At 61.8% G+C, this 57,671-nt stretch carries 53 protein-coding genes (2 of these 53 cut by a window edge); 43 read left to right on the plus strand and 10 right to left on the minus strand.

Annotation, left to right across the window (positions count from 1 at the left end; all coding sequences use genetic code 11):
- The 3 genes from EU811_RS14485 to pdxS form a co-directional block, all read left to right on the plus strand.
- Positions 1-164, plus strand: partial view of an HIT family protein gene (locus EU811_RS14485; protein ID WP_142939051.1) — the end only. It extends 430 nt beyond the left edge of the window; 164 of the gene's 594 nt are visible here — the last part of the coding sequence; its start codon lies beyond the left edge, outside the window; it ends in the stop codon at positions 162-164.
- Positions 154-783 (plus strand): phosphatidylinositol phosphate synthase, encoded by a 630-nt coding sequence (pgsA, locus tag EU811_RS14490; protein ID WP_142939052.1) that lies wholly within the window; start codon positions 154-156, stop codon positions 781-783. The genes EU811_RS14485 and pgsA overlap by 11 nt, the downstream gene beginning before the upstream one ends.
- Before the next feature lie 255 nt (positions 784-1,038).
- On the plus strand, positions 1,039-1,965 hold the full coding sequence (gene pdxS, locus EU811_RS14495; RefSeq protein ID WP_142939053.1) for a pyridoxal 5'-phosphate synthase lyase subunit PdxS: 927 nt from the start codon (positions 1,039-1,041) through the stop codon (positions 1,963-1,965).
- A gap of 57 nt (positions 1,966-2,022) precedes the next feature.
- Here pdxS and EU811_RS14500 read toward each other — a convergent pair whose 3' ends face one another.
- Positions 2,023-4,035: a M3 family metallopeptidase gene (locus EU811_RS14500; protein WP_142939054.1), complete on the minus strand. Its 2,013-nt coding sequence runs from the start codon at positions 4,033-4,035 to the stop codon at positions 2,023-2,025.
- 73 nt (positions 4,036-4,108) lie between these two features.
- On the opposite strand from EU811_RS14500, the gene EU811_RS14505 reads away from it, so the two are divergent.
- On the plus strand, positions 4,109-5,374 hold the full coding sequence (locus tag EU811_RS14505; RefSeq protein WP_142939055.1) for a CapA family protein: 1,266 nt from the start codon (positions 4,109-4,111) through the stop codon (positions 5,372-5,374).
- 3 nt (positions 5,375-5,377) lie between these two features.
- Here the strand turns inward: EU811_RS14505 and EU811_RS14510 are convergent, their stop codons facing one another.
- Together EU811_RS14510 and EU811_RS14515 are read right to left on the minus strand one after the other, a co-directional pair.
- The gene (locus EU811_RS14510; RefSeq protein WP_142939056.1) at positions 5,378-6,148 is read right to left on the minus strand and encodes a type 1 glutamine amidotransferase; all 771 of its coding nucleotides are present in this window, start codon (positions 6,146-6,148) and stop codon (positions 5,378-5,380) included.
- Entirely contained in the window at positions 6,145-7,476 is a 1,332-nt protein-coding gene (locus tag EU811_RS14515; protein ID WP_142939057.1) for a Mur ligase family protein, read from the minus strand. Before EU811_RS14515 ends, EU811_RS14510 begins: the two co-directional genes overlap by 4 nt.
- A 102-nt stretch (positions 7,477-7,578) precedes the next feature.
- Here EU811_RS14515 and pdxT point away from each other — a divergent pair, with 102 nt between their 5' ends.
- The 9 genes from pdxT (at position 7,579) to EU811_RS14560 (ending at position 17,457) form a co-directional block, all read left to right on the plus strand.
- Positions 7,579-8,280, plus strand: a complete 702-nt coding sequence (gene pdxT, locus EU811_RS14520; protein ID WP_142939058.1) for a pyridoxal 5'-phosphate synthase glutaminase subunit PdxT — start codon at positions 7,579-7,581, stop codon at positions 8,278-8,280.
- A gap of 3 nt (positions 8,281-8,283) precedes the next feature.
- Complete coding sequence (locus tag EU811_RS14525) at positions 8,284-9,039, plus strand: YebC/PmpR family DNA-binding transcriptional regulator (protein WP_142939059.1); 756 nt, start codon at positions 8,284-8,286, stop codon at positions 9,037-9,039.
- 65 nt (positions 9,040-9,104) lie between these two features.
- Positions 9,105-9,683, plus strand: coding sequence for a crossover junction endodeoxyribonuclease RuvC (ruvC, locus tag EU811_RS14530; protein WP_142939060.1), 579 nt, complete (start codon positions 9,105-9,107; stop codon positions 9,681-9,683).
- A gap of 113 nt (positions 9,684-9,796) precedes the next feature.
- Positions 9,797-10,441, plus strand: a complete 645-nt coding sequence (gene ruvA / locus EU811_RS14535) for a Holliday junction branch migration protein RuvA (protein ID WP_142939061.1) — start codon at positions 9,797-9,799, stop codon at positions 10,439-10,441.
- Positions 10,434-11,510 (plus strand): Holliday junction branch migration DNA helicase RuvB, encoded by a 1,077-nt coding sequence (gene ruvB, locus EU811_RS14540; protein ID WP_024816851.1) that lies wholly within the window; start codon positions 10,434-10,436, stop codon positions 11,508-11,510. The genes ruvA and ruvB overlap by 8 nt, the downstream gene beginning before the upstream one ends.
- A 143-nt stretch (positions 11,511-11,653) precedes the next feature.
- Positions 11,654-12,037, plus strand: a complete 384-nt coding sequence (gene yajC, locus EU811_RS14545) for a preprotein translocase subunit YajC (RefSeq protein ID WP_024816850.1) — start codon at positions 11,654-11,656, stop codon at positions 12,035-12,037.
- Between the two features lie 114 nt (positions 12,038-12,151).
- Positions 12,152-13,903 carry a protein translocase subunit SecD gene (gene secD, locus EU811_RS14550; RefSeq protein WP_142939062.1) on the plus strand — a complete coding sequence of 584 codons (1,752 nt, stop codon included), beginning with the start codon at positions 12,152-12,154 and terminating at the stop codon, positions 13,901-13,903.
- Positions 13,903-14,898: a protein translocase subunit SecF gene (secF, locus tag EU811_RS14555; protein WP_142939063.1), complete on the plus strand. Its 996-nt coding sequence runs from the start codon at positions 13,903-13,905 to the stop codon at positions 14,896-14,898. Before secD ends, secF begins: the two co-directional genes overlap by 1 nt.
- Before the next feature lie 165 nt (positions 14,899-15,063).
- A complete protein-coding gene (locus tag EU811_RS14560; RefSeq protein ID WP_024816847.1) occupies positions 15,064-17,457 on the plus strand; it encodes a RelA/SpoT family protein in 2,394 nt (797 codons plus the stop codon).
- Between the two features lie 22 nt (positions 17,458-17,479).
- On the opposite strand, the gene EU811_RS14565 is transcribed toward EU811_RS14560, so the two are convergent.
- The 3 genes from EU811_RS14565 to EU811_RS14575 form a co-directional block, all read right to left on the minus strand.
- A complete protein-coding gene (locus EU811_RS14565; RefSeq protein WP_142939064.1) occupies positions 17,480-18,091 on the minus strand; it encodes a hypothetical protein in 612 nt (203 codons plus the stop codon).
- A 103-nt stretch (positions 18,092-18,194) separates the two neighbouring features.
- A complete protein-coding gene (locus tag EU811_RS14570) occupies positions 18,195-19,835 on the minus strand; it encodes a DUF349 domain-containing protein (protein WP_142939065.1) in 1,641 nt (546 codons plus the stop codon).
- A 66-nt stretch (positions 19,836-19,901) separates the two neighbouring features.
- Complete coding sequence (locus EU811_RS14575; protein WP_187697179.1) at positions 19,902-20,696, minus strand: peptidylprolyl isomerase; 795 nt, start codon at positions 20,694-20,696, stop codon at positions 19,902-19,904.
- 206 nt (positions 20,697-20,902) lie between these two features.
- Here EU811_RS14575 and hisS point away from each other — a divergent pair, with 206 nt between their 5' ends.
- The 3 genes from hisS to EU811_RS14590 all read left to right on the plus strand — a co-directional run bounded on the left by hisS (position 20,903) and on the right by EU811_RS14590 (position 25,025).
- Complete coding sequence (gene hisS, locus EU811_RS14580; RefSeq protein ID WP_142939066.1) at positions 20,903-22,252, plus strand: histidine--tRNA ligase; 1,350 nt, start codon at positions 20,903-20,905, stop codon at positions 22,250-22,252.
- Positions 22,253-22,361: 109 nt separating this feature from the next.
- The gene (gene aspS / locus EU811_RS14585) at positions 22,362-24,155 is read left to right on the plus strand and encodes an aspartate--tRNA ligase (protein ID WP_142939067.1); all 1,794 of its coding nucleotides are present in this window, start codon (positions 22,362-22,364) and stop codon (positions 24,153-24,155) included.
- An 87-nt stretch (positions 24,156-24,242) separates the two neighbouring features.
- The gene (locus EU811_RS14590; RefSeq protein ID WP_142939068.1) at positions 24,243-25,025 is read left to right on the plus strand and encodes a GNAT family N-acetyltransferase; all 783 of its coding nucleotides are present in this window, start codon (positions 24,243-24,245) and stop codon (positions 25,023-25,025) included.
- 26 nt (positions 25,026-25,051) lie between these two features.
- On the opposite strand, the gene EU811_RS14595 is transcribed toward EU811_RS14590, so the two are convergent.
- A complete protein-coding gene (locus EU811_RS14595) occupies positions 25,052-25,651 on the minus strand; it encodes a Vms1/Ankzf1 family peptidyl-tRNA hydrolase (protein ID WP_142939069.1) in 600 nt (199 codons plus the stop codon).
- 41 nt (positions 25,652-25,692) lie between these two features.
- On the opposite strand from EU811_RS14595, the gene EU811_RS14600 reads away from it, so the two are divergent.
- The 14 genes from EU811_RS14600 to nusB all read left to right on the plus strand — a co-directional run bounded on the left by EU811_RS14600 (position 25,693) and on the right by nusB (position 39,366).
- Complete coding sequence (locus EU811_RS14600; protein WP_142939070.1) at positions 25,693-27,186, plus strand: replication-associated recombination protein A; 1,494 nt, start codon at positions 25,693-25,695, stop codon at positions 27,184-27,186.
- Positions 27,187-27,390: 204 nt separating this feature from the next.
- Positions 27,391-28,011 carry a 30S ribosomal protein S4 gene (rpsD, locus tag EU811_RS14605; protein ID WP_142939071.1) on the plus strand — a complete coding sequence of 207 codons (621 nt, stop codon included), beginning with the start codon at positions 27,391-27,393 and terminating at the stop codon, positions 28,009-28,011.
- A 158-nt stretch (positions 28,012-28,169) separates the two neighbouring features.
- Positions 28,170-28,544, plus strand: a complete 375-nt coding sequence (locus EU811_RS14610) for a DUF948 domain-containing protein (RefSeq protein WP_142939072.1) — start codon at positions 28,170-28,172, stop codon at positions 28,542-28,544.
- A 48-nt stretch (positions 28,545-28,592) separates the two neighbouring features.
- On the plus strand, positions 28,593-28,823 hold the full coding sequence (locus EU811_RS14615; RefSeq protein ID WP_187697181.1) for a hypothetical protein: 231 nt from the start codon (positions 28,593-28,595) through the stop codon (positions 28,821-28,823).
- A gap of 114 nt (positions 28,824-28,937) precedes the next feature.
- Entirely contained in the window at positions 28,938-31,616 is a 2,679-nt protein-coding gene (alaS, locus tag EU811_RS14620) for an alanine--tRNA ligase (RefSeq protein ID WP_142939073.1), read from the plus strand.
- Between the two features lie 2 nt (positions 31,617-31,618).
- A complete protein-coding gene (gene ruvX / locus EU811_RS14625; protein WP_142939074.1) occupies positions 31,619-32,209 on the plus strand; it encodes a Holliday junction resolvase RuvX in 591 nt (196 codons plus the stop codon).
- Complete coding sequence (gene mltG, locus EU811_RS14630) at positions 32,206-33,999, plus strand: endolytic transglycosylase MltG (protein ID WP_142939075.1); 1,794 nt, start codon at positions 32,206-32,208, stop codon at positions 33,997-33,999. Before ruvX ends, mltG begins: the two co-directional genes overlap by 4 nt.
- Positions 33,996-34,850, plus strand: coding sequence for a shikimate dehydrogenase (locus tag EU811_RS14635; protein ID WP_142939076.1), 855 nt, complete (start codon positions 33,996-33,998; stop codon positions 34,848-34,850). The genes mltG and EU811_RS14635 overlap by 4 nt, the downstream gene beginning before the upstream one ends.
- 26 nt (positions 34,851-34,876) lie before the next feature.
- Positions 34,877-36,076 carry a chorismate synthase gene (gene aroC / locus EU811_RS14640; RefSeq protein WP_142939077.1) on the plus strand — a complete coding sequence of 400 codons (1,200 nt, stop codon included), beginning with the start codon at positions 34,877-34,879 and terminating at the stop codon, positions 36,074-36,076.
- Positions 36,076-36,633: a shikimate kinase gene (locus EU811_RS14645; protein WP_142939078.1), complete on the plus strand. Its 558-nt coding sequence runs from the start codon at positions 36,076-36,078 to the stop codon at positions 36,631-36,633. Before aroC ends, EU811_RS14645 begins: the two co-directional genes overlap by 1 nt.
- Positions 36,630-37,721, plus strand: a complete 1,092-nt coding sequence (aroB, locus tag EU811_RS14650) for a 3-dehydroquinate synthase (protein WP_142939079.1) — start codon at positions 36,630-36,632, stop codon at positions 37,719-37,721. Before EU811_RS14645 ends, aroB begins: the two co-directional genes overlap by 4 nt.
- Positions 37,718-38,239 (plus strand): tetratricopeptide repeat protein, encoded by a 522-nt coding sequence (locus tag EU811_RS14655; RefSeq protein WP_142939080.1) that lies wholly within the window; start codon positions 37,718-37,720, stop codon positions 38,237-38,239. Before aroB ends, EU811_RS14655 begins: the two co-directional genes overlap by 4 nt.
- A 153-nt stretch (positions 38,240-38,392) precedes the next feature.
- A complete protein-coding gene (gene efp / locus EU811_RS14660; protein ID WP_011774957.1) occupies positions 38,393-38,956 on the plus strand; it encodes an elongation factor P in 564 nt (187 codons plus the stop codon).
- Entirely contained in the window at positions 38,956-39,366 is a 411-nt protein-coding gene (gene nusB / locus EU811_RS14665; RefSeq protein WP_011774956.1) for a transcription antitermination factor NusB, read from the plus strand. Before efp ends, nusB begins: the two co-directional genes overlap by 1 nt.
- A 54-nt stretch (positions 39,367-39,420) precedes the next feature.
- Here the strand turns inward: nusB and EU811_RS14670 are convergent, their stop codons facing one another.
- On the minus strand, positions 39,421-40,671 hold the full coding sequence (locus tag EU811_RS14670; RefSeq protein WP_208095851.1) for a PrsW family intramembrane metalloprotease: 1,251 nt from the start codon (positions 40,669-40,671) through the stop codon (positions 39,421-39,423).
- Positions 40,672-40,826: 155 nt separating this feature from the next.
- Here EU811_RS14670 and pyrR point away from each other — a divergent pair, with 155 nt between their 5' ends.
- The 13 genes from pyrR to EU811_RS14735 all read left to right on the plus strand — a co-directional run bounded on the left by pyrR (position 40,827) and on the right by EU811_RS14735 (position 55,840).
- The gene (pyrR, locus tag EU811_RS14675) at positions 40,827-41,411 is read left to right on the plus strand and encodes a bifunctional pyr operon transcriptional regulator/uracil phosphoribosyltransferase PyrR (protein WP_024816826.1); all 585 of its coding nucleotides are present in this window, start codon (positions 40,827-40,829) and stop codon (positions 41,409-41,411) included.
- The gene (locus EU811_RS14680; protein ID WP_142939082.1) at positions 41,408-42,415 is read left to right on the plus strand and encodes an aspartate carbamoyltransferase catalytic subunit; all 1,008 of its coding nucleotides are present in this window, start codon (positions 41,408-41,410) and stop codon (positions 42,413-42,415) included. Before pyrR ends, EU811_RS14680 begins: the two co-directional genes overlap by 4 nt.
- Entirely contained in the window at positions 42,415-43,740 is a 1,326-nt protein-coding gene (locus EU811_RS14685; protein WP_142939083.1) for a dihydroorotase, read from the plus strand. Before EU811_RS14680 ends, EU811_RS14685 begins: the two co-directional genes overlap by 1 nt.
- Positions 43,740-44,261, plus strand: a complete 522-nt coding sequence (locus tag EU811_RS14690) for a PH-like domain-containing protein (protein ID WP_142939084.1) — start codon at positions 43,740-43,742, stop codon at positions 44,259-44,261. The genes EU811_RS14685 and EU811_RS14690 overlap by 1 nt, the downstream gene beginning before the upstream one ends.
- 4 nt (positions 44,262-44,265) lie before the next feature.
- Positions 44,266-45,489, plus strand: coding sequence for a glutamine-hydrolyzing carbamoyl-phosphate synthase small subunit (gene carA, locus EU811_RS14695; RefSeq protein WP_187697189.1), 1,224 nt, complete (start codon positions 44,266-44,268; stop codon positions 45,487-45,489).
- Positions 45,489-48,797, plus strand: coding sequence for a carbamoyl-phosphate synthase large subunit (carB, locus tag EU811_RS14700; RefSeq protein ID WP_142939086.1), 3,309 nt, complete (start codon positions 45,489-45,491; stop codon positions 48,795-48,797). Before carA ends, carB begins: the two co-directional genes overlap by 1 nt.
- Positions 48,790-49,665 (plus strand): orotidine-5'-phosphate decarboxylase, encoded by an 876-nt coding sequence (gene pyrF, locus EU811_RS14705; RefSeq protein WP_142939087.1) that lies wholly within the window; start codon positions 48,790-48,792, stop codon positions 49,663-49,665. Before carB ends, pyrF begins: the two co-directional genes overlap by 8 nt.
- Before the next feature lie 97 nt (positions 49,666-49,762).
- Positions 49,763-50,089: an integration host factor, actinobacterial type gene (mihF, locus tag EU811_RS14710; RefSeq protein WP_142939088.1), complete on the plus strand. Its 327-nt coding sequence runs from the start codon at positions 49,763-49,765 to the stop codon at positions 50,087-50,089.
- Positions 50,090-50,110: 21 nt separating this feature from the next.
- A complete protein-coding gene (gene gmk, locus EU811_RS14715; protein WP_011774946.1) occupies positions 50,111-50,683 on the plus strand; it encodes a guanylate kinase in 573 nt (190 codons plus the stop codon).
- Between the two features lie 39 nt (positions 50,684-50,722).
- Positions 50,723-50,983 (plus strand): DNA-directed RNA polymerase subunit omega, encoded by a 261-nt coding sequence (gene rpoZ, locus EU811_RS14720; protein ID WP_017197559.1) that lies wholly within the window; start codon positions 50,723-50,725, stop codon positions 50,981-50,983.
- 27 nt (positions 50,984-51,010) lie between these two features.
- On the plus strand, positions 51,011-52,261 hold the full coding sequence (gene coaBC, locus EU811_RS14725) for a bifunctional phosphopantothenoylcysteine decarboxylase/phosphopantothenate--cysteine ligase CoaBC (RefSeq protein ID WP_142939089.1): 1,251 nt from the start codon (positions 51,011-51,013) through the stop codon (positions 52,259-52,261).
- Between the two features lie 76 nt (positions 52,262-52,337).
- The gene (gene metK / locus EU811_RS14730; protein WP_142939090.1) at positions 52,338-53,567 is read left to right on the plus strand and encodes a methionine adenosyltransferase; all 1,230 of its coding nucleotides are present in this window, start codon (positions 52,338-52,340) and stop codon (positions 53,565-53,567) included.
- A 161-nt stretch (positions 53,568-53,728) separates the two neighbouring features.
- Entirely contained in the window at positions 53,729-55,840 is a 2,112-nt protein-coding gene (locus tag EU811_RS14735) for a primosomal protein N' (RefSeq protein ID WP_142939091.1), read from the plus strand.
- Here EU811_RS14735 and EU811_RS14740 read toward each other — a convergent pair.
- Together EU811_RS14740 and EU811_RS14745 are read right to left on the minus strand one after the other, a co-directional pair.
- Positions 55,807-56,907, minus strand: a complete 1,101-nt coding sequence (locus tag EU811_RS14740) for a glycosyltransferase family 4 protein (RefSeq protein WP_142939092.1) — start codon at positions 56,905-56,907, stop codon at positions 55,807-55,809. The two genes, EU811_RS14735 and EU811_RS14740, sit on opposite strands and share 34 nt — an antisense overlap.
- Positions 56,904-57,671 carry the 3' portion of an alpha/beta fold hydrolase gene (locus tag EU811_RS14745; RefSeq protein ID WP_142939093.1) on the minus strand. Its footprint extends 177 nt past the window's final position, so only the last 768 of its 945 coding nucleotides appear in the window; its start codon lies off the right edge, out of view — the gene reads right to left on this strand; the stop codon is at positions 56,904-56,906. Before EU811_RS14745 ends, EU811_RS14740 begins: the two co-directional genes overlap by 4 nt.

The raw sequence follows: 57,671 nt of genomic DNA on the forward strand, positions 1-57,671 counted from the left end.
GTGCCGGCATCGCCGCGCATCTGCACCAGCACGTGGTTCCTCGGTGGGGCGGGGACGGAAACTTCTTCCCGATCATCGCCCAGACCAAGGCCATCACGCAGACACTCGATGAGGTCCGCAAGCTTGTGGCTGAAGCCTGGCCGGGGGAGTCGAATGCTCAATAGGCATGCGCGCGGCTTCTTCACTTCACTTTTCACTCCTTTAGCGCGTTGGCTCCTGAGGATCGGTGTGTCTCCGGACGCCGTGACTATTGCCGGGACCCTAGGGGTGATTTTGGGCGGACTCGTCCTCTACCCGCTGGGCTTCCTATGGTGGGGCTCTGTGGTGGTCGCCTTCTTCGCCTTCTCGGACGTCGTCGATGGCATCATGGCGAGGCTGCAGGGCCGCAGCGGTGGCTGGGGTAATTTTCTGGATTCCACCTTGGACAGGCTCGCCGATGGTGCGATCTTTGCAGGCCTCACCATCTGGTATTTCACCGGAGGTGAAGATCCTGCTATTGGTACTGCCGCCGTCATCTGCCTGGTACTCGGCATGGTTGTTTCCTATGCCCGGGCTAAAGCCGAGTCCTTGGGCTACCAGGCGAGCGTGGGAATCGCCGAACGCGCGGAACGTTTGGCATCAGTATTGCTCATCACCGGGCTTACGGGATTGGGCCTCCCACCGGTGGTGTTATTCGGGACCCTGGTGCTCCTGGCCCTGGCGAGTGTCATCACCATTGTTCAGCGCATGTCCACCGTCCGGCGGCAAGCCATGGCCGAAGCCGATGGAACTGCGCCGGCGTAAAGGCCAGTGAACCATAGCTCACGTGTGGAACTGGCAACCGACCAGAGTCGCTCGGCCGCAGTTGTGCACTTGACCTACCACAGCCCGTTGTCTTGCCCTCCAAGGTGGTAATGAATGTACTGCCAGCATGCAAGGTGCGACTACTATTACTAGTACTTGGTCACCTTGACCTGAAACCCGGTGTGCGCTGATTGCGGTCGTGTGGCTGCGCGTGCCTCCGGCAAAAAGGTCGTTTATCTACCCATAGGGGTTTTTGTGTCTACACCAGATGTAAGCAACGAAGCCGGTTCGTCCGCGAACAGCGTCACGGGCAGCAGCCGCGTTAAGCGGGGCATGGCGGAGATGCTCAAGGGCGGCGTCATTATGGACGTCGTTAACGTCGAGCAGGCTCGCATCGCCGAAGATGCCGGTGCCGTGGCTGTCATGGCGCTCGAGCGTGTCCCGGCCGATATCCGCGCCCAGGGCGGCGTGTCCCGCATGTCCGATCCGGACATGATCGATGCGATCATCGCCGCCGTGTCCATCCCGGTCATGGCCAAGGCCCGCATCGGCCACTTCGTCGAAGCCCAGGTCCTGCAGTCACTCGGTGTTGACTACATCGACGAATCCGAGGTCCTGACCCCGGCCGACTACATCAACCACATCGACAAGTGGAACTTCACCGTTCCCTTCGTTTGTGGTGCCACCAACCTTGGTGAGGCCCTGCGCCGCATCAACGAGGGCGCGGCCATGATCCGTTCCAAGGGCGAAGCCGGCACCGGCGATGTTTCCAACGCCACCGGGCACATGCGCAAGATCCGCTCCGAGATCGCCAAACTCGCATCCCTGCCCGAGGACGAGCTGTACGTTGCGGCCAAGGAACTGCAGGCCCCGTACGAGCTGGTCAAGGAAGTTGCCGCCACCGGCAAACTCCCCGTGGTGCTGTTCACCGCCGGCGGCATCGCGACCCCGGCTGATGCTGCGATGATGATGCAGCTCGGCGCGGACGGTGTGTTCGTCGGTTCCGGTATCTTCAAGTCCGGCAACCCGGCAGAGCGCGCCGCCGCCGTCGTGAAGGCCACCACGTTCCACGACGACCCCGACGTCATCGCCAAGGTCTCCCGCGGCCTGGGCGAAGCCATGGTCGGCATCAACGTTGACGACATCCCCCAGCCCCACCGCCTCGCCGAGCGCGGCTGGTAAACAGCTAAAGAAGTACGACGCCGGGCCGGTCACCNNGGTGACCGGCCCGGCGTCGTTCTACTCCAGTCCGCGGCGCTTCAGGAGGGGTTCCAGCTCTGCGTCGCGGCCCCGGAAGGCGCGGAACGACTCCAGGGGATCGCGACTGTTGCCCCGGGAAAGCAGCTCTGATCGGAAGTGATCGCCGTTCGCGCGTGTGAGGCCACCGTGTTCCTTGAACCACTCCACAGTGTCGGCGTCCAGCACCTCGCTCCAAATGTAGGAGTAGTAGCCCGCTGCATACCCCGCACCGGCGAAGATATGTTGGAAATACCCGGTGCGGTACCGAGGCGGGATCAGCGGGTGCACGATCGCCGCATCAGCAAGCGCCTTGGCTTCGAAGGCGAGAACGTCCTGCGGAACTTCGGACTCGGACAGCACGTGCCAGGCCACGTCCAGAAGTGCGGCCCCGAGGTATTCGGTAGTCGCAAACCCTTCTCCCCATAGCAATGACTCGTTGAGATTGTCCACGGTGTCACGGGGGAGTGCCTCCCCCGTGGAATAGTGGCGAGCATAGTTGGCCAGGACCTCGGGCCACATGATCCACATTTCGTTGACCTGGGACGGATACTCCACAAAGTCCCGAGGTACGGACGTCCCGGAGAACCGCGGATAGGTCACGTCGGAAAACAGGCCGTGAAGCGCGTGGCCGAACTCATGGAAAACTGTACGGACTTCGTCCAAGGACAAGAGCGTGGGCTCACCCGGTGCCGGTTTGGTGATGTTGAGGTTGTTGATCACCACGGAACGGGTTCCCAGCAGGCTGGATTGTTCTACAAGGGAATTCATCCAGGCACCTCCGCGCTTTGACTCACGGGTGTAGTAGTCGCCCAGGAAGAGGCCCAGCCCGCTGCCGCCTTCATGTCGGACCTCCCAGACGCGGACGTCAGGGTGATAGCCTTCCAAATCATCGCGCTCATGGAAAGTCACCCCGAAGAGCTGTGTCGCAGCATGGAATACTCCGTCGTTGAGCACAGTATCGAGGCTGAAAAAGGGGCGGAGAGCCTGTTCATCCACCTTAAACTTTTCCTTGCGAACCCGGGCAGAGTAGTACGCCCAATCCCACGGCTCAAGTTCGTGGCCGGCGACTTCCGCTAAAGCCTCCGCCTCCGATTCGGCATTCCTCACGGCTGCGGGGGCCAGCCGACCCAGCATTGCCTTGACCTCACTGAATCCGGGTGCCGTCTGCTGGTCAATCACCAGCTCAGCAAAGTTGGCAAATCCCAAGAGCGCCGCCTTCTCAGCCCGCAATCGGGCAGTGGCCTTCACCAGGTCACGAACGTCCAAGGCGCCGCCATCGGTGCCCCGTGCCAGGGATGCTTCGTAAAGCCGACGGCGGATGGCCCGGTTTTCCAAGGACGCCAAAGCGGGTTGGTTGCTGGGCTGGATCAGGGTCAGTAAGTACTTGCCGTCATGCCCCGCATTCCTGGCTGCTTCCGCGGCGCCGGTGATCGCTTCAGCCGGCAGCCCTGCCAGCTCCTCGGCGTCGTTCAGGAGAAGGGCGGCAGACTTCATGGCCTCTTTGACGCGTTGGCCAAATTCAGTGCCCAATCGTGAGAGCTCGGCGTTGACTTCACGCAGGCGGTGTTGTCCGGCGGCATCGAGCTGGATGCCTGACTGCCGGAACTCTTTGAGGTACTCCTGCACCAGCCGGGACGACTCCGCATCCAATCCTGCTGTGTCGATTGCGGCGAATCGCTCATAGAGTCCGCGATTCAGGTAAACCGCGTCTTGATGTGCTGACAGTTTGGGGGACAGCTCTGTTTCCAGCGCTTTGATGGCGTCCGAAGCGTCGGCGGAAACCAGTGTGAAGAAGGCTGCGGCAGCCCTGCTGAGCAGTTGTCCTGACCGTTCCATGGCCACGGCTGTGTTTTCCAGGGTGGCGGGCTCCGGGTTGTTCGTGATGCTGGCGATTTCATCCAGATGTGCGCTCAAACCCTCCTCTACGGCCTGGGAGTAATGCTCGGCCGAAATGCCGGCGAAGGGCGGAAGCCCATAGGGCAGAGGGCTGGGGCTCAAGAGTGGGTTGGTCATGAAGTGACTCTTTCACGTAAGAATCGTGTCCTCAAGAGCGGCACGCCCGGATACGTCGGGCCAGCGCCGTAGGATGAAATTCATGGGCAAGATCACATTTTCCATGGGACGGTTCCGTACTCACAGGGCGGCACTCGTGGTGAGCGGTATAGCTCTAGCCCTGTCCCTGAGCGCCTGCGGTGTTCTTGCAGAAAACGATGACGCTGAACGCAGCACCGGCGCCTCGGCCCCTGCTGCCCAGACACCCAGTCCGACGCGCACTCCGGCACCAAACCCCACCCCGGGCAAAGGCCCCGCCTGTCCGGAGCTCCGCTGCACCTCCATCACGGTGACAGGTGACATGCTGGTTCATACCCAGCTCTGGCAACAAGCGAGAGCTGACGCAGCTGCGGCGGGTCAGCCCGGCTACACTTTCGTCCCGCTTCTCGAAGGACAACGACGCTACATTCGCAACAGCGACCTCGCCATTTGCCACCAGGAAACACCCGTGGCTGGTCCGGAAGGGCCGTTCTCTGCCTACCCGTCCTTCAACGTACCGCCGCAAATCATTACGGCCTCAAAGGATGTTGGATACAAGGCCTGCACGACGGCCAGCAATCACACCATTGACCGCGGCACCGAAGGTTTGCTCCGGACGCTGGACGCCCTGGACGCAGCGGGCCTAAAGCACACCGGTTCCTACCGGACGGAGGCAGCATCCAAGGAGATACTCATGCTCCAGACGGACGCAGCCAAAGTGGCCGTGATTATTGGAACGTATGGCCACAATGGTCAGATCCCGGAATACCCGTGGCTGGTTGACGAGCTGGATCCGGCGGCCATGATCGCGAAGGCAAAACAAGCCAAGGCCCTTGGGGCCGACATCGTCCTGGGAGTCATGCACGCCGGCGACGAGTACGCCAGCGAAGCCAATGCCCAGCAGCAGGAGGTTGCGCACGCGTTGGTGGACAGCGGCCAGTTCACCATGATCTACGGCCACCACACGCACTCGGTGCTGCCGATCGAGAACTACAAAGGCACGTGGATTGTGTACGGGCTCGGCAATGGTGTCACTGAATTGTCACCGTGGTACGTCGTGAACAACGAAGGACTATTGGTCAGGGCACAATTCAGTCAAAACACCTCAGGTGTATGGACTGCTTCTGACCTCGCATGGGCCCCCTCGGTTATTGTTCGGGACCCCTATCGATGGTGTTCCGTAGCCAGCGACGCACCACAAGGGGTCTGCGCGACCCCTGCGGCCGATGCCGCAACCCACCAGCGAACCAAAGCGGTTGTAGAGTCCATGGGAGCAGCCACCGCGGGAGCGCACGAACTGCTGATCACCAAGGAAAAGTAGCGGCTACCGCGGCCGGCGGGCTGCGTGTTCGCGCGCAAGGCGGGCGTAACCGTCGTCGGGCTTTCCTGGCACGAAGCTGCCGAACTTGCGTTCGGCTGCTGTGCGGATCAGGAAGTCCGCAATGGCCGGGTTCTTTGGGAGCAACGAACCGTGCAGGTAGCTCGCTACAACATTGTTGTAACGGGCGCCCTCGTGCCCGTCCTTGCTGTTGTTGCCTGCGCCTTTTGTCACCGTGCCTAATGGCTCGACGCCGGGCCCCAACGTAGTCTGCCCACTGTGGTTCTCATAGCCAAGGATGTCGCCGAACTCAGTGGACTTCATGGTCACGTTGCCAATGAGGCGCTCGTCAGTACCATGGGTTTCCACGTCAAGGATGCCGATGCCCGGAATCACAGGGCCCGTGCTGGTCTTGAAGAACTTCCCGAAAAGCTGGTAGAGCCCACAGATCACCAGCATGGGAGCGCCCTCGTCCGCCAGCTGCTTCAGCTGGCCGGCACGCGATTGGAGATCGTCTTGGATCACCAGCTGGCCGCTGTCCTGCCCGCCTCCGCCCACAATGATGTCGACGTCGTCAGGAAAGTCGTCGCCCACGTTGTACTCGAGAAGCTCCGGAGTGTAGCCATGCCACTTGATCCGTTGTTTCAGGACCAGGGCGTTGCCCCAGTCACCGTAGATGTTCATTTCGCGCGGGTAGAGCTGGAGAACGCGGATGGTCCCCTTGCTGGGCTGTACTTCCGGCGTTGCGTGCGGCGTGGGTTGTGCTTCCGAGGTCATGAGACCACCTCAACTATGGTGATTTTGGCCAGCTCGCGGCGGATGGCGAGCATGGAAGTGTACGTGCAGAAGACCCGTTTGGGTTTGCCCCGCGAGCCGTCAATGAAAGTCCGCAGGGCCGCGGTGATGTCCGGTTCGACCACTCCGAAGTGAACATCGTCATACTGCAGACGCAGCGCCATGTCGTAGGCGCGAACGCCGGTGAGGACCTCCACGCCATCTTCGCGCAGGGAGTCGAATTCAACGTCCCACAGCCAGGACATGTCCCTGCCGTCGGCGTAGTTGTCGTTGATGGCGATCATGGTGGCGTAGCCGCCGGCGGGGAAGGACTTCAGCCCGAGACGGAAACCACTGGGGTTCTTCACGAGCACCAGCTCCAGAGGCTGTCCGTCCACGGTGAGGCTCTCACCGCGCCCGAACGCGGGAGCAACTTCTCCCAAAGCCTTCACGAGCTTAGGTGTATCAACGGGCCCGGTTCCCAAGACGGACCTCGCCAAGGACAAAGCCGCCGCTGCATTGAAGATGTTGTACACGCCGCGTAGTTTCATCGTTGTGGTGACGGTTTCGCCGTCGAACTCAAAGTCGGCGTCCTGGGCTCCAACGCGTCTGAGTACGACGTCGGCTGCCGGCAGATCTACATCCTCACCTGTTTCAGCGGCAACGGAAGTGCCCGAAGGGGACGGGCCGATTGCCGTGGTGCGCATTTCGTCGTCGTTGGGGAAGGTGCTGCGCAAAGATTCGTCGAGGCCGAAGTATCGGACTTCGGGGTGGTGGACGGCATCGAGGGTATTGATGGCGTTGGCAATCCGGGCGACGCGTGGGTCTTCCCGGTTGAGGACAACTGTGCCGGTGGTCTTGGAGGCGATGTGCTCCAGCAGCCGGGCGGTCTTGTCAATTTCCCCGAAGCGGTCCAATTGGTCGCGGAGGACATTCAACAGGAGGCTGTACCGCGGCTCAACCTTGTTGACGAAGTGCACGGCATGGGCTTCGTCCAATTCCAGGATGGCAATGTCTGCGTCCAGCCGACCGCGCCAGTCCACATCACCCAGGAGCGAAGCGGCCACCCCACGGGTGAAGTTGCTGCCACTGCGGTTGGTGAAGACTTTCAGGCCTTGGCTTTCAAGGAGTTCCACCACCATCTTGGTGGTGGTGGTCTTGCCGTTGGTGCCGCTGACCACGGCTACGCCCAGGGGGAGCGAAGCCAGCGTTCGCTGCATGAAGCCGGGATCGATTTTCTCAACCACCAAGCCGGGAAAAGCTGAGCCTCCGCCCCGGAGCCGGGACAGTGTGCGGACCAGCTTGCCGAGGGGAACGCTGAAGGAAAGCATGCTCTGTAATATATCCCAGTCAGGGCATGGAACCGGCTACCTCGCGTGTGGGCTTGGTCAACGCTGACAGCGCCATATGGCCTGGGCCTCTATGATGGTCGAATGACCAACCCCCTTTCTGACGCTTCGTCGCGCGTGGGTTCAGGACTCCGGATCGGCGTGCTGGCTCTTCAGGGCGACTTCCGCGAGCATATCCACGCTGTAGAGGCCGCTGGCGCCACCGGCGTGGGTATACGCCGCCCGTCAGAGCTTGACGACATTGACGGCTTGATCATCCCCGGCGGCGAATCAACCACCATTGACAAGCTCTCCCGGATTTTCGAAGTCCGTGATCCACTTCAAAAGCGGATCGCGGACGGCCTGCCGGTCTACGGCTCCTGTGCCGGCATGATCCTGTTGGCCGATGAAATCGCGGACCCTGCAACTGACCTGCACGGAAATCCGCAGCAGACCTTTGGTGGGCTGGATATCACCGTGCGCAGGAATGCCTTTGGCCGCCAGCGGGAGTCCTTCGAGACCGACCTGGATTTCAGGGGCCTTGAATTCAGCGCAGGGGAGTCCGGTGTGGATCCCGTTCACGCTGTATTTATCCGGGGCCCCTGGGTGGAACGCGTAGGTCCGGGCGTGGAGGTCCTTGCCCAGGTCGACCCCGACCACGCCAGCCACACGGCTACTTTGCACGGAGTGGCTAGAATTGTTGCAGTGCGTTCCGGTCAACTACTGGCCACCTCCTTCCATCCGGAAGTGACGGGAGAGAAACGCGTGCATGAACTCTTTATTCGAATGATCAGAGGAGAAGCGTAAAGCATGTCAGGCCACTCCAAATGGGCGACCACCAAGCACAAGAAAGCCATCATTGACGGCAGGCGTGCAAAGTCGTTCGCAAAACTGATCAAGAATATCGAAGTTGCTGCCCGCATGGGTGGTCCGGACCTCGCCGGCAACCCGGGACTTGAACTTGCCGTCACGAAGGCCAAGAAGACGTCGGTTCCCAATGACAACATCGACCGCGCCATCAAACGCGGCGCTGGCCTCACCGGCGAAGTGGTGGACTACACCGAGATCATGTACGAGGCTCGTGGTCCCCAGGGTTCGGCCTTGTTGATCGAATGTCTGACGGACAACAAGAACCGCGCTGCATCCGAGGTGCGCCTTGCAATCTCCCGCAACGGCGGCACCATCGCCGATCCCGGTTCCGTGAGCTACCTCTTCGCCCGCAAGGGTGTTGTGGTCCTGCCCAAGAACGGCCTCAGCGAGGACGACATCCTGATAGCGGTCCTCGATGCCGGAGCCGAAGAAGTCAAAGACAGCGGAGAGAACTGGGAGATCCACTCCGAACCCTCTGATCTTCAGGCCATCCGCGACGCCCTGAAAGAAGCGGGCATCGAATACGAGACAGATGAAGCCGAGTTCGTTCCCTCCATGCAGGTGGAACTGGATGTCGACGGCGCCAAGAAGTTTATGAAACTCGTGGATGCCCTGGAAGATCTTGACGATGTCCAGAACGTCTACAGCAATGCGGACCTCAGCGAGGAAGTCCAGGCTGCCCTCGACGCCGAATAGCCGGCCACGGCGCAGCGCGTCATTTTGACATTTAGCAGCTTCACAGCCACCAGGAAGGCCCGGACTTGACTCTTCGCGTATTGGGAGTCGATCCGGGCCTCACCCGTTGCGGTATAGGTGTGGTGGACATTGAAAAGAACCGCAGGGCCACCATGGTGGCCGTTGGGGTAGTGGGGACCTCTGCTGAGCTCACTCTGGATAAGCGCCTGCTGGTCATTGCCCAAGCCATTGATGAATGGCTGGACCTGCATCAGCCGGACGTCGTCGCCGTCGAGCGTGTTTTCTCGCAGATGAACGTCAGCACGGTCATGGGTGTGGCCCAGGCTTCGGGCGTAGTCATCGCTGCGGCCGCACGCCGTGGCATCCCCGTCGCGTTGCACACACCGTCGGAGGTCAAAGCCGCGGTAACAGGCAGCGGCACGGCCAATAAGGATGCAGTGACCAAGCTCGTTACCAAGATCCTGCGCCTGGATGCTCCACCGAAGCCTGCTGATGCTGCGGACGCTCTCGCGCTTGCCCTGACCCATGCATGGCGCGCAGGTAGTGGAATGGGTTCAGCTACCGGCGCGAACGGTAAGGGCGGTCTCACTCCCGCCCAAAAAGCATGGGCTGACGCGGAAGCAAAAGCGCGCCGCGCACGGTGATTGTCGGCTCGCCTTGTTAGGGTATTCGTAGATATGTTCGGATAGTCCGCTTTGGCCGCAGTATTGACACAGTATTGCGGCAACGGAGCAGGCAGTATTTCAGGAGCCGGGTCTTGATCAGTTTTCTCCGTGGAACGGTAGCCCACGTTGGTTTGTCCACCGCTGTCATCGACCTCAACGGTGCGGGAATGAGTGTCTTTGCCACGCCGCAGACCTTGAGCCACCTCAAGACAGGAACAGAAGCCAAGCTCTTCACGTCCATGATCGTCCGTGAAGATTCCTTGACACTGTTCGGCTTCGCCGACGACGACGAACGGGAAGTCTTTGATGTCCTGCTCAGCGTCAGCGGGGTAGGGCCACGTCTGGCCTTGGCCGTCCTTGCCGTGCATGAACCGGAGGCCATCCGGGTGGCGGCGCACACTGGAGACAGCAAGACGTTTACCAAGGTGCCGGGAATCGGTCCCAAGGTGGCCGGCCGGATTGTCCTTGAGCTCGCCGGTAAGTTGGTTCCCCACGGGACCGGCACAGGCACTGCGCCCGCCGCTGCCCCAAACGCCGAATGGAAGCCGCAGGTTGTCGCAGCCATGACCAGCTTGGGCTGGTCCGAGAAGGACGCCAACGGCAGCATCGACAAAGCAATGGCCGACTCCCCGGAACTCGTGGACGCAGGAAACGTGGCCCAAATCCTCCGGGCAACGCTGCGTTGGTTGGGTCAGGATGGGGCGCGCGCAGGCAATCGTGTAGGCAGCCGTGGCTGAGCAGTCACTCGTCAGCGGGGGAGAGGAACCGGAAGAGCGGGTCATTGAAGCCGCACTCCGGCCCAAGAACCTGCACGATTTCGTGGGACAGCATCGGGTCCGCAAACAACTGGCATTGGTACTCGAGGCATCCAAAATGCGTGGCCGCAGCGCCGATCACGTGCTGATGTCAGGGCCGCCAGGACTAGGCAAGACAACCCTTGCCATGATCATCGCAGCGGAAATGAACGCGCCGTTGCGTATCAGCAGCGGCCCGGCCATCCAGCACGCGGGAGATCTTGCCGCCATCCTTTCCTCCCTATCGGAGGGGGAGGTCCTTTTCCTCGACGAAATACACCGCATGTCCAGGCCGGCGGAAGAAATGCTGTACATGGCCATGGAGGACTTCCGCGTGGACATTGTGGTGGGCAAGGGCGCTGGTGCAACCGCCATTCCTTTGGAACTGCCACCTTTCACCTTGGTGGGCGCAACAACCCGAGCTGGGCTTCTTCCGGGGCCTCTGAGGGATCGATTCGGATTCACCGGGCACCTTGAGTTCTACTCCGTCGCCGAACTCGAGCTCGTCCTGCGGCGCTCCGCGGGCCTACTGGACCTGAAGGTCAACTCTGCGGGCTTTACGGAGATAGCGGGCCGGTCCCGGGGAACGCCACGTATCGCCAACAGACTGCTTCGCCGTGTCCGTGACTGGGCGCTGGTTCATGGCATTGAGCAGATTGATGCACGTTCAGCTTCAGCGGCTCTGGATATGTATGAAGTAGACGAGCGTGGATTGGACAGGCTTGACCGGTCCGTTCTTGAAGCCCTGATCACCAAGTTCAACGGCGGTCCAGTGGGATTGTCCACTTTGGCTATCGCCGTGGGGGAAGAACCCGAGACGGTGGAGACCGTGGCTGAGCCGTTCCTGGTCCGTGAGGGTCTTTTGGGACGCACTCCGCGGGGCCGGATCGCGATGGCGTCCGCCTGGACGCACCTTGGCTACGCCGTCCCGGCCGGGGTGTTCGGTCAGGAGACACTGGCACTGTTTGGTGAGGATGAAAACCACGCCGAAAGCGTGGATACCGTGGGTTAACACCCTCTGTTCAGCTTTTCCCACTAGACTGGTATGACGCTCGGCACGTTCGAGTCCTTGATCCATGCCCGCTCTGCGGATCTGCCAGGGACGTTGCCGTGAACCAAAACGTAAGTACAGAACGGAACTTCCCTGTGGATCCAATGACCATATTGCTGTTCGTCATGTTGGGACTCTTTGTCTTCATGATGTTCCGCCGCAACAAGAAGACCCAGCAGCAGCAGGCTGAGATGCAGTCAAAGTTCGCTCCCGGGGTTGACGTCATGACCAGCTTCGGTCTCTTTGGCCGCATCGTGTCCATCGACGAAGCCGAGAACAAAGTCGTGATTGAGCTTTCGCCGGGTAACCAGGCAACGGTTCACCGTCAGGCTGTCACCAAGGTGGTCGAGACCACCCCCGAGGAAGCGCCCGTTGTTCCGGATGATGCGTCATCCCTGACCGCCGCGCAGACGGAAGCTCCTGCCGCCGTCGAGACCCCGGAAGAAACCATCGCGCGCCTCAACAAAGAGGACAAGAAGGACAACTAGCACCGTCAGTCGCGGCGACACCGCGCAAGGCAACTTCTACGGCAGCGGAGAGCCGCCGGCAGACGCTTACCAGCGTCGGCCGGCGGCTGTCCGGCGATAACAGGAAGATCGATAATGGCACGGACCGGCCCCAAAAACTCAGCCCGCAGGGTGCTGACCTGGCTTGGAGCAATTTTCGTTGTATTAACCGCTGTCCTGGCTGGCGGAGTAGTGACTGGCAACGCCAGTTGGGCTCCCAAGCTCGCTCTGGACCTCGAGGGCGGAACCCAGATGATTCTGGCCCCCCGGGTAGAGGGTTCCAGCGAGATCAATGAGGAGCAACTCAACCAGGCAGTAGCCATCATCCGGCAGCGTGTGGATGGCTCCGGTGTTGCCGAAGCTGAAATTAGCACCCAGTCCGGCCGGAACGTTGTGGTCAGTCTTCCGGGTACGCCTTCCAAGGAGACCCGCGACCTCATTCAAGCTTCGGCTGACATGAACTTCCGCCCAGTCATCACTTATGGCGACCCGGCAGCCGTTCCTGCGGAGCAGCGCACACCTGAGGACCAGCTTCCCAAGCCCACGGCGGAGCCGGCGAATGCCAGCGACATCAACTGGGTCACCGCGGACATTGTCCGGGAATTCGAAGCGCTTGACTGTGTGAACCCGTCACCGGAAAAACGTGATCGTTCGGATCCCGCCAAACCGCTGGTCACCTGCGAGGCAGCCACGGACAAGACTCCGGCCATCAAGTACATCCTTGGGCCCGTGGAGGTCAAAGGCCAGGACATCAGCGATTCCACTTTTACCCAGGTTCAGGGCGCTCAGGGCTCCGTGACCAATTCCTGGGGCGTGAACATCGTGTTCAACGCGGATGCAACCGCAAAGTTCAAAGCAGTCACCGAACGCCTCAACCAGTTCTACGCTGCGGCGCAGGCCCAGGGTACTGATGATCCAAAGTCACAGTTCGCCATTGTCCTGGACGACAAAGTTCTTTCCGCCCCGCGCGCCTTGGCTGTGATCACTGATGGAAAGCCCCAGATCACTGGTAACTTCACCCAGGCGTCGGCAAAGGCCCTCTCCGATCAACTCCGCTACGGCGCCCTGCCCATCAGCTTTGAGATCCAGTCACAAGAGCAGATCTCCGCGACGCTGGGTGGCGACCAACTTCGCCTCGGCTTGCTTGCAGGGATGATCGGCCTGTTGCTTGTTGTTGTCTACTCGCTCTTCCAATACCGTGCCCTTGGGCTCGTGACCATCGCATCCCTTGTGGTGGCGGGTGTGCTGACCTATCTGGCGATCGCCATCCTCGGGTGGACGGAAAACTACCGTCTGTCCCTGGCCGGTGTGGCTGGTCTGATTGTGGCCATCGGCCAGACCGCGGACTCGTTCATTGTCTACTTCGAGCGCATCAGGGATGAACTGCGCGAGGGCCGTGGACTGGTTTCCGCTGTCGAGAACGGCTGGAAGCGTGCCAAACGGACAGTTCTGGCCTCCAAGGCCGTCAACCTCCTCGCGGCCCTGGTCCTCTACTTCGTTGCTGTTGGCAACGTCCGCGGCTTTGCCTTCACCCTTGGCCTGACCGCCCTGGCCGACCTTCTGGTGGTGTTCATGTTTACGCACCCCATGCTGCAGGTTTTGGCCCGCACCAAGTTCTTTGGTGAAGGACACCGTTTCTCCGGGCTTTCTCCCGACCGTCTCGGCGCAGTTCCGCTCTACCGTGGCGCCGGCCGGCTACGCACGCCGGACGAAAAGCCCGCTGTGGTCCGCCCGCGCAACACCGGTGCGGCTGCCGAAGCCGAACGTCGCATGACCATTGCCGAGAGGCGCCTTGCCGAGAAGGGCCAGCTCACTGGTACTTCGAACGGCACCAAGGAGGAGAAGTAATGACTACGAGCTTCGCAACCTTCGGCCATGAGCTCTACACGGGCAAGCGCTCGTACAACTTCGTAAAGTCGAAGAAGATTTGGTTCATCATCGCTGCGGTCGCCGTAGCGCTCTCCATCCTGGTTCCTGTCGCCAAGGGCGGCTTCAACCTCGGAATCGAATTCCGTGGTGGTTCCGAATTCACTGTTTCAAACGTGAGCACCACGGATGCAGCACTCGGCGAGAAGGCTGTTCATGACGTCGTGCCCGGAGCCATCCCGCGCGTTGCCAACGTGGCAGGCAACACCATGCGCATCCAAACGGACCAGTTGACCGACGACGAGACGAACCGCATCAAAGACGGTCTCACAAGCGCCTACGGGGTGACCGAGAACGAGGTAACGTCCAACTTCGTGGGACCAACCTGGGGCCAGGACGTGACGCGTCAAGCCCTTATTGGTTTGGTGGTCTTTGTTGGGTTGGCCGCTGTCCTGATGGCGCTGTACTTCCGAACCTGGAAGATGTCGCTGTCCGCACTTGTTGGCATGCTCGTCACGATGTTCACCACGGCGGGTGTCTACGCGCTGAGCGATTTTGAAGTCACGCCGTCGGCAATCATCGGGTTCCTGACCGTCCTCAGCTACTCGCTGTACGACACCGTGGTGGTCTTCGACAAGATCCGTGAAAATACCGCGGACATCTCCACGTCCACGCGCCGCACGTTCAGCGAAGAGGTCAATTTGGCTGTCAACCAAACGTTGGTCCGCTCCATCAACACCATGATGGTGGCCATTCTTCCGGTTGCGGCGATCCTCTTCATTGGGGCCGGACTCCTGGGTGCCGGCACGCTGCGGGACCTGTCCTTGGCACTGTTCGTGGGCATCCTCATCGGTACTGCCGCCACGATTTTCATCGCCGCACCGCTGTACGCTTGGCTGCGGCAGGGCGAGCCTGAACTGGTGAAGCAAGCCAAGAAGGTGGCTCACCGCAGGAATGAAGCCACAGTTCAGGTCTGAACTTAGCCCGAACAGCTAGTTGGGTTGCCTTGAGCCGGTCCCCGCATCAGTGCGGAGGCCGGCTCTTTGACTTGCCCGTGTCATCGTCATGTGCTGCCCGGTTGCAGAAGCATTCACCTGCGGGAATAGACTGGGAGAATTAAATCGCTTGTGAGGGGTACTTCTGTGGAAGAACGTGCGACGTCGGCACCACCGGCGGGCGGGGATGACAGCCGCAAAGCTGTGGCAGTTCCGGCAACGAGTGTGCCCGGACGGACTGCTGCTGCGGTTCCGGTCGATGCTCCCGGCGTGCGTCCCACCTTTCCGGGGCGGAGGGAACGCACCCGCTCCCGGCTTGCCCGCCTGACGGGCCGGGGCATTGCTCCTTACTCGCCCATTTTGGAACCACTGCTGCGTACAGTCCGGGCAAATAATCCCAAAGAGGATTTCGATCTGATCCAACGCGCCTTCGCGGTGGCAGAGCAGAGCCACCAAGGACAAAAGCGCAAGAGTGGTGATCCCTACATCACCCATCCGGTGGCAGTGGCCACCATCCTGGCTGAACTCGGTATGACAGGGACAACCCTGGCGGCTGCGTTGCTCCACGACACCGTGGAGGACACCCCGTACACACTGGCTGACCTGACACGGGACTTCGGCCCCGAAGTTGCCATGTTGGTGGACGGTGTCACCAAGCTGGACAAAGTCAGTTTCGGTGAGGCTGCCCAGTCTGAGACCGTTCGTAAGATGGTCGTGGCGATGGCCAAGGACATTCGCGTCCTGATGATCAAGCTGGCGGACCGCCTCCACAATGCGCGGACCTGGCGTTTCGTTTCCGCGGAGTCCTCATCACGCAAGGCCCGCGAAACTCTGGAGATTTTCGCACCCCTGGCGCATCGCCTGGGTATGAACACCATCAAGTGGGAACTTGAAGACCTCTCCTTCGCAGCGCTGTACCCCAAGGTGTACGAGGAAATCGTGCGAATGGTGGGCGACCGCACTCCAGAACGCGAAAAGAGCCTGAGTGTCATCCGCAACCAGATCGCTGATGACCTTCGGACCGCTCGGATCAAGGCGACCATCACAGGCCGGCCCAAGCACTACTACTCGATTTATCAGAAGATGATCGTCCGCGACAAGGACTTCGACGACATCAACGACCTCATGGGCGTGCGGGTTCTGGTGGATTCCGTGCGAGATTGTTATGCCGCGCTGGGGACTTTGCATTCACGGTGGAACCCGCTTCCGGGCCGGTTCAAGGATTACATCGCCATGCCCAAGTTCAACATGTACCAATCCCTGCACACCACCGTGATTGGCCCCGGCGGCAAGCCCGTGGAGATTCAGATCCGCACCCACGAGATGCACCGGCGTGCAGAATACGGTGTGGCAGCCCACTGGAAGTACAAGGATCAACCCAACCGGACCGCACAGGGCCCCGGCAGCCCGCGTGACGGTGACATGGGTTGGCTGCGGTCGCTGGTTGATTGGCAACAGGAGACCTCCGATCCCGGAGAATTCCTTGATTCACTTCGCTACGAGATCAACGCCCGCGAAGTCTTCGTCTTCACCCCCAAGGGCGAGGTCATGGCCCTTCCGGCCGGGTCAACTCCTGTGGACTTCGCCTACGCTGTGCACACCGAGGTGGGCCACCGAACCATCGGCGCCCGCGTCAACGGGAAGCTGGTTCCACTCAACAGCGAGCTCAACCACGGCGACTGGGTTGAGATCTTCACCTCCAAGGCAGAAGGCGCCGGCCCCAGCCAGGACTGGCAGCACTTCGTCAAATCTGCCCGTGCACGCAACAAGATTCGCCAGTGGTTCACCAAGGAACGCCGCGAAGAAGCGATTGAGCGTGGCAAGGACATGCTGACCCGGGCCATGCGCAAGCAGAACCTGCCCCTGCAGCGCCTGATGACGCACGATGCTTTGTCCGCCGTGGCAGAGGACTTCCACTACGTTGACATTTCCGGGCTGTACGCCGGCGTAGGTGACGGGCACACGTCAGCTCAGTCGGTCATGGAAAAGCTCGTTGAGCACCTGGGCGGTCATGAGACACCCGACGAAGACCTGGACGAAGTCAGTATCCCCACCCAGGTTGCGAAGTCGAAGTTCTCTGACTCCGGCGTCATTGTGCGGGGTGTGGGCGATGTCTGGGTCAAGCTGGCCCGGTGCTGCACCCCGGTACCGCCGGATCCCATTCTTGGCTTTGTGACCCGTGGTTCAGGAGTCTCTGTCCACCGGACGGACTGCACCAATGTGTCGGGTCTCCGGGACCAGCCGGACAGAATTGTTGAAGTTGAGTGGGCACCCACCCAGTCCAGTGTTTTCCTCGTGGAAATTCAGGTAGAAGCCCTGGACCGGAAGTCCCTTTTGTCGGATGTCACCCGCATTTTGTCCGAGAATCACGTCAACATCCTCGCAGCGTCGGTGCATACCTCCAGTGACAGGGTGGCAATCTCGAAATTTGCCTTCGAGATGGGTGATCCAAAGTATCTGCACCACGTCTTGAACGCCGTCCGTCGGATCGACGGAGTTTTCGACGTCTATAGGACCACTGGAAACCGCAGGCGCAGCTAACAGGGTCTCAGCTGTCAGGGTCTCAGCTAGCGGGCTCTGGTGAGGCAAGTTGAGCCAGAGTGGCCAGGGCCCGTCTCTTGTGAGGGACGCGCGGACTCGCTTCGACGGCCAGAACGAGCAGCCGGAGCTTGATGCCGAGCTCTTCCCGTGCCAGGAGACGCTTCAGCGCAGGTAGAGCCCGGTCAGTTTCCACATGGAGGGCGATGTCAGCTGCGGTCCGAAGCGGGCTGCTGACCAGCATTCCTCCCAGGCTGACGACGTCCATCTGACCTAGCCGGACTTCGTGCAGGGTGCATGCGATGCTGCCCCGCATGCTGGAGATGCGGTGTTTCGCGTCAACCAGCAGAGACAGGTGCTCGGGTGCTTTGGCGCAACCGTAAATCCACGCTGCTGTGAGCCGACCGGCGACAACCTTGGTTCGGATGCGTTCCGGGAGTGTAAGGGCCGCTGCGCGGGCTCTGAGGCGGTGGGTGACAGTCACACCAGGTGAGGCATAACTCTTCCCGTAGAGGGGCAGCAGGATGCCATCGAATGCCATGCCCTGCAGTTCGTTCCACGAGAAGATGCGGCTGGGGGAATAGAGCTCGGATATGACCGGCTCCTGCAATTGGGGGGCGGTAACAGCGAGGACCATTCACCGATCATTCCGCGTGGCCACCTTACGAGTACAGGCTCCGCCCGGGTTATGTGGATAACCCGGGGCGGAGCCTGCAGAAAAAGTGCCTTCTCAGAAATCGCTAAGCGAGGTCACTGGCGGAGCGCTGGATCTGATCGAGCCATGCTTGACGTGCTTCCAGGGCTTCGCGCGCGGCCTTGATCCGGCGCTGGTCGCCGGCCTTTTCAGCCTTCTCCAGATCGTCCTTGAGGCCCGCAATGGCTGATTCGAGCTGTGACAAGGCGCTGTTGGTGCGGGCCTTGGTTTCCGGGTTGCTCCGGCGCCACTTGTCTTCCTCGGCCTCACGGACAGCGTCTTCAACCTTGCGAAGCCCGGCTTCGATCCTGCCCATATCGGCGCGGGGAACCTTGCCGGCATCTTCCCAACGGTCCCGGATTGACTGGAGGGCCTTCTTGGCAGCGTTGAGGTCGTTGATGGGCAGGAGTGCCTGCGCTTCAGCCACCAACTGTTCCTTTACGGCCAAATTCGCCGTGTATTCCTGGTCGATCTGGTCATTGGCGGCCTGGCGGTTGCTGAAGAAGACGTCCTGGGCGGCGCGGAAGCGGCCCCACAGTGCGTCATCGTCCTTGCGGCTTGCCCGAGGAGTGGTCTTCCACTGGTCCATCAGCCGGCGGTACTCGCCTGCGGCGAATCCCCAGTCAGTGGAGGTGGAGAGTGCTTCGGCCTCTGCGATGAGGGCTTCCTTGGCGGACTTTGCAGCGGAGTTATTGCTGTCCAGCTGGGAGAAGTAGGCGCGGCGGTGACGATCAAAGACCGTCCGAGCCGAACGGAAGCGCTTCCACAGAGCATCTTCGTTGCTGCGACCGAGCCTGACCCCGCTCTTCTGCGCGGCCTTCCACGTTTCAAACAACTCGTTCATTCGTGCGCTGGAGGTCTTCCATTGGATCTGCGCGGGGTCCTGACCGGCAATTGTCTCAGCTTCGGCAACGATTGCTTCGCGTGCTGCGAGCTCACTGGCGCGCACTGCGTCGTGGGCGGCTTTCTCCGACTTTTCCAGTTCAACGATCTGGGCTGACAGAGCATCCAAGCGGGCCTCGGCAGCACGGATGTCGCCCACCATGTTGCGCTCCGCGAGCTGCTCACGCAAGTGTGTGACCGTCTTCTGCATGTCCGTGGCAGGGGCCTTTGACTCCACGCGGTGTTCGAGCAGAACAACCTGCGCAATGACGTCGTCGAACTTGCGGGCGAAGTAGCCGAGTGCCTCGTCCTTGCTGACGCCGGGGTACTGACCAACGGCGATTTCTTCGCCGTCCAATGTCAGGAACACATGGCCGTCACCCTCGGCGCGTCCCCATTTGGCTGCCTCGGCGAGCGAGGCCGCGGAAACCGCGGGTGCAGCAGGAACGACGGCGGCGGGAGCCTTGGGGCGGGCAGCGAAAGCAGCGGGGGAGGGCGCCGGCGACGGCGTCGGACGAGGAGCAGCCGGTGCTGCGGGCGAGGCGGTCGGCGCTTCCTCCGTGATCTCCCCGGCAGTCGGAGCTTCCTCGGCTGCCTGAGCTGACTCGGCTGCGTCGTCGGCCGGAGGTTCCCCAGCCACCTGAGCTGCCTCGTCGGCTGGAGCGGCTGCGTCTGCCTGAGGTGCCTCGCTGGCTGGAGCATTCTCCCCGGGAGCCGGCGCGCCGGAACCGTTGTTGCCGGTTGCCTCGACGGCTTCTTCGTTGGCCACTACTGCTGTTTCGTCGGATTTCTGACTGTCTGTCACCGCTAAAAGTCTTTCGCTTGGAGGGAACTGCTCAGGTAATGCACTCCGGGCCGGGCCTGGAGCTGGTTACTTCAGAGAAAACGAGTCTATCGTGACAGGTGCCACAGGGGCGCCGTCGCTGGCGTTTTCACCGGGTTTAAGGCCTGCTGCCGCAATCTTGGCAACGACGTCCAGGCCGCTGGTCACCTTACCCACCACGGTGTAACCGCCGGCAGTGTCAGCCGGAATGGTGGTGTCCTTGTAGACGATGAAGAATTGGTGTCCGTTGCCGTAAGCGTTGTTGCCGGTACGTGCCACGGCAATCGTCCCCGCGGGGTATTTATTGTCCGCGGGAGTATTTTCCAGTGGGCCCCACCGGTAATTTCCGTCTTCGGACCCGTCTTCGGTCTTGGCGCCGCATTGAAGGAGTCCGAATGTTTCGGATGTGGTCAACCGGTGGCAGAACGCTCCATTGTAGTAGCCGGCGTCGCTGAGGGACTTGAAGACGGCAGCAGCCTGCGGAGCCGCAGTTCCGTTCAGTTCGATGCCGAGTACGCCACTGTTCAAGGCGAGTTCGCCGGTGAAGGTCTTTCCAGCAGCCGTTTCCGGGCCGGGTACGTCGGCGCTGTTCGATGCTGCCGGGGAAGCGGACGGTGAGCTGAGCCCTGCTTCGGCAGCGGCGAACTCCGCCTCGGTGGGGTTGGAGCTGAAGACTGTCAGTTGCAGCACTACGGCCAACACAACCGCCACGCCGGCTGCACTCGCGGCGATGGTGTTGTCGCGTTTGCGTCGCTTGCCCTGTTCCTGCCGCAGGGCACGCTTGGCTTCCATCTGCCTGATGCGCCGTTTCGCTTCGCGGTCATCCCGCGACCTTGTTGCCAAGAGTCCTCCTGATTGTGTTCACTTTCGAAGGCTGCCCACAGGAACCGGGCATGCTGCATTAGATGTGCACGCGCGGAAAGCATAAACTGGCTGCCGCACATAGTTTATGCATGACCGGCTGGACGCCCGCCCTGTAAACGCCGAAAAGGTGTTTAAAGCTGCGGTGCGATGCCAGCGTCAGCTTTCTTCGAGGAGACTTTTCCACCATGGCACGTACCGCCTCCCTGTCCGGATTCCCCGAGTGGCTTCCCCAGGAGCGGTTGGTGGAGCTCCATGTGCTGGATACGCTCCGGAAGACGTTTGAACTGCACGGCTTTTCTTCCATTGAGACCCGTGCGGTTGAGACAGTGGGCCAGCTGCTGCGCAAAGGCGAGATCGACAAAGAGGTCTACGGCCTGAGCAGGCTCCAGGACGATGAGGGTGAGGACGCCACATCGAACAAGGCCGACCCTAACGCCCTGGCCCTCCACTTCGACCTGACCGTCCCCTTTGCCCGCTACGTGGTGGAGAACGCGGGGTACCTGGCATTTCCCTTCCGCCGGTATCAGATCCAGAAAGTCTGGCGGGGGGAGCGGCCCCAGGAAGGCCGCGCACGTGAGTTCACCCAGGCAGACATCGATGTTGTGGGCGACGGCGAACTGCCGTTCCGCTACGACGTCGAAATTGCGTTGGTGATCGCCGAAGCTCTGAGCGCCCTGCCGATCCCGGACTTCCGGCTCCGGATCAATAACCGCAAGCTGGCCGAAGGCTTTTATCGCGGCATTGGGCTCACTGACACGGCCGGGGTGCTGCGCAGCATCGACAAATTGGAAAAGATCGGCGCCGCCAAGGTGGCTGAGCTGCTGAAGAGTGAGCTCGGAGCCACGGACGAGCAGGCTGCACTGGCGCTGGAATTGGCTGGCATCCGAACGGAAGACACCTCATTCGTGGAACGAGTGCGTGCACTTGGAGTCAAGGACGACCTCCTGGAAGAGGGCCTGAATGAGCTTCAGCAGGTTATTGAGGCTGCCGTCCAGCGGGCCCCTGGCAAGGTTATTGCCGACCTCAGCATTGCCCGCGGCCTGGACTACTACACCGGAACCGTTGTTGAGACGGTGCTCGTGGGCCACGAGCAGCTGGGGTCCATTTGTTCCGGAGGCCGCTACGACGCGTTGGCGAGCAAGGGCAACCGCAAGTTCCCCGGCGTCGGCCTTTCCATTGGCGTGACCCGACTTGTGTCCCGCATCCTCAGCCAGGAATTGGCCACGGCCTCCCGATCGGTGCCCACGGCGGTGTTGGTTGCCTTGAACTCAGATGACAGCTGGTACGCGGCGCAGGACATCGCCGCCCAGTTGCGCGGCCGCGGCATTGCCACGGAAGTTGCCGCCAAAGCGGAGAAGTTCGGCAAGCAGATCAAGTTTGCGGACCGTCGCGGCATTCCGTTCGTGTGGTTCACCGACGACCACGGCAAGCACCAGGTCAAGGACATCCGCTCCGGCGACCAGGTAGACGCGGACCCTGCGAGCTGGGCACCGTCGGAAGAGGATCTGCACGTCCGGATCACCACGGCCAGCTAGGCGCCAACCACTGTTCCCTGGTTGTGGCGGGAGCCTTAGCCGGGGCGGGTAAACTCGGACGGGACCGCTTTGCAGCGGTCCCTCTAAATTTCATGCTGAAAGGAATGCTGTGCTGCGCACACATGACCTCGGATCCCTTCGCTCCGAGCACATTGGACAAACCGTTACCCTGGCCGGCTGGGTGGGCCGCCGCCGTGATCACGGTGGCGTTGCATTCGTTGACCTGCGTGATGCCTCCGGTGTCGCCCAGGTGGTTGTCCGTGAGGAAGAGGTCTTCCACGGCCTTCGGAACGAGTACGTGCTGCAGGTGACGGGTACCGTCAACAAGCGTCCTGAAGGCAACGAGAACCCGGCTCTGGCCACGGGCGACATCGAGGTTATCGCGGACAACGTTGTTATCCTCAACACCTCCGAGCCTCTCCCGTTCCAGATTGACGAGCACGTGGAGGTCGGCGAGGAAGCCCGGCTCAAGCACCGTTACCTTGACCTTCGCCGCCCTGGCCCCGCCCGCAACATGCGTCTGCGTTCCGAGGCAAACCGTGTGGCGCGCGAACTCCTGCACCAGCGTGGCTACGTGGAAATCGAGACCCCGACGTTGACGCGTTCGACGCCGGAAGGCGCCCGTGACTTCGTTGTTCCGGCGCGTCTTGCCCCGGGCTCCTGGTATGCGCTTCCGCAGTCGCCCCAGCTTTTCAAGCAGCTCCTCCAGGTGGGCGGCTTCGAAAAGTACTACCAGATTGCCCGCTGCTACCGCGACGAGGACTTCCGCGCGGACCGCCAGCCGGAATTCACGCAGCTGGACATCGAAGCCAGCTTCGTTGACCAAGATGATGTCATTGAGCTCGGTGAAGCGATCGTCAAGGCGTTGTGGCAGCTGATCGACGTCGAGATCCCCACGCCGATCCGCCGCATGACGTACCTGGACGCCATGGCCAAGTACGGCTCAGATAAGCCTGACCTGCGCTTCGGCGTCGAGCTGACTGAACTGACCGAGTTCTTCAAGGACACCAACTTTGGCGTCTTCAAGGCACCGTACGTTGGCGCCGTGGTCATGCCGGGCGGTGCTTCCCAGCCGCGGCGTACCTTGGACGGCTGGCAGGAATTTGCCAAGCAGCGTGGTCACAAGGGCCTGGCCTATGTCCTCTTCAAGGAAGACGGCGAATTGGCTGGCCCGGTGGCCAAGAACCTTACTGACGCCGAGCGCGAAGGTCTGGCGGACGCCGTTGGCGCCAAGCCCGGCGACTGCATCTTCTTCGCCGCCGGCGAGAAGTCCGCAGCCCGCGCCTTGCTCGGTGCTGCGCGAGTGGAAATCGGTCACCGTACCGGCCTGATCGATCCCAAGGACTGGGCTTTCGTCTGGATCGTGGACGCGCCCATGTTCGAGCCTGCTGCCGCTGCTGTTGCCTCTGGCGACGTCGCGGTGGGTGGGGGACAATGGACGGCTGTTCACCATGCCTTCACCTCGCCCAAGCCGGAGTTCCTGGACACCTTTGATAAGGACCCGGAGTCCGCTCTCTCCTACGCCTACGACATCGTCTGCAACGGCAACGAGATCGGTGGCGGTTCCATCCGTATCCATGAGCGCGAAGTGCAGGAACGCGTCTTCCAGCTCATGGGCCTGGACAAGGAAGACGCTGAAACCAAGTTCGGCTTCCTGCTGGAAGGCTTCAAGTACGGCGCGCCTCCGCACGGTGGAATGGCCTTGGGCTGGGACCGTGTGGTTGCTTTGCTCGCCGGAGTGGAGTCCATCCGCGACGTCATTGCCTTCCCGAAATCGGGCAACGGCTACGACCCCCTGACAGCTGCGCCGGCACCGATCACTCCCCAGCAGCGCAAGGAAGCGGGCGTCGACTTCAAGCCCGAGGCCAAGCCTGCCGCCAAGCCGGACACGAAGTCCGAGTAAACGGTAGCCAAAGGCTCTCCACCACGGTGGGGGGCCTTTGGTGTTCCCGCCGCCGAAACCCTCCTGTTGACGAAAAGGTGCCGCTGAATGGTGGAGCAAGCATTTTTGGAATCCCTCATGGACAAGGCCTGGCCTGCGCTGGAACGTGAGGATACGGGGGAGTGGGTCCTGCGTGCTTCGGGCGGTGTGACCCAGCGGGCCAATTCGGTGTGGCCAAGGAACCCTGCCGGTGGGCAGGAGGAAAGCCCGGGCATGGCGCAGTCCGTACGTGCTGCGGCGGAGTGGTACCGGCTTCGCCGGATTCCCTTGATCTTTCAGGTCTTTGACGACTCCCGCAGCGCCGCCCTTAATGCCTACCTGGATGGACAGCGCTACACGCGGCAGTCGGCAACGAAGATCATGGTCCGGGGCACGGAATCTCTGCCGGTGGACTCCTCCGGCCGGGACGTTGAAATCACTGATGAACCATCCGAGGAATGGCTACGGGTGTGGTGGGCCGTCGACGGCCGCGGAGGCGACGCTGAACTGTCGGTCGCTCACAGGATTTTCAGCGCCTGCCCTGCGCTGTACGCACTGGTGAGGGACGACGACGGCGTCCCCGCCGCCGTAGGACGACTCGCCTTGGTTGGTGGCTGGGGCGGGATTTACAGCATGGCGACGTCAACAGGGCACCGGAGGCGCGGATACGGGACCACGGTTCTGGCGGCGTTGTTGAACGCCGGGACCCATCAAGATCTTGAGGGATTCTGGCTGCTGGTCACCGAGGCCAATCACGGAGCACAGCGGCTTTACTCCCACGCCGGTTTCACTGACTACGGCAGCTACCTGTACCGGCAGGCACCTCTGAGGCGTGCGTCCAGCGGCTGCTAGTTCCGGGGCTGCTCCTCCGCCTGGTGTCAGGCCGGCGGATCAGTCACCGTAATGCGGACGGCGCAGGCGTCGGCAGCGCACTTTGCCAGCACTGATGCCTTTGGAGCCTGAACGTCCAGGAAGGCCAGGCGGGTACGCCCGGCAATGGCGCCAAGGAGGGGCTGGGCAAGAACCTGATCCACCAGTGCGCGGTCGCCGCCCGGGACAATGTACTCAACGCGGTGATCGTTGAAAATGCGCGCAGCGTGTTCTGCCGTGGCCTTGGCGTCGAGGAATCGGTTGCCGCTCTTCGAAGCGAGGATGGCGGACCCGCCAGCGGCGGCCAGGGCGTAACCGCCCTTGCGTACCAGCAGCAAGCCAAGCCCGCGTTCCTGGGCTGCCAGCGAAGCCATGCGGGCCACTTCGGTTGTTCCCCGGCCAGGACGCCCGTCGGCGGGCCAGGGTGGCTTCAGGAGCGCACTCGCACCATCGGCCGCCCTCAGAAGTACCCCGCCGTCGTCGAGGTCTTCGCCAACAGGACCATGGCTCGCCACAAAACGGTCCACCCAGCCCTGCAACCTGTCCGCGGGTACCAAAGCGGTCCGGCTGCCGGGCCTCTGACGAGGGGCAGATGATCGGCGATCCACGTCGATGTCTCCTTTGCTGGAACTATGAGTAGCCTATCCATGTGGAAGATCTCTTTGGTGCCGGTGCGGTGGATGACGACGAGTCCGAGGATCTGCCCGTGTCAGGGGGTCCCTCCGATGCTCACTGGATGGCTTCCCAGCGGAGTCCGCTCGCCGTCAGAATGCGCCCGCGTTCTCTTGACGAGGTAGTGGGGCAGCAGCATTTGCTGGGGCAGGGTTCGCCGTTGAGGCAGCTGGCCGCGGGTGCTGATGCCGCAGGCCCGGCGGGCCCAAGTTCGGTCATCCTGTGGGGTCCACCCGGCACTGGAAAGACGACGCTCGCCCATGTCATTGCTCGCGGACCGGGGCGTAAGTTCGTTGAATTGTCTGCCATCACCGCCGGCGTCAAGGATGTTCGCCGCGTTATGGACGATGCCTTGACTGCCCGCGACCTCTACAAGAAGACCACCGTGCTCTTCCTCGACGAGATCCATCGTTTCAATAAAGCCCAACAGGATGCCCTGCTCCCTGGTGTGGAAAATCGTTGGGTGGTGCTGGTGGCGGCCACCACGGAAAACCCGTCCTTCTCCGTGGTCTCGCCACTCCTGTCCCGCTCGCTACTGCTCACCCTGAAGCCGCTCACCGATGACGACATTTCGGGTTTGCTGCAGCGGGCCGTCGCTGACGCCCGTGGCCTTGCCGGCCGCGTTGAACTCAGTTCCGAGGCGCTGGACCATTTGGTCCGCCTCTCCGGAGGGGACGCCCGGAGGGCTCTGACAGCGTTGGAAGCCGCTGCCGGAGTAGCCTTCGGTGACTCAGCCGCCGTCGAGATTTCCGACGACGATGCGACAGGAACTGATGAGTTCAGCGACACCGACGGCGAAACCGGGCTCCCGAAGGACAGCCTTCCTGAGGCTCCCGTGCTGGTGGAGCTCCGCCACACAGAACGTGCCCTTGATGCTGCGGCCGTTCGCTACGACCGCGCCGGCGATCAGCACTACGATGTGGCCAGCGCGTTCATCAAGTCCATTAGGGGCTCGGATGTCGATGCTGCTTTGCATTATTTGGCGCGGATGCTTGAAGCCGGTGAGGACCCGAGGTTTGTTGCACGGCGGATCGTGATCTCCGCTGCGGAAGATATTGGAATGGCCGATCCCACGGCGCTGCAGACCGCGGTGGCCGCAGCGCAGGCAGTGCAACTGATCGGCATGCCGGAGGGCAGGATTGTGCTGGCTGAGGCGGTGGTTCACCTGGCCACAGCACCCAAGTCCAACGCCGCGTACATGGGTTTGAACAAAGCCGTGGCAGATGTTCGTGCCGGATTCGGCGGTGGAATCCCCATGCACCTGCGCGATGCGCACTACCCGGGGGCAAAGCAGCTGGGTCACGGCAAGAGCTACAAGTACGCCCACGATGAACCACACGGCGTGGCAACCCAGCAGTATCCACCGGATGACCTGGTGGGTAAGGACTATTACCAACCCACTGGTAACGGAGCTGAACGCGATATCGCCGCCAGGCTGGAACGGCTCCGCAAAATCGTGCGCGGGGAGTAGGGCCCTGATCACGACGGCTGCAGATGATAGCCCTGCCCATGGTAGGCTTGATCCTTGTCTGGCATGGCCTGACGCACAACCCCTCTGAAGATTCCTTCAATAGAGCTGTGCGCCCGGGCTAGTAGCAAGAGGTAGCGGTTGGCCGATGCTCTCCCTGATGGAGGCCAGTAACACTGACACACCGCAGTAATTGGAAGGACACAAGTGGCTAACAACACTCGTGCTCGCCGTACCGCACGTCTTTCGCGTGCACTCGGCATTGCTCTGACCCCCAAGGCCGCCAAGTACATGGAGCGCCGCCCGTACGGCCCCGGTGAGCATGGCCGTGCCCGCAAGAAGCAGGACTCCGACTACGCCGTACGTCTGCGCGAAAAGCAGCGTCTGCGCGCCCAGTACGGCATCCGCGAAGCCCAGATGACCCGCGCCTTCGAAGAAGCACGCCGCACCAAGGGCCTCACCGGTGAAAACCTGGTTGAGCTCCTCGAAATGCGTCTGGACGCCCTGGTGCTCCGTGCAGGCTTCGCCCGCACCATCGCACAGGCCCGCCAGCTGGTTGTGCACCGCCACATCATGGTTGACGGCGTCCGCGTGGACCGCCCGTCCTTCCGCGTTGGCGAAGGCCAGCTCATCCACGTTCACAGCCGCTCCGAGGTTATGCCCCCGTTCCAGGTGGCAGCTGCTGGCGCACACGTGCTCAACAACGTGCCGGCATACCTGGACGTCAAGATTGACGCCCTCCAGGCCCGCCTGGTTCGTCGCCCGAAGCGCTCCGAGGTCCCCGTGATCTGTGAAGAGCAGCTCGTCGTCGAATTCTACGCTCGCTAAATTTCAGCAGCGCATACAGAGAAGCCCGTGGCACACGCCGCGGGCTTCTTTGTATGTAAGGTACCGGGCCAATATAGGTAAGGTACTGGGGGAGGCCTTGCCCAAAGCCCGGAATCGGCTGGTGCGAGGCAGCGAAACGATCCAAGGAGAAGAGTTCTATGTCTGGTGGCGACATCGCCGGCCTCATCGCAGCAGGAGTGTTTGCACTCCTCGTCCTGCTTTTGGCCGTGCCCATTTTGAAGCTGGGTGGCGTTTTTGACGAAGTGCGGACTTCCATCCGTTCCATCAGCGATGGCGCCACGCCCCTGATGGATGAAGTGACTGCCACGGTGACCACCACCAACCAGCAGTTGAAGAAAGTTGACGGCATTGCCTCCAACGTCTCTGATGCCTCGGCCAACATCTCCGCGTTGTCCTCGCTTGTAGCAGCAACGGTAGGTTCACCCTTGATTAAGGTGGCTGCCTTCAGCTACGGCGTCCGTTCGGCGTTTGCTGGACGCCGCACCACCTCCTCCGGCCGCCGCAGCCGCTGACCCAACCAGCCGCTTCCCCAATCAGCCGCTGAACTACAGGGAGACCTCATGAAACGAATTGTGTGGATGGGCATCGGCGTCGCCATCGGCGTCATCGCCTTCCGTAAGATCACCGAAGCCCAGGCCAATCTTGGTCCGGAAGGGCTGAACCGGGCTGTTGGCCGGATGGCTGATGGCCTGTTCGACTTTGCCGATGCCGTGCGTACGGGGACGCACCAACGCGAAGAGGAATTGCGGGCCGCGTTGGGTATCGACGACGCCGTATCGTCGCGGCGCTAGCGGAGCGGTTCGCCCCCGCGCCCTCAACAGGGCAGAATGGAAAGCTGCGGAACGGCACCAGCCGGTACCGCGCACATCGTGTGCAGTGAATTGAGAAGGGTAAGTAATCAGCTAATGAAGTCGCAGGAGATCACCAAGCGCTGGGTGGACTTTTTTGTCAACAAGGGCCACACCGCCGTTCCCTCCGCGTCGCTCGTTTCCAGCGACCCGTCACTTCTCTTCACTGTGGCCGGAATGGTGCCTTTCATTCCCTACCTCACTGCGCGCGAAGAGCCTCCCTACAGCCGTGCCACAAGCGTCCAGAAGTGCATCCGCACCGGAGACATCGAAGAAGTAGGCAAGACTGCCCGCCACGGCACGTTCTTCCAGATGTGCGGCAACTTTTCCTTTGGAGATTACTTCAAGGAAGACGCCATCAAGTTCGCTTTCGAGCTGCTGACCACCAGCGTTGATGACGGCGGTTACGGACTTCCTGCCGAGCGCCTCTGGGTGACTGTCTACGAAGAGGATGACGAAGCCAAAGAACTCTGGCTCAAGAACACCGGCATTCCTGCCGAGCGTATCCAGCGCATGGGCAAGGCCGACAACTACTGGTCCACCGGACAGCCCGGCCCGGCCGGTCCCTGCTCTGAGATCTACTACGACCGCGGCCCTGCTTACGGCATCGAAGGCGGCCCCCTGGCCGACGAAACCCGCTACATCGAAATCTGGAACCTCGTGTTCATGCAGTACCAGATCGAAAACGTCCGCTCCAAGGTGGACTTCGACATCGTCGGTGAACTGCCGCAGAAGAACATCGACACCGGCCTGGGCATGGAGCGTCTTGCGATGATCCTCCAGGGTGTTGAAAACATGTACGAGACCGACCAGGTCCGTCCTGTGATCGATAAAGCCGCTGAATTGTCCGGCCGCGAGTACACCTCAGCTGAATCCCCGGATGATCCGCACCACACCGACGATGTCCGCATGCGCGTTGTTGGTGACCATATTCGTTCTGCCCTGATGCTCATTGCTGATGGCGTCGCACCGTCCAATGAAGGCCGCGGCTATGTGTTGCGCCGCCTGATTCGCCGCGCCGTCCGCGCCATGCGCCTGCTCGGCGTCGAAAAAGCCTGCCTGCCGGAGCTGCTCCCTGCCTCCCGTGACGCCATGAAGGGTGTCTACCCGGTGGTGGAGACCGACTTCGCGCGCATCAGCCGCATTGCCTACGCCGAAGAAAAGGCATTCCTGCGCACCATCGCTTCAGGTACGGCACGATTGGAAGATGCTGTAGCGGAGTCTAAGGCTGCCGGCGTTCCCCTTTCCGGTGCTGACGCCTTTGCCTTGCACGATACGTACGGATTCCCGATCGATCTGACCCTGGAAATGGCCGAGGAAGCCGGCCTCAAGGTGGACGAGGCAGGCTTCCGTGCTCTCATGCTCGAGCAGCGCCAGCGTGCCCAAGCCGATGCGAAGGGCAAGAAGGGTGGCCACGCCGACCTCAGCGCCTATCAGGAGCTTCTGGGTAAGGGCGAAACGGTCTTCACCGGATACAACGAACTTGAGGGCGAAGCAAAGGTCCGCGGCATCGTCAGCGGTGGCCGGCCGGTAGCCCACGCTTCCACCGGCGAGGAAATCGAGCTTGTCCTCAACGAGACCCCGTTCTATGCCGAAGCTGGTGGCCAGTCTGCTGACACCGGCCTCATCACCGGTGACGGGTTCGTGGTGGAGGTCCTGGACGTGCAGCGTCCCATCAAGGGGCTCAGCGTGCACAAGGCGATTGTCCGCGAAGGTGAGATCGCTTCCGATGCCTTGGTGCGCGCCGCCGTCGACCGTGAACGTCGTCACGCTGCTGAGCAGGCCCACACCGGCACGCACATTGTGCATGCTGCATTGCACCAGATCCTCGGCCCTGAAGCTACCCAGCGCGGTTCCTTCAACAAGGCCGGATACCTGCGCTTTGACTTCGCCTGGGGCGAAGGCCTCAGCACAGCAACGCGGTCTGAAATTGAAGAGGTCTCCAACATCGCCATCCGGAATAACTACCGGGTTGACACCAAGGTGATGGGGCTCGCCGAAGCCAAGGCGCTGGGCGCTATGGCTTTGTTCGGGGAAAACTACGGCAGCGAAGTGCGCGTGGTGGAGATCGACGGCGCGTGGTCCCGTGAGTTGTGCGGCGGTACCCACGTGGCAAATACGTCCCTGATCGGCAGCCTTTCCCTGCTGGGCGAGCAGTCTGTTGGCTCGGGAAACCGCCGTGTTGAGGCCTTTGTTGGCTTGGACGCCTTCCGCCATCTGGCGGCAGAGCGGGCTCTGGTTTCCGAGCTTACGGATTTGCTGAAAGTTCCATCCGGACAGCTTGCTGACCGCATCTCCAGCACCCTGAACAAGCTCAAGGCTGCGGAGAAGGAGCTTGATCGCCTCCGCAAAGAGCAGCTCGCCGCAGCGGCCGCAAACCTTACGGGTACTGCCAAGGATGCTGCCGGTGTTCGGGTTGTAGCCCACGACGCCGGCCAGGTGGGCGGCGCTGATGATCTGCGCAACCTTGCCCTCGATCTCCGCAATCGTCTTGGCTCGGAAGCCTCCACCGTGGCTGTTGCAGGTGTCAGCAATGACCGTCCCGTCATACTGATTGCCACCAACGAGGCTGCCCGCGAAGCAGGGGTAAAGGCCGGAGCGCTGGTGCGTTTGGCAGCAGGGATTCTCGGCGGCGGCGGCGGTGGCAAGGACGATGTCGCCCAGGGCGGCGGCACCGACGCTGGGAAGGTCTCTGAGGCCCTCACAGCGGTGGTGGATGCGATTGCCAAGCGCTGACGGTGGATTCCAGTTCTGACAGTGACGTCTACCCCCATGGCATCAAGCTGGGGGTAGACGTCGGTACCGTTCGGGTGGGTCTGGCCATCTGCGATCCGGACGGGATCCTGGCCACGCCGTTCAAGACGGTTGGCCGGGACAGCAAGAAAAATTCCGATGTGCGGGTAGTCGTCAAACACGCTGTCGAACTGCCGGCGGTACAGATTTTTGTGGGCCTTCCCCGCACCATGAAGGGCGAGGAACGTGCGTCCGCGCAGATGGCCATGGACTACGCAGATCTCCTTACCAGCGAGCTTCAACGTGCTGGTTTGGACGTTCCCGTAAACCTCGTCGATGAGCGACTTTCAACTGTTACGGCACACCGCAACCTGCACGAAGCTGGCATGAGCAGCAAGAACCACCGTAAAGTGGTTGATCAGGTTGCCGCTGCTGGAATACTGCAGCACGCAATCGACATGCAAAAAGCCAGAGGAACGGACGTTGGCCGCCGAGTGCAGGCACCGGTGCAGTCCGAAAAACCCAGCAGTGCCCCAACGCTGCGGGCTGCCTCCGGTAGTGAATCCGATTCTTCTAAGAGGGGACTGCAACTGTGAGCCCGGTCAACAACGACCCCTCAAGCGGTACCGCCGGCGGCGGTATGCCGCTCACCCGCAAAGAGCTGCGGGCGCGTGAACGATTCCTCGCCACGCAGAACCACAATGTGGTACCCGTTCCCGAAGCGACTCCGGGGGAGGCGACTCCCTCGGCGGAGGGTGAGCCCGAGTTGCCCCGACCAGTCCCTGCGGTACAGCCTGCCCCGGGGGTTAAGCCCGCCCCGGCGGATACTCCTGCCGCTGTTGCACCCCCAACGCCTGTGGCACCGCCAACGCCAGTTGCACCGCCGACTCCAGTTGCACCGCCAACGTCCGCAGCGTCCCCGTCGCAGGCCCAGTCGCCTGTTGTTGTGGCTGATGATGCCCCGGTTCATATGGTTGAAGCGCACGATGAGCCCTATGGGCATCAGCAGGACCGCCAGCAACAAGACGTCCAGGAACAACACGATCAGGAGCAACACGTCCCCTCTTTCGAGCAGGGCGGGGTTGATCACGGAGATACTCCGCACGGTAATCTTCACCCCGATGATGCCCATCACGGTGATGTGGAACATGAAGCCCTTTCGGCAGAGCATCCCGAAGCACACGCCGACGGCCACGAGTACGCTGAACACGATGCCCACTACCAGCTCGGCATCCATGACGAACTCCACAATGACGTTCTTCTTCATGACGAGCACCCCCACGACCTCATTGCCCCCGCGGCGAGTCCGGCGTCCAAGGCTGCCGCGAAAAGAGCCCGGCGTCGGCGTCGTGTTGTGGCTCTTCTGATCACGCTGGGTGTCTTCGTAGCCGCAATAGCCATTGGTGCGCAGTTCCTGAAGCCCTTGCTGGGCATGGACAAAGTGACCGATTACCCCGGCCCGGGCACGGGGTCGGTAACCATCACGGTGCCCGAAGGCTCCGGTCCCAAGGCTGTTGCAAACGATCTGGTTGCCAATCGTGTGGTTGCCGATTCCGATGCTTTCGTCAAGGAGTTCCTCAACGAAGGCGGCGAACTCTCGCCTGGATCCTTCACTTTCCGGACTGAGATGAAGAATTCGGATGCTGTGGCCGTCCTGGTGAACAAGGACGCATCCAAGGTGATGTACTTTGCGCTGAGCGCGGGCCTGCGTATCAATGAATCCCTGGAGGCTATCTCCAAGGGTTCGGGCATTCCCATGCAGGAGCTCAACGCCTTGAATCAGGCACCCGGGCAGTTTGGTGTTCCCGCCAAGGCCAAGAGCCTGGAAGGCTTCCTTGCCCCCGGCGAATATCGGTTCGAACTCGGTACGTCCGCCAAGGACATCATCCGGAAGTTGGTGGCCACCACCCTCGATGAACTCAAGGCCCAAGGCGTTACCGACCCCGCCAAGCAGTACGACACCGTGACCATCGCCAGCATTGTTCAGGCCGAAGGTGGTCAGGCGGACTATGGAAACGTGGCTGGAGCAATTTACAACAGGCTCAAGCCCAACAACGTTGAGACCAGCGGCCTGATCCAGTCTGATGCCACGGTGACGTACGGTCTGGGCAAGAAGTCGTTCCACCTCACCGAGGAGGAAAAGGCTGATAAGTCCAATGCCTACAACACCTACGCCAACGTTGGGCTTCCGGTAGGGCCCATTGGCTCGCCGGGCAAAACGGCCATTGATGCTGCGGCCAAACCCACCCAGAACGATTACCTCTACTGGGTGACCATCAACCTGGACACCAAGGAGACCAAGTTCTCCAAGACGTTGGCTGAGCACAACACCTATGTTGAGCAGTACAACGCGTGGTGCCAGGCTAATGCGGGACGGTGTGTGTGAGTCGTCGTGCCGCAGTCCTGGGGCACCCGATTTCACATTCGAAGTCTCCGGCACTGCACTGCGCAGCTTACGCAAAGTTGGGTGTGGACATCGACTACTCGGCGATCGACGTCACTGTTGAGAGGCTCCCATCGTTCATGGAGTCACTTCGCGGTGATGACGCTTGGTGCGGCCTTTCAGTGACCATGCCGTTGAAGTCTGCCATGGTCAAGGAAGTGGACGAAGTCCGCGGCGCCGGCGCCCACCTTGGTGTCATCAACACAGTCGTTTTCGAGCACGACGCCGGACAGGTGCGTCGGGTGGGGTACAACACTGATGTGGCTGGCATCGTCGAAGCGGTCCGCTATGCGGGCGTGGTTGCCGCACCTCATGCGGCCATCCTTGGTGGTGGCGGCACGTCGGCTGCGGCCGTTGCTGCTGCGCAGCAACTTGGCGCCCACCACGTTGACGTTTTCGTTCGTGATGCGGGACGGGCCGGGGATGCGAGAGCCGCCGCGGCCGCCGTCGGAATTTCCCTTGCCGTCCGGCCCTTGACGGAAGCGGCATCAGCTGTGGCCGGGACGGACCTGGTCATCTCCACGTTTCCACCCCGTGCCGCCGATTCCTTGGCGGAGGAGCTGGCGGCGCTGCCCGGCAGCGGCGCCGGCGTCCTGCTGGATGTCGCTTACGATCCCTGGCCAAGCCGTCTGGCGGAAGTGTGGCAACGCCATGGGGGAGCGGTGGTCCCGGGCCTGGAGATGCTGATGTACCAGGCGGCCGAGCAGATCAGGCGCTTTAGCGGCTGTGACGTCGACGCCGCCGTCATAGATGTGATGTGCGACTCAGTCGGGCTTCCCCGGCGAGTGTTCTAGACGCCCTACATGGCAGGATTGGTTATATGTTGCGTTGGTTGACTGCCGGTGAATCCCATGGTCCGGCCCTGATCGGAATTGTTGAAGGCGTGCCTGCCGGTGTTGAACTCACCAGCGGGCAGATTCGTGACGCGCTGGCGCGTCGCCGCCTGGGCTATGGACGTGGTGCCCGCATGAAGTTTGAGCAGGACGAGGTCACCATCATGGGTGGTGTCAGGCATGGTCTTACCCAAGGCGGCCCTGTGGCCATCCAGGTTGGAAACACCGAGTGGCCCAAATGGGAGCAGATCATGTCTGCTGATCCTGTGGACCCTGAAGTCCTCGCCGATCAGGCCCGCAACGCACCGCTGACCCGTCCACGCCCTGGGCACGCAGATTTTACCGGTATGCAAAAATACGGCTTTGACGAAGCCCGCCCGGTCCTCGAGCGTGCCAGCGCGCGCGAAACGGCCACACGCGTGGCCCTTGGTACCGTTGCCGCCCAGTTCCTGAAGCAGTTGGGCATCGAGCTGGTCAGCCACACCGTTTCCATTGCCAGCGTGACTGTCCCCGAGGGCAGGCCCCTGCCGTTGCCGAGGGACGTCATAGCCCTCGACGCCGACCCCTTGCGATGCTTCGACCGCGAGACCTCTAATGCGATGGTGGCAGAGGTGGATGCCGCGCACAAAGAAGGCGAGACGCTGGGAGGCGTGGTAGAGGTACTGGCTTACGGGCTTCCGCCGGGACTGGGCAGCTACGTCCACTGGGATCGTCGACTGGACTCCCGTCTGGCCGCCGCGCTGATGGGCATCCAGGCCATCAAGGGCGTGGAAGTAGGCGATGGATTCCTGACGGCGGCCCGCCGTGGATCTGCTGCCCATGATGAGATCCTCAAGGATGACAACGGCAAGATTGTTCGCCAGACCAACCGGGCCGGTGGCATCGAGGGCGGCATGAGCATTGGTGAAGTGCTTCGCGTCCGGGCTGCCATGAAGCCGATCGCCACAGTTCCGCGCGCGTTGCGCACCATTGACGTCAGCACCGGGGAGCCTGCAAAGGCACATCACCAGCGCTCTGATGTTTGTGCCGTGCCCGCGGCCGGCGTTGTGGCCGAAGCCATGGTGGCATTGGTGCTGGCTGAGGCTGTGGCCGAGAAATTCGGTGGTGATTCTGTGCCTGAGACCCAGCGCAACCTGCAAAGCTACCTTGAAAGCATCCCGGCTACCTTGGACACGGTCGGCCGGTAGTGGTCCGCTCTATCCCGGATGGCCGGCCCATAGTTCTGGTTGGACCCATGGCCGTCGGAAAATCGGCGATAGGTCAGCAGCTGGCCCATCAGATGCGTCTGCCTTTTGTGGACACTGATGCTGTGGTTGTTGCCGCCCATGGCAGCATTGCCGATATTTTCGCAGGCAGGGGAGAACACGCCTTCCGCGAGATTGAAGCGCGGGCTGTGGCCAAGGCCATCGAGTCCGCGAAGATCGATCCGGCCATTATTTCCCTCGGCGGCGGGGCAGTGCTCGACTCCGGGACCCAGCAATTGTTGGGGGAGTGCACCGTGGTCTATCTGGAGTGTGATGCGGAAACGGTCGCTGACAGAATTGCGCGCAACACCGGCCGGCCCTTGCTGCAGGGTGACGCCATGACCCGTTGGGAGGCCTTGTTCGCCACCCGACGTCCGGTTTATGAGCGTCTTGCAGACATTGTCATGGATGTCCGTACCGGATCCGTGGCTGAAATCGGCCTCCACTTGGAGGAGCGGCTGCTCCAGCATGCAGCCTTGAAAGAGGAAGTTGAAAAGTGAGCTCCGAAGCAACTGTCATCAAGGTGACCGGCCAGTCCGTTAATGAAAACTACGACGTCGTGGTGGGCCGGGGCCTGTTGGGCACCCTGCCGGCGAAGCTGGGCGAACGTGTCCGCCGCGTTCTGGTGATTCACCCGCGGGCGCTTCGCCTGACCGGCGATACTGTGCGGGACGAGCTCGAAGCTGCAGGCTTCACTGCGCTCACGGCCGAAATCCCGGACGCCGAAGAAGGCAAGCACATCCAGGTGGCGGCGTTCTGCTGGCAGGTGCTGGGTCAGAACGACTTCACTCGATCTGATGCCATCGTGGCTGTCGGCGGCGGTGCTGTGACTGACCTTGCCGGCTTTGTGGCTGCAACCTGGCTTCGAGGGGTCAAAGTCATCCATATGCCAACGAGCCTTCTCGGCATGGTGGATGCCTCGGTGGGTGGCAAGACCGGCATCAATACTGCCGAGGGCAAGAACCTGGTGGGCTCTTTCCACCCGCCGGCTGCTGTCCTGGCTGACCTTGACACTCTTCAGACCCTGCCGAAGAACGAGCTCATTTCCGGAATGGCAGAGGTGATCAAATGCGGTTTCATCGCAGATCCGGCCATCCTTGACCTCGTCGAAAAGAACACCGACGCCGTGATGGACCCCGGATCGGATGTTGTCCGGGAGCTTATCGAACGTGCCATCGCTGTGAAGGCGGAGGTCGTCTCCCAGGACCTGAAGGAATCGGGCCTCCGCGAAATCCTGAACTACGGGCACACCCTGGGCCATGCCATCGAACTCGTGGAACGCTACTCGTGGCGTCACGGTGCCGCTGTATCCGTGGGCATGATGTTTGCAGCCGAGTTGTCGCGAAGCGTTGGCCGTTTGTCCGACGCTGACGCCGACCGGCACCGCACTATTCTGGAAAGCCTCGGTCTGCCCACCACCTACCGCAAGGACCGCTGGCAAGGCCTTCTTGATGGGATGCGCCGGGATAAGAAGTCCCGTGGTGACCTGCTCCGGTTTGTTGTCCTCGATGGCGTGGCCAAACCGGGCATACTGGAAGTTCCTGACACCTCGCTCCTGTTTGCCGCCTACCAGGAGATCGCATCATGACCGTCACTCTTCGTGAAGGCGTCAGCGACTGGCCAACAGCCGGATTCCCGGGAGTCCGCCTGAACCCGGACACTTTGCTGCCAGTGGTTGTCAATGAGGAAGCCATGGAGTCCGCCCTTGCGGCCTCGGAGGACCCTGCAGATCGCATCATGGCCCTTCTTCTGGACAATCAGCCCAAGGAGGCAGCGGAGCTCCTGGCTGAGGCCCGCTACAAAGATCCGGAGTCGTTCCGGTTGAGGATTTTTGAGGCCGAAGTCCATCGGGCAACCAACCGGCTGGACCGTGCTGTCCAGTTGTTCAGGCACCTGTTGCAGGATGTCCAGGGCAGCCCGAAGGAAGCTATTGTGCACCAGTATCTTGGCCGGGCATATTTCGTCAGCGGCAACGCACTGGCAGCGTCCGAAGAATTCGCCAGGGCCTTGGACCTGCGAGTAGCCATGGCAGCTGATGCTGCGCTGATATATTCCTCAGCTGTTGCCCTTCAGAGGGCACGGAATGTGCTGGAACTCGCTTCCTGAAGCCGGGTGGAACACTCCCCGCAAGCCTTTGGCACATTTGCCGGTAGAATGGTTCTTGGATTTTTGATAAATACGCGCTGGCGGGCCGATTGGTACGCCTGCTTGGCATAGATAGCTGGCAGTCAGAACCAGTGCGATAACCAGAGGATACGAGTGGCAACCACAAACGACATCAAGAACGGGACCGTACTGAAGCTCGAGGGCCAGCTCTGGAACATCATCGAGTTCCAGCACGTCAAGCCAGGCAAGGGCGGCGCCTTCGTCCGTACCAAGATGCGCAATGTCATGTCCGGCAAGGTGGTTGACAAGACCTTCAACGCCGGCCTGAAGATTGAAACCGCTACGGTGGACCGCCGCGATTACCAGTACCTGTACCAGGACGGCGAAGACTTCGTGTTCATGGATACCCAGGACTACGACCAAATCACCGTATCGGGTGCCACGGTGGGCGACGCCACAAACTTCATGCTTGAGAACCAGATGGTCAACATCGCCATCCATGAGGGCACGCCGCTGTACATTGAACTGCCCCCGAGTGTTGTCCTCGAAATCACCTACACGGAGCCGGGCCTTCAGGGCGACCGCTCCTCGGCAGGCACCAAGCCTGCAACTGTCGAGACCGGTTACGAAATCCAGGTTCCGCTGTTCGTTGAGCAGGGCACCAAGGTCAAGGTCGACACCCGCGATGGCAGCTACTTGGGCCGGGTCAACGACTAGTGAGCGCACGCGGTAAAGCCCGTAGCAGGGCTCTTGAAGTACTTTTCGAGGCGGAGCAGCGTTCCGTTTCGGCTTTCGACGCGATGACAGCGCGGCGGGAGAAGACCGACCTTGTCATCAACCCCTACACGGTGGAAATCGTCGAGGGTGTTGTTTCCATGCAGGCAACCATCGATGAGTTCCTGCAGACGTACGCCCAAGGCTGGACGTTGGAGCGGATGCCGTCGGTTGACCGCATCATCCTCCGCATCGGCGCGTGGGAACTTCTCTACAATGACGAGGTTCCCGACGGCGTAGCCGTCAGCGAAGCTGTGGCTCTCGCGAAGACCATGTCCACGGACGAGTCGCCTGCCTTCATCAATGGGCTGCTTGGCCGGCTCCAGAAGCTGAAGCCCTCGCTCCTGGCATAAGGAGTTGTTGGCCGCTGAAGAACCCGCATCCACTGGATGCGGGTTCTTTTGTGTTTACTGGAGGACCGCTGCCCTAAGCGTTGGGATCTTCCTGAGGAGCTCGAACTCGTCATGCTGATGGACATGGACGTCGCGGCCGCTGAGAATCCGTTGGCGGGTAAATGCCAGGGCTGTGGCCCCTTTGATGAAGGCCCTCATCTGCGCACCACGCCCGCGCGAGGACGCCCACCCAATGGCGTGCCGTCGGCCTCGGGAGGTACCCAGCATCTCCACTTCTGCGGGAGTAAACCAGCCTGCCCGGGCATATTCGAGCAGCCGCTGGCGGGTCAGTTTTCCTTCAGCGACCCGGAGGAGGATGATTCCCACCGCTGCCACCAGGAAGATCGGTACCTGAACCACGAAGTACTCCACCAGGAAGTTCTGGCCCATGCTGTTCCACCGGTTGTGCAGGAACATCGCAGGCAACAAGCCGATGAAGAAGGCCAGGACCGCGTACCCCGAATGCCATTTGCGCGCAGCGAAACCCATGATCAGTCCGGTTGTACCCGTGAAAACTGCGTGCGCGAAGGGCGACATGACACCCCGGAGGATGAAGATCCGGATGAGGTCAGTGCTTGGATCTGATGATGAGGCTATTTCGCGGCCGAAGTAGAGGATGTTCTCCGTGAAGGCAAAGCCCGCGGCAATGGTGAAGGCAAACACCACCCCATCAACAGGTCCGTCAAAATATTTGCGTGCTGCGAGGATCAGGACCAGCAACCCCAGCGACTTGGTGAATTCCTCCACGATGGGGGCTTGGACCGTTGCCATGAAGTAGGTGAATGCTTCTTCGCTGGAGGTGGGAGCTGCAAGTGCGAAGAGCGGCTGGATAAGCAGTGTCCCGGCAATGGAAACCGCGGCACCCCACGTGAAAGCGAACCACAGGAGCCTTTTTGGTTCGGGTTCCCAGCGATCTATCAGGCGTACCGTCAGCAGCACTACGGAGAGTGGAATCAGTGAGGCAATGAAGCCGATGACAAACCCGCTGATGCCGGTGTTGCCGAGGAGAAACGGCACCACCAGGAACAGGCTGCCGAGGACCAGCACGGTTGCTCCGATGAGTAAAGGGAGCGTCCCCCAGGACCGGCGAGGCTGCGGCGCTGGCGGCATGGCCCAGGTTTGCTGCGGGAGGGTCGTCGGGTTGCCGGGGGCCGGTTGGTAATTACCGGGCTGGACGCGGCCAATCCACGTTGGGTTGGCGCCAGGTTCCAGGTAAGGACGCGGATAAGGTTGTCCGCCTGGTTGGCCGTGGTGGTTCATGGTCATGGGCACGAGCCTATTCCACAGCACGGAGTGTGAGCTTAAACTCACGCGTCACTGCGGTCCCCGGTGAGGTGGAAAAGGGGCGCTGTGGTAGTTTTGAAAAGCAAATATTCCTTTTTTAATTCCGTCCCGTGAGGCGGGGAAAGGGGAGACGAGCGATGACTGAAGTCACTTCAGCACACGTGCCGTCGCGGGTTGTCCTCAATCAGGCGGACATTGATCGTGCGCTCACTCGTATCGCCCACGAGATCCTCGAAGCCAACAAAGGCTCCCAGGACCTGGTCCTGTTGGGCATTCCCAGCCGCGGCTATCCCTTGGCTGTGCGGCTTGCCAACAAGATCGCTGCCGCGGACCCCACGGTTAACGCAGACACCATGGTTGGTCAGTTGGATGTCACCATGTTCCGTGACGATCTTTCCCATCAGCCCACCCGGCCACCACGCCACACCCGGCTCCCGCTGTCAGGCATAGATAACAAAGTTGTTGTCCTGATTGACGACGTCCTGTACTCCGGCCGGACCATCCGCGCGGCTCTGGATGCCTTGGTTGATCTTGGCCGCCCACGCATCGTCCGTCTTGCGGTGCTGGTGGACAGGGGACACCGTGAGCTTCCCATCCGGGCAGATCACGTGGGCAAGAACCTGCCCACTTCCTCATCGGAGAAGGTCCGGGTCCATCTCGAGGAGATCGATTCCGTAGACGGCGTGCCCGTCAACGAGGTTGTTATCGAGGCCGGTAAATGAAGCATCTTCTTTCCACCGAAAACCTCAGTCTTTTCGACGCCATCCGTGTTCTGGACACGGCGGAGGAAATGTCCGCCGTCGGCGAGCGTGAAGTAAAGAAGCTCCCGGCACTGCGCGGCCGGACGGTGGTGAACCTCTTCTTCGAGGACTCCACCCGTACCCGCATCTCCTTTGAGGCGGCAGCCAAGCGACTGTCAGCCGATGTCATCAACTTCGCTGCCAAGGGATCTTCGGTCTCCAAGGGGGAGTCCCTCAAGGACACGGCGCAAACACTTGCAGCCATGGGTGCGGACGCCGTCGTTATCCGGCACTGGGCATCCGGCGCACCGCACCGGCTTGCTGCCACCGACTGGATCGACGCAGCCGTCATCAATGCTGGCGACGGCACCCATGAGCACCCTACGCAGGCACTGCTGGACGCCTTCACCATGCGGCGGCATTGGTCGCAGGTCAACGGCATTGAGTCCACGGGGGCAGACCTCAAAGGCATGCGGGTAGCGATTGCCGGCGATGTCCTGCACTCGCGCGTTGCCCGTTCCAATGTGTGGTTGCTCAAGACCCTTGGCGCCGAGGTCACGCTCGTGGCGCCACCCACGCTGCTGCCCATCGGCGTCGAGCACTGGCCTTGCAAGGTCAGTTACAACCTGGACGAGACACTGGAAGCGGGCATCGACGCCATGATGATGCTGCGCGTCCAGGGTGAGCGGATGAACGCCTCATTCTTCCCTTCAACCCGCGAGTACTCCCGCCGCTGGGGGTTCGACGACGCAAGGCTCCGTGCGCTGGACGATCTCGGCATGAAGGACACCATCATCATGCACCCCGGCCCCATGAACCGTGGCCTGGAGATTTCCTCGGCAGCCGCCGATTCGCCGCGTTCGACCGTTCTCGCCCAGGTGCGAAACGGTGTCTCGGTCCGTATGGCCGCCCTTTACCTGCTGCTCTCCGGGGATTCCCGTGAAGCCGCCCCGAACTTTAGCCAGTCCAGCAAGGAGACCAACTGATGGCCGAGAAGACCTACCTGATTCGTGGGGCCGCCATCCTGGGCGGCGAAGCTGAAGACCTCTTGATCCGCGACGGCGTCATCGAAGCTCGCGGCAAGGACCTGTCTGCGGAGGACGCAACTGTCATCGACGCCCAGGGCCTCGTTGCACTGCCTGGCATGGTGGACGTTCACACCCACCTGCGCGAACCCGGACGTGAAGACGCCGAAACGGTGGAGACCGGCACCCGCGCTGCGGCGCTGGGTGGCTTCACCGCCGTCCACGCGATGGCCAACAGCAACCCGGTGGCGGACACTGCGGGCGTTGTGGAGCAGGTTCACAGCCTGGGACGGGCGTCCGGCTGGGTGGATGTACGTCCTGTTGGTGCAGTCACCGTGGGTTTGGCTGGGGAACAACTGGCAGAGCTGGGCGCCATGGCCGATTCCCGCGCCCAGGTCCGGATGTTCTCCGATGACGGCATCTGCGTTCACGATCCCGTCATCATGCGCCGCGCCTTGGAATACGTCAAAGCGTTCGACGGCGTAGTGGCCCAGCACGCGCAGGAACCGCGCCTTACCGCCGGGGCACAGATGAACGAAGGCGCGGTGTCGGCCGTGCTTGGACTGACCGGCTGGCCCGCTGTTGCAGAGGAAAGCATCATCGCCCGCGACGTTCTGCTTGCCCAGCATGTTGGTTCCCGCCTCCATGTGTGCCACGTCTCCACGGCGGGTTCCGTGGAGATCGTTCGCTGGGCCAAGGCCCGTGGAATCAATGTCACCGCCGAGGTCACTCCGCACCACCTGCTGCTCACTGATGAGCTGGTCCGCAGCTACGACCCCGTCTACAAAGTCAACCCCCCGCTGCGCACCGATGCCGACGTGCAGGCCCTCCGGGAGGGCCTGGCCGACGGCACCATCGACGTCGTGGGAACAGACCACGCCCCGCACCCCAGCGAGCATAAGGAATGCGAATGGGCGCAAGCAGCCATGGGCATGACCGGTCTTGAAACCGCACTGTCCGTGGTGCAGGAGACCATGATTGAAACCGGCCTCATGACGTGGGCTGATTTCGCCAGGGTTACCTCGTTCACCCCTGCAGTCATTGGGCGCGTCGCCGATCAGGGCCGTCCCTTGGAGGTTGGCGAACCTGCCAATGTCATCCTGGTGGACCCGGCTGCGCGTTGGACTGTTGACCCGCATAAAATGGCAACCATGGGCCGCAATTCACCGTTCAAGGGCAAGGAGCTGCCCGGATCCGTGGTGGCAACCTTCTTCAAAGGCCACCCCACGGTCCTTGATGGCCAGCTCAACACGCCGTACAGGTACCCGGCGGTCGGCAGCAACTAATGGACAACCAAACACTGACCGTGCTCATCACGGTGCCGCTGATTGTCGTCGTCCTGGCGATGATCTGGCTGGGATGGCGCAACAGGCTAAGGCGACAAGCCGACGTCGAACGCCTCCCCGAGGTGCCGAAGCAGCTGACGCCGGCCACGGTAGTGGCAGACGGCCAATACGTGGCCACCACAACGGCCGGCGATTGGCTGGACCGGATAGCAGTCCAGGGCCTGGGTATCCGCACCAACGCTGAACTGAGCATCCACGCCGAAGGTGTGCTGTTCGACCGAGCGGGTGCCGCTCCGGTCTTCATCCCGCGCTCAGCTCTGGTCGACAGCCGGGAAACCAATGGCATGGCCGGAAAATTCGTCGAAAAAGACGGACTCCTGGTCATCAACTGGAAGCTTGGCTCCCGGGAACTGGACACCGGATTCCGTTCCAGGCATGCAGCCGACAAGCAGCTCCTCCTCGAAGCCCTCCAAGAATTGATCTCCGCAGCCCCTCAGGCAGAAGCCGATAGTGGAAAGTAATAAAGTGACGGATAGTAAAGCAGCCACCACACCCACCCCCTCAGCAGCAGTACTCGTGCTCGAAGACGGCCGCATGTTCCGCGGCCGCAGCTACGGAGCCCAGGGAACCGCTCTCGGTGAGGCAGTCTTCGCCACCGGCATGACGGGCTACCAGGAGACCATTACCGATCCCTCCTACGCCCGCCAGCTGGTGGTGCAGACAGCGCCGCACATCGGCAACACCGGCGTCAACAGCGAAGACGCTGAATCCCGCCGCATCTGGGTGGCCGGGTACATCGTGCGCGACGCCGCCCGTCGCCCCTCCAACTGGCGTTCCGAGCGCAGCCTCGATGAGGAACTGGTGGAGCAGGGAATCGTCGGCATCCAGGGCGTAGACACCCGGGCCATCACCCGCCACCTCCGTGAGCACAAGACCATGCGGGCCGGCATTTTCTCCGGTGAGGCCGCGCACGCCACCGACAAAGAACTGCTGGACGCTGTCCTCGCCAGCGCCCCCATGGAAGGCGCAGCCCTGGCGGAGGAAGTCTCCATTGACGAGGCTTACGTCGTGGAACCAAAGGACCACGGCTGGGAAGGCGAGCCGCGCTTCTCCATCGCAGCCGTTGACCTCGGCATCAAGGCCATGACTCCGGTGCGTTTCGCAGAGCGTGGCGTGCGCGTGCACGTCCTTCCGGCCACCTCCACCCTGGAGGATGTCAACGCTGTCAAGCCCGACGGCTTTTTTATGTCCAACGGTCCAGGAGACCCTGCAACCGCTGACAACCAGGTTTCGTTGCTGCGTTCGGTACTGGATGAGAAGCTCCCGTACTTCGGTATCTGCTTCGGCAACCAGATCCTCGGCCGGGCCCTGGGCTTTGGCACCTACAAGCTCCGTTACGGCCACCGCGGCATCAACCAGCCCGTCATGGACCGCCGGACCGGCAAGGTGGAAATCACCTCGCAGAACCACGGCTTCGCCGTTGACGCCCCGTTGAACGGGGCCACCGTGGCACCGGAAGAACGATACGGACGTGTGGAAGTCAGCCACATTTCGCTCAATGACGACGTCGTCGAAGGACTCGCCTGCCTCGACATCCCCGCCTTCTCGGTCCAGTACCACCCCGAAGCTGCGGCCGGACCGCACGATGCTGCGTACCTCTTCGACCGCTTCATCGACCTCATGGCCGACACCAAGTCCAAGGCCACAGGCGCCAACTCCAACGACTCCAAGACTGAGGACAAGAAGTAATGCCCAAGCGTACAGATCTCAAGAGCGTCCTTGTCATCGGTTCCGGCCCCATCGTTATCGGCCAAGCGGCTGAGTTCGACTACTCCGGTACCCAGGCACTTCGCGTCCTGAAGGAGGAGGGCCTGCGGGTCATCCTGGTGAACTCCAACCCGGCCACCATCATGACGGACCCCGAATTCGCCGATGCCACCTATGTAGAGCCCATCACTCCAGAGGTGGTGGAAAAGATCATCGCCAAGGAGCGCCCGGACGCCATCCTGCCCACCCTCGGCGGCCAGACTGCGTTGAACACGGCCATCGCGCTGGACAAGAACGGTGTGCTGGAGAAGTACAACGTGGAACTCATTGGCGCGAACATCGCCGCCATTGAGCTCGGCGAAGACCGTGAGAAGTTCAAGGGCGTCGTGGAGCGTTGTGGCGCAGAGTCCGCACGCAGCCACATCATCCACACCATGGAAGAAGCCTTCGCTGCTGCCGAGGACCTCGGCTACCCCATGGTGGTCCGCCCGTCCTTTACCATGGGTGGCCTGGGCTCCGGGCTGGCTTACAACGAGGACGACCTCCGCCGCATCGTCGGCCAGGGCCTGCAGTACAGCCCCACCACCGAGGTCCTGCTTGAAGAGAGCATCCTCGGCTGGAAGGAATACGAGCTTGAGATGATGCGCGACAAGAACGACAACGTCGTTGTGGTCTGCTCCATCGAGAACTTCGACCCCGTGGGTGTCCACACCGGTGACTCCATCACGGTAGCTCCGGCCCTGACCCTCACGGACCGCGAGTACCAGAAGCTGCGCGACGTCTCCATCGCGGTCATCCGCGAAGTTGGTGTGGACACCGGTGGTTGCAACATCCAGTTCGCCATCGATCCCGCAACAGGCCGTGTAGTGGTGATCGAGATGAACCCCCGCGTATCCCGTTCCTCCGCGTTGGCCTCCAAGGCAACCGGCTTCGCCATCGCCAAGATCGCCACCAAGCTTTCCCTTGGTTACACCTTGGACGAAATCCCCAACGACATCACCCAGAAAACCCCTGCCTCTTTCGAGCCGACGTTGGACTACGTGGTAGTGAAGGTTCCGCGCTTCGCTTTCGAGAAGTTCCCGGCAGCGGATAACACCCTGACCACCACCATGAAGTCCGTGGGCGAAGCCATGGCCATGGGCCGCAACTTCACCGAGGCCCTCCAGAAGGCCCTTCGCTCATTGGAACAGAAGGGCTCACAGCTGGACTTCAGCTCCGTACCGGAGTACGAGGTTGCCGAGCTCATCGAGAGGGCCAAGCGCCCCACCACGGAACGACTGCACCAGGTGCAGCGTGCGCTCCTGGGGGGCGCCACGGTGGAAGAGGTCTTCCAAGCCACCAAGATCGACCCCTGGTTCCTGGACCAGCTCCAGCTCCTCAATGAGACGGCGCAGGAGATCCGCAAGGCCGGCGTTCTCACTGAGGAGATGCTGCGCAACGCCAAGCGTCACGGCTTCTCCGACGAGCAGATCGGTGCATTGACACATAACAATGAGGCAGTAGTCCGGGGCGTCCGGCAAGCACTGGGTATTCGTCCGGTCTACAAGACGGTGGACACCTGTGCCGCTGAGTTCGCTGCCTACACGCCCTACCACTACTCGTCCTATGACGAGGAAGACGAAGTAGGCCTGCACGCCAAGCCCTCCGTCATCATCCTGGGCTCCGGGCCCAACCGCATTGGCCAGGGCATCGAGTTCGACTACTCCTGCGTCCACGCCTCCATGGCGCTGCGCAAGGCCGGCTACGAGACCGTCATGGTCAACTGCAACCCGGAGACCGTCTCCACGGACTACGACGTCTCCACGCGCCTTTACTTCGAGCCGCTGACCCTTGAGGACGTCCTTGAGGTCATTGCTGCAGAGGAGCGTACCGGTGGAGTCATGGGTGTCTTCGTCCAGCTCGGTGGCCAGACCCCGCTGAAGCTGGCCCAACAGCTCGCTGATGCCGGTGTTCCGATCCTGGGCACTTCGCCGGAAGCGATCGACCTGGCGGAGCACCGCGGCGCCTTTGCCCGCGTCCTGGATGAAGCCGGACTGACCTCCCCGAAGAACGGCACCGCCGTGTCCTTCGAGGACGCCAAGAAGATCGCCGACGAAATCGGCTACCCGGTGCTGGTCCGCCCGTCCTACGTCCTGGGCGGCCGCGGCATGGAGATCGTCTACGACGAAGCAAACCTCTCCCGTTACATCGCCAATGCCACGGAAATCACCCCGGACCACCCGGTGCTGATTGACCGCTTCCTCGAAGATGCTGTCGAAATTGACGTCGACGCACTTTTCGATGGCACCGACATGTACCTCGGCGGCATCATGGAACACATCGAGGAAGCCGGCATCCACTCCGGTGACTCCGCATGCGTGCTTCCGCCGATTACCTTGGGCAACAACGTGATTGAGCGTGTGCGCACGGCAACCCGGGCCATCGCCGAAGGTGTTGGCGTCCGAGGCCTCATCAACATCCAGTTCGCGCTGGCCTCCGACGTCCTGTACGTCCTTGAAGCCAACCCGCGTGCTTCCCGCACCGTTCCTTTCGTTTCCAAGGCGACAGGCGTGCAAATGGCCAAGGCCGCTGCGCTCATCGGCACAGGTGTCACCATCAACCAGCTCCGCGGCGCCTACAAGATGCTGCCGGAAACCGGTGACGGTTCCACCCTGCCTTTGGACGCGCCGGTTGCCGTCAAGGAAGCGGTCCTTCCGTTCAGCCGCTTCCGTACTCCTGAGGGCAAGGTTGTGGACTCCCTGCTCGGCCCGGAAATGCGCTCCACCGGTGAAGTCATGGGCATCGACAAGCACTTCGACACCGCGTTCGCCAAGAGCCAGGCCGCAGCGAACAACGCCTTGCCCACCCAGGGCAAGATCTTCGTCTCGGTAGCCAACCGTGACAAGCGCTCAGTGATTATGGGCGTCAAGCGCCTCTCGGACCTGGGCTTCGAGATCGTTTCCACCGGTGGCACCGCTGACGTCCTACGCCGCAACGGCATTCAGGCAACCCCTGTGCGTAAGGTGGCCGAAGGCAGCAGCGCAGAGGGCGAAGGCACCATTGCGGATCTGGTCATCGCCGGCGAGATCGACATGGTCTTCAACACACCCTCCGGCGGCGAAGCCCGCAGCGACGGTTACGAACTCCGTGCTGCGGCAACGTCCATTGGCATTCCCTGCATCACCACCGTTGCCGAGTTCAATGCCGCAGTGCAGGCCATTGAGGCACTGCGCACTTACGAATGGTCGGTGACCAGCCTGCAGGAGCACGCAGCCAACCTGTCAGCGGCAATGGAAGCAGCCAATGCCTGAGTCTGCTTCACCACAGCAAGGCCAGCAGCCGGCCGGGGAGTCTTTCGGATCCCGGCTGGCTGCGGCCATGGCCGCGCGCGGCCCGCTCTGCGTCGGAATCGACCCCCACCCGCAGCTCTTGGCCGATTGGGGATTGACCGACGACGTCGCCGGCTTGGAGCGCTTCTCGCTGACGGTGGTTGAGGCCGTGGCTTCCCTCGCTGCCGCGGTCAAGCCGCAGGTGGCGCTCTACGAGCGCCACGGCTCGGCCGGCATGGCTGTGCTGGAACGGACGCTCACCGCCTCCGCGGATGCGGGCGTGCTCAGCATCGCCGACGCCAAGCGTGGCGACATCGGCTCCACTATGGCCGCCTATGCGGATGCCTGGCTGCGTGACGGTTCTTCCTTGGCCGCGGACTCGGTGACGCTTAGCCCGTACCTGGGCTTTGAGTCGCTGCGCCCGGCGTTGGACCTTGCTGCGCAGTATGGCAGGGGAGTGTTTGTGCTTGCACTGACATCGAACCCCGAAGGAAAGTCTGTGCAGCACATCGGTGGAAGTGATTCCGTGGCGCGTAGGATTGCCGCTGCCGCAGCCCTCGAGAACCAGCGGTACAGCGGTTCCATGGGGTCAGTTGGCCTGGTGGTAGGGGCAACCATCGGCTCTGCCTTGGATGATCTGGATATTGAACTCGCGCCTGTGCGCGGTGCAATATTGGCCCCTGGCCTCGGTGCCCAGGGCGCCACTCCAGCTGACCTTCGCACAACGTTTGGCGCTGCTTACCCCACGGTCCTGGCCACTTCCAGCCGGGGGATCCTGGCGGCAGGACCGTCCTTGGCAAGCCTCCGTGCTGCCACTGAGGAAACTTTGCGCGGACTTCGCTTCGAGTAAGTTGTCCATGCTCATTGCGCAACCGGGCCCCTGCCGGTAAGTTCAGGATCAGTCCGCGTGATCTGGATCACATGTGCGATCTGACAGGGGTTTGGCAGTGGGCCTTAAAGAGCTGACACCGCAGGAGCGTTCAGATGCGCTTGAGAAAGCTGCCAAGGCGCGGTCAGTGCGTGCCGCCGCCAAGGAGAGACTCAAGCGCGGCGAAGTCAGCATTGCTGAGTTGATTTCCTCCGGAGCCACCGACGACGCGATTGCGCGCATGCGGGTAGTGGAGTTGTTGGAGGCCCTGCCGGGTATCGGGCCCGTCAGGGCTGCCGGGATTATGGCGGAGATTGGCATTGCAGGATCGCGGCGCATCAGAGGCCTGGGAATTCATCAGGCCCGGGCGCTGGTAGATTTTATGGATACCCAGCAAAGCGTTTGACGCATCTCCCCGAAGGAATCCGTGAGCAAGAAACCCGGACTGACTGTCCTTGCAGGCCCCACTGCCGTTGGCAAGGGAACCGTATCCACCTACATCAGGGACAACTATCCAGAGGTTTGGCTCTCAGTCTCGGCAACCACCAGGGCTGCGCGTCCGGGTGAAAAGGACGGGGTCCACTATTTTTTCAAGTCTGCTGAGGAGTTCGACTCCCTGGTGGCAGAGGGTGAACTCCTGGAGTGGGCTGTGGTGCATGGCCAGAACCGCTACGGGACCCTTCGAAGCACAGTTGATGCCGCTATTGCAGACGGTAAGTCTGTACTTCTGGAGATCGACCTCCAGGGCGCGCGACAGGTAAAAGCTGCCGTCCCGGACGCGAATTTTGTGTTCCTGGCGCCGCCCAGCTGGGACGAAATGGTTCGCCGCCTGGTGGGCCGCGGCACCGAAACTCCCGAGGAACAGCAGCGCAGGCTGGAAACCGCTAAACTGGAACTTGCTGCTGAACCGGAGTTTGACCACACCGTCATCAATGACGACGTTCGCCGGGCAGCGGACGAGCTTGTTTCACTCATGGGGCTTACCCCGCACCAGCGCTAAGCGCTTGCATTTGTTGGCCCGCTAAAATTTGGAGAATTCGTGTCCACGAACCTTGAAGGCATCATCAACCCGCCGATCGATTCGCTGCTTGAGGCTGCTGATTCCAAGTACGGCCTGGTCATCTTCGGCGCCAAGCGCGCCCGCCAGATCAATGCCTACTACGCTCAGCTGCACGAGGGCCTGTTCGAGTACGTCGGCCCGCTGGTTGACACCAAGCTGAACGAGAAGTCGTTGTCCATCGCTCTGCGCGAGATCAACGAAGGCTTGCTGGTTTCCACGCCGATCGAGCCCGCAGAATAATAAAGACTGCCTGTTGACGGAGGTCACGTGCGCATGGTCCTCGGAGTCGGGGGAGGGATCGCAGCCTATAAGGTTGCATCGCTCCTCCGGCTTTTTACTGAATCCGGTCACAAGGTGACGGTCATCCCTACGGAAGCCGCTACCCGATTCGTCGGAGTGGCCACGTGGGAAGCCCTCTCCGGTAACCCTGTGAGCAACAGCGTCTTTGACGACGTCGAGAAGGTCAATCATGTTCGTCTAGGGCATGAGGCAGACCTGATAGTAGTTGCTCCTGCTACCGCTGACCTTTTGGCTAAAGCAGCAACCGGACAAGCGGGCGACCTCCTTACCAACACCCTCCTCATGGCCCACGGGCCGGTTCTGTTTGCACCCGCCATGCACACGGAAATGTGGCAGCACGCCGCAACCCAAGCCAACGTGGAGACCTTGCGCAGCCGTGGTGTCACCGTGCTGGAGCCTGCCTCCGGTCGCCTGACGGGTGCCGATTCGGGTCCCGGACGCCTGCCCGAGCCCGAGGCAATTTTTGCTGCGGCCATGGCTCTTACAGAAGCCGCAGAACAGACCCAGGCTGTTACCGCCGCGGAGCAGACGCTGGCAGAGCGGATCGTGACGATCTCTGCCGGTGGCACGCGTGAAGCTCTGGACCCGGTCCGGTTCCTTGGAAACCGCTCGTCCGGCAAGCAGGGTGCGGCACTGGCTGCTGCAGCCTTGGCTGCCGGGGCAACTGTGAGATTTATCGCGGCTCACATGGACGTTGAGCCGCCTGCCGGCGTCGAGCTCGTCCGCGTTGAATCCGCCTTGGAACTGCGTGAGGCAGCGCTGAAAGCGGCGGCGGATTCCGACGTCGTGATTATGGCAGCCGCCGTGGCGGACTTCCGTCCGGCAGAGGTCTCGGATACGAAAATCAAGAAGGTGGACGGCGAGGACGCGCCCGTTGTGCGGTTAATCCGGAACCCGGACATCCTGCACGAGCTCGTGGAGCGTCGTAATGCCGATGGCGGCCAACAGTTGATTGTAGGGTTCGCAGCCGAAACCGGTGACGCCCATGGCGACGTCCTGGAGCATGCAACAGCCAAGCTCAAGCGCAAGGGCTGTGACCTCCTGGTGGTGAACCAGGTGGGCATTGGCCGGGTGTTCGGACAGGATGAGAATTCCGTCGTTATCTTGTCCGGTCACGGTGCGGACCCTGAGTCAGCCGCCGGCTCGAAGGCCGACGTCGCCGCTGCCGTCATTGATCGGGTAGGGGCTGAACTCACCCGGGTCTTCCCGGCCATGTAACTGAGCCCACACCCGAATTCTTAGCAAAGGGACACACGGCAAATACCGCCGTCCCGCAACCCAGTAAGGTGGTCGAGTGACTTTACCGCTGCACCATGAACACCATGGCACCCCGTCCAAGCTCAGGCTCTTCACGTCCGAATCGGTCACCGAAGGGCACCCGGACAAGATCTGCGACCAAATCAGCGACTCCATCCTGGACGCCCTGTTGGCTGCCGATCCTGAATCCCGTGTGGCCGTTGAAACCATGGCCACTACAGGCTTGGTGCACGTGGCTGGTGAGGTCACCACCGACGCTTACGTAGAAATTCCGCAGATTGTCCGCGAAACCATCCTGGGCATCGGCTACGACTCGTCCGCCAACGGTTTCGACGGCGCCCGTTGTGGTGTGTCCGTGTCCATCGGCCAGCAGTCAAACGACATCGCCGGTGGCGTGTTCAACTCACTTGAGGCCCGCGAAGGCCGCCAGGAGGATGACTATGACCTCCAGGGTGCCGGCGATCAGGGCATCATGTTTGGCTATGCCAGCGACGAGACGGCGTCCTACATGCCAACTCCCATCTGGCTGGCGCACCGTTTGTCAGAACGCCTCACCGAAGTCCGCAAGAACGGCGAGCTGGCCTACCTGCGTCCGGACGGCAAGACACAGGTCACGGTAGGTTACGACGGCGACCGGCCGGTTTCCGTGGAAACGGTGGTCATCTCCAGCCAGCACGCTGAAGACGCCAGCCTCGAGCAGCTGCGCGCGGACTTGGCCAGCTATGTGATCGACCCCGTCATGTCGGCGTCCAACCTGGATATCGCACACGCTGCGAACATTCTGAACCCCGCGGGCGCGTTCGTCATTGGTGGTCCGGTAGGCGATGCCGGGCTCACAGGCCGAAAGATCATCGTGGACACTTACGGTGGTTTCGCACGCCACGGCGGTGGCGCATTCTCCGGCAAGGATCCGTCCAAGGTGGACCGCTCGGCAGCTTACGCCATGCGGTGGGTTGCCAAGAATGTTGTGGCCGCCGGACTGGCCAAGCGTGCTGAGATCCAAATTGCCTACGCCATCGGCCAGGCACGCCCGGTGGGAACCTACGTTGAGACGTTCGGCACGGAAACCGTTGATCCGGCCCGCATCAGTGAAGCAATCGATGAGCTGTTCGACCTCCGTCCGCGGGCCATCATCGACGCCCTGGATCTCAAACGGCCCATCTATGCCAAGACGGCGGCCCACGGTCACTTTGGTCGCGACGACCCGGATTTCACGTGGGAACGGCTGGACCGGGTGGCGGACCTGAAGGAATACTTCAACGCCTGAGGTGTTGTTCCTGCAAGCCGTCCTGAGTGCTGATGTTGTTTTGTCGGTGCTTCGTGGTTGGCTGAAGCCAGAGAGATGCCCGCAGCGGGTCAATCCCGCTGTGGGCATTCCCGGTTAAGAATGCGTGGTGCATTTTCTGCGCTCAGAGTTGGAGGTGAAGTATGGCAGGACACGAGGCCCAGCCATCGTTGCTTCAACCATCGCTGCTGCAGGGTTTCCCGGACCGGGGTCCTGTCAACGGACCTCCGTTGGCAGCTGTGAATCCCGTTGCGCGCGTCGTTCTGGAGTCTTCCGTGCCGCACCTGGACAGGCCTTTTGACTACAGTGTTCCCGCGGAGCTCTCCGAAACTGCGGTCCCCGGTGTTCGGGTGAAAGTGAAGTTCAATGGCCAGGAGCTCAATGGTTACATCGTCGAGCGCCGTGCGGACTCGGATGCAGCCCACCTGCTGACGGCCCTGCATAAAGTTGTGTCCCCGGTTGCTGTCCTGACCCCGGCTATCAACGAGTTGGCCGGCAGGGTCGCTGCCCGGTACGCCGGTACGCTCAGCGATGTTCTCCGGACGGCTGTCCCTCCCCGTGTGGCCAAGGTGGAGAAGGAATTCTTGGCCGGGGACCTCGACGCCGACGCAGCGGACCTGAAACCGTTCACGGAGGCCCGCGCGTGGGCGGCGTACTCCAACGGAGCGCCGTACCTGCAGCACCTTGCCAGTGGTGGTTCACCCAAAGCTGTCCTCACAGCTCTCCAAGGATTCGGCCCCGATGGTTGGCCGGCCATGATTGCTACGGCCGTTGCCACAGTTCGTAAATCGGGACGTGGCGCGGTTGTGGTGGTGCCGGATTATAGGGACCTTGAGCAGTTGGAGGCGGCGCTTGCCAACGTCCTGCCGTCTTCCGACGTCGCCCGGCTGACGGCGGACGACGGGCAAACTCCCCGCTATAGGAACTTTCTGCGGCTACTGAGCGGGACAGCGGGAGTGGCCATTGGTACCCGTTCGGCGGCCTATGCTCCTGTTCGCGATCTGGGTCTGGTGGTGTGTTGGGACGACGGCGACGACCTCCACATCGAGCAACGGGCACCATATGCGCACACCAGGGAAGTCCTGCTGTTGCGTGCCGAGCAGGAGAACGCCGCATGCCTCATGGCCTCCCACAACCGAAGCACCGAGCTCCAACGCCTTGTTGAGATGCAGTGGGCGGTGCCCCTTGAAGCGCCGCGACGTACTGTCCGCGCCACAGCACCCAGAGTTCTCAATACCGCTGACAGTTTTGAACAAGAACGTGATCCTCTGGCACGTATTGCACGCTTGCCGGGCGCAGCGTGGCGGGCGGCCAAGGAGGGCCTGGAGCGGGGTCCTGTCCTGGTCCAAGTGGCCCGGGCCGGATACGCCCCGTCGTTGGTATGCGAGACGTGCCGGGAACTTGCCCGCTGCAATGCCTGTCAGGGGCCGCTGGCCGTATCAAGCAGCTCGGCCATGCCGGCATGCCGGTGGTGCTCCACGCCGGCCCCGCAATGGCGGTGCACGCACTGTAGTGGAACACGACTACGCCGGGGAGCAGCTGGCGTGATGCGGACGGCAGAGGAACTGGGACGGGCTTTTCCCGGTAAAGCGGTAGTGACCTCTTCAGGCGAGCACGTTAAGGCAAGTGTGCCGGATACTCCCGCTCTGGTGGTCGCGACGGTGGGCGCTGAGCCTGTTGCGCCCAACGGTTACGCGGCCGCCCTGTTGCTGGACGGCAACTCGTTACTTCGGCGGGAGAACCTGCGGGCGGGAGAGGATACGGTTCGCCGATGGTTCAACGCCGCCTCCCTGGTGAAGCCGGCCACTCAAGGTGGACTTGTAGTGATCACCGCTGACGACACGGCGGCGACGGGGGCACTGTTGCGGTGGGACGCCTCCGGCTTTGCCTCACGTGAACTGGCGCTTCGGAAGGAACTTCAGCTGCCTCCTGCAGTCAGGGTAGCTTCCGTGACCGGGGCAAGGGCCGACGTCGCGCATTTCAGCGACGCTTTGGAGTCCAACGCCGGGCTGGCCTCGGCAGCAAAACTCCGAAAAGCCGGGCCTGCGCCCGTAGTGTTCTCCGGCAGCGGTCAGCTGTCCGGCGGGCAATCATCAGGCGCTGAGGCTGATGCTGACGTCAGGACGCTCTACTTCATTCCCTACGGAGACGCTGCGGAAACCACGCGTGCCATGCGGGCTGTGAAGGCAGCCAGCGCCGCCAAGCGGACCTCAGGACCCGTTCAGTTGCGCCTGGACGGGGTGGACGTCCTCTGACGCAGGGCTACCACTTCCTCGGCTGCAGCAAGGAGCTGCCGCGCCGATTCGTCCCAGTTGAACTCTGCCGCACGCTCTGCGGACCTGCGGGAGCGTTCCTGCCAGAGAGATTCCTCGCCCAGCGCAGTTACAGCCGCCGCGAACTCCACGGGTGACTCCGGGTCTACGTAGCTGACGGCATCACCGCCGACTTCACGGAAGATCGGTATATCGCTTGCGATCACAGGGGTTCCCAGGGCCATGGCCTCCACCAACGGCAGGCCGTAGCCCTCGGCGCGTGAGAGGCTGATCAGCGCTGTGGCCCTGAGCAGGAGTTCGTCGTACTCTCCATCAGTGACACCGTTGTGGAATACCACCTTGGCTCCTTCGGGAACCATCGCCTCCAATTCTGCCTTGCGCTGCGGAGTGATCCTGCTCAGCAGGTGAAGGGTGTACTGGTGCAGGCCGGACATGCCCCGGATCATGGTTTCCACGTTCTTGTACGGCATGAAAGAACCCATGTAGAGCAGGGACTTGTCCGCGCCGGCTTCAGGCGCGCGAGGCTTTTGACCGGGTTGGGGTGCGTTGCCCACAATCCGCACGGGCCGCTTTGTCAGCCTGTACTTGGCCATGAGCGCCTCGGTAGTGCGGCTGATGGTGGCTACGATGTCCGCGCGGTTGAGTAGGAGCCGCTGCGGCCAAAAGGCCTTGTGGTAAAGCCTCCACAACAGGCGCACCGGGGCTGGCAGGAAGCCCGGGGGAGTCGGGTGCTCGTAGTAAATGAGGTCGTGGAGGGCCAATACCAGCCCGTACCGGCGGCCCAAGGTGCCCATGGTCTGCATGGGACACACCACCACGTCAGCGCCCAGGGGGTTGACCTTGCGCGCGACGAACAACTCCAAAGGAGACAAGGGGCTGTTGACCATCACATACGGAACGTCGGGCAGCAGGGCCAGTTGGCGTTTGTCGCTGATCAGCATGGTGACGTCGGCGATTTTGGACGTTGCGGCTATGAGGCTGGAACCGTAGCGGCTGATGCCATCGTGGTGGTCCGTTCGGGTAAAGCGGGCATCGATGACAATTTTCACGCGGGATGTTCCTCCAGGAAGGTGCGGATTGCTTCTGCCGCCGGAACCGGCGTCTCATAGTGGATTAAATGCCCGACGCCGGGAATCACTTCCAGCTTTGCCTCGGGTAGGCGTCCCATGAGTTTGTACTGGTTGGGAAGGGTGGCTATTTCATCCTTCTCGCCGGCGACCAGCAGCACGGGAAGAGTTAGCTGTTCGGCGACCTCGGCCACGTTGCCTGAGACGGAAGCCTTAAACGATTCGAGCAGGCTTTTTCTGTCTGCGAAGGCACTGAAGTAGGCGTCGTGCTGGGCATGGATGAAACGGCGCAGGTTTTTGTCGTTGGTTTTGGCCATGGTGATGCTCATAATGCGAACGATCAGCCGATTCCTCAGTACCGCCAGTCCCAGAGGGCGGGGAAGTTTGGCGGACGCCTGGTAGTAGAGCACTGCAAGCTTTGTCATGAGGCCCTTGGGTCCCTCCAATGCCGGCGCAGCGATTGGGTTGATCAGGACCAGCGGGTAGACGGCTCCAGGATTCGCCGCGGCAAAATGGCTGGCGACGATTGATCCGAAGGAGTGCCCGAGCAGGACAGTTTTGTCATCCAAGCCGAGCGCCGCCATGAAACCGGAGATGAACTTTCCGTAGCGTTCAACGCTGTGTTCGTCCTCAACGAAAGGTTCTGAGCTGCCGAAGGCAGGCAAGTCCGGCATGATGATGCGCATTTCCGGAAGTTGATCAGCGACGCGCAACAGCCCGTGGTGGTCTCCCCGGAAGCCATGGAT

Source organism: Arthrobacter sp. TS-15 (assembly GCF_006964045.1).
Lineage (GTDB): Bacteria > Actinomycetota > Actinomycetes > Actinomycetales > Micrococcaceae > Arthrobacter.

What these genes read in the sequence shown, in the direction of transcription:
- pgsA (WP_142939052.1), top strand. Translation starts at nt 154, where the DNA reads ATGCTCAATAGGCATGCGCGCGGCTTCTTCACTTCACTTTTCACTCCT.
- EU811_RS14500 (WP_142939054.1), bottom strand. Translation starts at nt 4,035, where the DNA reads ATGACCAACCCACTCTTGAGCCCCAGCCCTCTGCCCTATGGGCTTCCG.
- EU811_RS14505 (WP_142939055.1), top strand. Translation starts at nt 4,109, where the DNA reads ATGAAATTCATGGGCAAGATCACATTTTCCATGGGACGGTTCCGTACT.
- EU811_RS14510 (WP_142939056.1), bottom strand. Translation starts at nt 6,148, where the DNA reads ATGACCTCGGAAGCACAACCCACGCCGCACGCAACGCCGGAAGTACAG.
- EU811_RS14515 (WP_142939057.1), bottom strand. Translation starts at nt 7,476, where the DNA reads ATGCTTTCCTTCAGCGTTCCCCTCGGCAAGCTGGTCCGCACACTGTCC.
- pdxT (WP_142939058.1), top strand. Translation starts at nt 7,579, where the DNA reads ATGACCAACCCCCTTTCTGACGCTTCGTCGCGCGTGGGTTCAGGACTC.
- EU811_RS14525 (WP_142939059.1), top strand. Translation starts at nt 8,284, where the DNA reads ATGTCAGGCCACTCCAAATGGGCGACCACCAAGCACAAGAAAGCCATC.
- yajC (WP_024816850.1), top strand. Translation starts at nt 11,654, where the DNA reads ATGACCATATTGCTGTTCGTCATGTTGGGACTCTTTGTCTTCATGATG.
- secD (WP_142939062.1), top strand. Translation starts at nt 12,152, where the DNA reads ATGGCACGGACCGGCCCCAAAAACTCAGCCCGCAGGGTGCTGACCTGG.
- secF (WP_142939063.1), top strand. Translation starts at nt 13,903, where the DNA reads ATGACTACGAGCTTCGCAACCTTCGGCCATGAGCTCTACACGGGCAAG.
- EU811_RS14565 (WP_142939064.1), bottom strand. Translation starts at nt 18,091, where the DNA reads ATGGTCCTCGCTGTTACCGCCCCCCAATTGCAGGAGCCGGTCATATCC.
- hisS (WP_142939066.1), top strand. Translation starts at nt 20,903, where the DNA reads ATGGCACGTACCGCCTCCCTGTCCGGATTCCCCGAGTGGCTTCCCCAG.
- EU811_RS14590 (WP_142939068.1), top strand. Translation starts at nt 24,243, where the DNA reads ATGGTGGAGCAAGCATTTTTGGAATCCCTCATGGACAAGGCCTGGCCT.
- EU811_RS14610 (WP_142939072.1), top strand. Translation starts at nt 28,170, where the DNA reads ATGTCTGGTGGCGACATCGCCGGCCTCATCGCAGCAGGAGTGTTTGCA.
- EU811_RS14615 (WP_187697181.1), top strand. Translation starts at nt 28,593, where the DNA reads ATGAAACGAATTGTGTGGATGGGCATCGGCGTCGCCATCGGCGTCATC.
- alaS (WP_142939073.1), top strand. Translation starts at nt 28,938, where the DNA reads ATGAAGTCGCAGGAGATCACCAAGCGCTGGGTGGACTTTTTTGTCAAC.
- aroC (WP_142939077.1), top strand. Translation starts at nt 34,877, where the DNA reads ATGTTGCGTTGGTTGACTGCCGGTGAATCCCATGGTCCGGCCCTGATC.
- EU811_RS14655 (WP_142939080.1), top strand. Translation starts at nt 37,718, where the DNA reads ATGACCGTCACTCTTCGTGAAGGCGTCAGCGACTGGCCAACAGCCGGA.
- EU811_RS14670 (WP_208095851.1), bottom strand. Translation starts at nt 40,671, where the DNA reads ATGACCATGAACCACCACGGCCAACCAGGCGGACAACCTTATCCGCGT.
- pyrR (WP_024816826.1), top strand. Translation starts at nt 40,827, where the DNA reads ATGACTGAAGTCACTTCAGCACACGTGCCGTCGCGGGTTGTCCTCAAT.
- EU811_RS14680 (WP_142939082.1), top strand. Translation starts at nt 41,408, where the DNA reads ATGAAGCATCTTCTTTCCACCGAAAACCTCAGTCTTTTCGACGCCATC.
- EU811_RS14685 (WP_142939083.1), top strand. Translation starts at nt 42,415, where the DNA reads ATGGCCGAGAAGACCTACCTGATTCGTGGGGCCGCCATCCTGGGCGGC.
- EU811_RS14690 (WP_142939084.1), top strand. Translation starts at nt 43,740, where the DNA reads ATGGACAACCAAACACTGACCGTGCTCATCACGGTGCCGCTGATTGTC.
- carB (WP_142939086.1), top strand. Translation starts at nt 45,489, where the DNA reads ATGCCCAAGCGTACAGATCTCAAGAGCGTCCTTGTCATCGGTTCCGGC.
- pyrF (WP_142939087.1), top strand. Translation starts at nt 48,790, where the DNA reads ATGCCTGAGTCTGCTTCACCACAGCAAGGCCAGCAGCCGGCCGGGGAG.
- EU811_RS14735 (WP_142939091.1), top strand. Translation starts at nt 53,729, where the DNA reads ATGGCAGGACACGAGGCCCAGCCATCGTTGCTTCAACCATCGCTGCTG.